Source organism: Puerhibacterium puerhi (genome assembly GCF_009846865.1).
GTDB classification, from domain to species: domain Bacteria; phylum Actinomycetota; class Actinomycetes; order Actinomycetales; family Cellulomonadaceae; genus Puerhibacterium; species Puerhibacterium puerhi.
Window position 1 is genome coordinate 56914 of record NZ_WUWN01000008.1, and the last position, 55980, is coordinate 112893.

The window sequence follows — 55980 nt, forward strand, 5'->3', positions numbered from 1 at the left end:
CGGTGCGCGAGGTCGGCGCCGCGATCGCCGAGCTGGACGCCCTGCCGGAGGTCGAGGTGATCGTCGTCGCGCGCGGCGGCGGCGCGGTCGAGGACCTGCTGCCGTTCAGCAACGAGGCGCTCGTGCGGGCCGCCGCGGCCGCCCGCACGCCGCTGGTGTCGGCGATCGGGCACGAGACCGACACCCCGCTGCTCGACCTCGTCGCCGACTACCGCGCCTCGACGCCCACCGACGCCGCCAAGCGCGTCGTGCCCGACGTCGCCGAGGAGCGGCTGCGTCTCGAGCGGGCACGGCGCGCCATGCGCGCGGCCGTGACCGCGCTGGTGGACCGCGAGCAGCACGGGCTCGACGGCGTCCGCTCCCGCCCGGTGCTCGCCCGGCCGCAGTCGATGGTCGAGGCCCGTGAGCGCGACGTCGAGCAGGCGCTGCGCCACTCGCGCCACCTGCTGGACGCCCTGCTGCTGCGCGCCTCCGGCGAGGTCGGGCGGCTGGAGGCCCAGGTGCGGGCTCTGTCCCCCGCCTCCACCCTGGAGCGCGGCTACGCCGTCGTGCAGCGGCCGGACGGGCACGTGGTGCGCGAGCCGGCCGACGCCCCGGCCGGCAGCGACGTGCGGCTGCGGCTGGCGCGCGGCGAGGTGGGGGCGACGATCACCCCGGAGCCGGTCGCCTCGCAGGCCACCCCGGCGGCCGGGGCCGCCTGAGGCGCGCCGGGACCGGCTCAGCGCGCCCGCTCGACCCGGCGCTCGTCCCAGACCGGCTCGGCCGTCTCGCGCACCACCCCGTCGGAGCCGAACACGAGGAACCGGTCGAACCCGCGCGCGAACCAGCGGTCGTGGGTGACCGCCAGGACGGTGCCCTCGAACGCCTCGAGGCCCTCCTGCAGCGCCTCGGCGGACTCCAGGTCGAGGTTGTCGGTGGGCTCGTCCAGCAGCAGCGCGGTGCAGCCGCTCAGCTCCAGCTGCAGGATCTGGAACCGTGCCTGCTGGCCGCCGGAGAGCCTGTCGAACGGCCGCTCGGCCGCCGCGGTCAGCTCGTAGCGGCGCAGGGCGGCCATCGCCGCGCCCAGCTGCAGCGCGTGGTCGGCCCACAGGATGTCGACGAGCGTGCGCCCCACCAGCTCGGGGTGCGCGTGCGTCTGCGCGAAGTGCCCCGGCACCACGCGGGCGCCGAGCTTCCAGGAGCCGGTGTGGGCGACGTCGTCGCCCGCGAGCAGGCGCAGGAAGTGCGACTTGCCGGAGCCGTTCGAGCCGAGCACCGCGACCCGCTCGCCGTAGAACACCTCCAGCTCGAAGGGCTTCATCAGCCCGGTGAGCTCCAGCGCCTCGCAGGTGACCGCGCGCAGCCCGGTCCGCCCGCCGCGCAGGCGCATGGTGATGTCCTGCTCGCGCGGCGGCTCCGGCGGCGGCCCCGCCTCCTCGAACTTCGCCAGCCGCGTCCGGGCGGCGGAGTAGCGCGACGCCATCGCGGGGCTGTTGGCGGCGGCCTGCCGCAGGTCCAGGACGAGCTTCTTGAGCTGGGCGTGCTTCTCGTCCCAGCGGCGACGCAGCTCCTCGAACCGCGCGAAGCGCTCGCGCCGGGCCTCGTGGAAGGTGGCGAAGCTGCCGCCGTGCACCCACGCGTCCGCGCCCGAGGGGCCGGGCTCGAGCGCCACGACCCGGTCGGCGGCGCGGGCGAGGAGCTCGCGGTCGTGGCTGACGAACAGCACCGTCTTGCGCGTGGCGCGCAGCTGCTCCTCGAGCCAGCGCTTGCCCGGCACGTCGAGGTAGTTGTCCGGCTCGTCGAGCAGGAGCACCTCGTCGGTGCCGCGCAGCAGCGCCTCGAGCACGAGCCGCTTCTGCTCACCGCCGGACAGGGTGCGCACCTGCCGGTGCTGCGCCCGGTCGTACGGGATCCCGAGCGCGGCCATGGTGCACTCGTCCCACAGCGTCTCGGCCTCGTAGCCGCGCACGTCGGCCCAGTCGGCGAGCGCCTGGGCGTAGGCCATCTGGGCCGCCTCGTCGTCGACCTCCATGACGGCCAGCTCGGCGGCGTCGACGGCGCGGGCGGCGTCGCGCAGCTGGGGCGGCGCGACGGCGACGAGCAGGTCGCGCACCGTGGACTCGTCGCGCACGGACCCCACGAACTGCGGCATGACGCCGAGCCCGCCGGTGACGACGACGGAGCCGGCGTCGGGCGCCAGCTCGCCCGTGACCAGGCGCAGCAGCGTCGTCTTGCCCGCGCCGTTGGGCCCGACCAGTGCGGTGGCGCTGCCCTCGGGGACCCGGAAGGAGACGTCGTCGAGGAGCGTGCGGCCGTCCGGCAGCACGTACTCGACGTGCGCCACCTCCAGGTGTCCCATGCCGCGCATCGTCCCGGGCGGCGACTGCGGCGGGCAAGCGGATTACGGCGGCCGCCGCCCGCCGGCGGGGCAGGGACGGCCCGGGCCGGGGCGTGGACGCGACCGGTGGATGTCGGCCGGGTGCGGTTGACTGTGTCCCGTGACCGACCCCACCGACCTCAGCACCCTCCCGGACCCCTCCACCCTCGGCTACGAGCAGGCGCGCGACGAGCTGGTGCGCGTCGTGCAGCGCCTCGAGGCCGGCGGGGAGCCGCTCGAGGTCTCGCTCGCGCTGTGGGAGCGCGGCGAGGCGCTGGCGGCCCGCTGCCAGGAGTGGCTCGACGGCGCACGGGAGCGGCTCGCGGCGGCGCAGGCCGGCGACGGCGGCCCGGGCGCCACGCGGGTCGTGGTCGAGGAGGTCGAGCAGACCACCGTCGTCGTCGAGGAGGAGCAGTGAGCACGACCGACACCACCACCCCCGCCGCCCCCGCGCGTCCCACGCCTGCCGAGGCGTGGGCCGCGCTGCGCGCGGGCAACGACCGGTTCGTGCGCGACGAGCCGGCCCACCCGTCGCAGGGCGCCGACCGGCGCCGCGAGCTGAGCGCCGCGCAGCACCCGCACACAGTGATCTTCGGCTGCTCCGACTCCCGCGTCGCCGCCGAGATCATCTTCGACCAGGGCCTCGGGGACGTGTTCGTGGTGCGGACCGCCGGGCACGTGGTCGACACCACCGTGCTGGGGTCCATCGAGTACGGCACCGAGGTCCTCGGCGCCCCCCTGGTCGTCGTGCTCGGCCACGACTCGTGCGGCGCGGTCGCGGCCACCGCGCACACCCTGGCCACAGGCGAGCAGCCGCCGGGGTTCGTGCGCGCCGTCGTCGACCGGGTGATGCCCTCGGTCGCGGCCATCACCGCCCGGGCCGACGCGGGCGCCCGCGAGGCGCTGTTCGACCCCGCCACGCTGCGCACCGAGCACGTGCGCCACACCGTGGCGATGCTGCGCGGATACTCCGCGGCGCTGGACCAGGCCGTGACCGAAGGTCGCGTGGCGATCGTCGGCGTCGAGTACGACCTCGCCGAGGGCAGCGCTCGCCTGGTGGAGGTCGCGGGCGACGTCGGCGAGGCGGTTCCCGCCGCCTCCTGAGCGCAGCCGCCACCCCGCACGCCCCCGGGCGCCGACACCGAGTACCGCATCGAGCACGACACGATGGGCGAGGTCCGCGTCCCGGCCCAGGCCCTGTACCGGGCGCAGACGCAGCGGGCCGTGGAGAACTTCCCGATCTCCGGCACGCCGCTCGAGCGGGGCCACATCGAGGCGCTCGCCCGCATCAAGAAGGCCGCCGCCCGGGCCAACGCCGAGCTGGGCGTGCTGGACCAGGCCGTCGCGGACGCCATCGTCGCCGCCGCCGACGAGGTCGCCTCGGGCGCCCACGACGCGCACTTCCCGGTCGACGTCTACCAGACCGGCTCCGGCACGTCGTCGAACATGAACACCAACGAGGTGCTCGCCACGCTCGCCACGCGTGCCCTCGGCACGGACGTGCACCCGAACGACCACGTCAACGCCTCGCAGTCGTCCAACGACGTGTTCCCGACCTCGGTGCACGTGGCCGCGACGGCCGGCGTCATCAACGACCTGGTCCCGGCCCTGTCCCACCTGGCCGCCGCGCTGCAGGCGAAGGCCGACGAGTTCGCCACCGTGGTGAAGTCGGGCCGCACGCACCTCATGGACGCGACCCCGGTCACGCTGGGCCAGGAGTTCGGCGGGTACGCCGCCGCGATCCGCTACGGCATCGAGCGCCTCGAGGCCGCGCTGCCGCGCGTGGCCGAGGTGCCCCTCGGCGGCACCGCCGTCGGCACCGGCATCAACACCCCCGCGGGCTTCCCCCAGCGCGTGATCGCCCTGCTGCGCGAGGACACCGGCCTGCCGCTGACCGAGGCGCGCGACCACTTCGAGGCGCAGTCGGCCCGCGACGGCCTGGTGGAGCTGTCCGGCGCGCTGAAGACGATCGCCGTGTCGCTCACCAAGATCTGCAACGACCTGCGCTGGATGGGCTCGGGCCCGAACACCGGCCTGGGCGAGATCTTCATCCCCGACCTGCAGCCGGGCTCGTCGATCATGCCGGGCAAGGTCAACCCCGTGGTCCCCGAGGCCGTGCTCATGGTGGCCGCCCGCGTCGTGGGCAACGACGCCACGGTGGCGTGGGCCGGCGCGTCGGGCTCGTTCGAGCTCAACGTGCAGATCCCGGTGATCGCCCAGGGCGTCCTGGAGTCCGTCCGCCTGCTGGCCAACGCCTCGCGCGTGCTGGCCGACCGCACCGTCGCGGGCATCACCGCCAACGTGGAGAAGGCCCGCGCCTACGCCGAGTCCTCGCCGTCGATCGTCACGCCGCTCAACCGCGTCATCGGCTACGAGTCGGCGGCCAAGGTGGCCAAGCACGCCGTCGCCGAGGGCATCACGGTGCGCGAGGCAGTGGTCGCGCTGGGCTTCGTCGAGCGGGGCGAGATCACCGAGGAGCAGCTCGACGCCGCCCTCGACGTGCTGAAGATGACGACGCCGCCGCAGGCCTGAACCTGCCGCCGTCCCCGCGGCCCGTCGCCGGAACCTCCGGCGGCGGGCCGCGGCGCGTCCGGGGATGCTGGTCCTCTGGGACGCTGATCACGGCGGGTGGCGCCCGCCCGCGCGGGGTCACGGACCGATGAATCGGTAGACTGAGGCAAGCATGTCGACTCATCCCCTCGCCCCCGTCACGTCCACCGCCCGCGAGCTGCTCGACCCCTCGGTCCTCCGGGAGTCCCTCAAGGTGGGGCGGGCCGACGCGGCGGTCGCCCCCGCCGTCCGCGTGGGGCTCGCCGGCGCGCTGGCCCTCGTCGGCTTCGGCCTCGTCGGCCACCAGGAGCTCGCCGGCTTTGCCGCGCTCGGCGCGCTGACCTCGCTGTACGGCCGCTTCGACACCTACCGGCGCCGCGCCGCGCTGCTCGGATGGGTCGCCCTCCTGATGTCCGGCGCCATCGGCCTGTTCACGCTCGTCACCGCGCTGCGCGCCCCGACGCCGGTGACGTGGGTGCTCATGGCGCTCCTGGCGGGCGGCATGACGGCGTTCGTGCTGCTGCTGCGCACCGGCGCGCCCGGCGCCACGATCGTCGTGTTCTGCGCCGGCGCCGGCGTGGCCGGCAGCCCGGTGCTGGCCGACGTGCTGCCCCGCACGGGCGCCGCGCTCGCCGGGGCGGTGCTCGCCTGGCTGATCTGCATGGCGGGGGCGGTCTTCCGGCCGACGGCGCCCGCGCGCCTGGCCGTGCGCCGCGCCGCCGAGGCCGTGCGCCGCGCCCAGGCCTCCGGCCTGCCCCAGGCCCGCGCCGCGGCCGAGGGCTCGATCGCCGCGGCACGCGGGGCGCTCGCCGACGACGCGTCATGGCGCCGCACCCGCCCGGTGGCGCTCGCCCTGGCCGGCGAGCTGCACGACGTCGAGCGGTCGCTGCACGGCGAGCACGTCGTGCCGCACGACGCCCCGGACGCCGCCGAGGCGGCAGCGCCGCTGCCGCCTCGGCAGGGCCTGCGGGCGACCGCCCGCGTCGAGCGGCACCGGCCCGGCTGGGTGCTGAACACCGTGCGCGTCACGGTCGCCGGCGTCCTGGCCTCCGCGGCGTCCGCCGCGGCCGGGCTCGGGCACGCGGCGTGGGCGGTGATGGGGTCGACCGCCACGCTCCAGGGCGCCACCGCCCGGCACATGGCGGTGCGCGCGCTGCAGCGCGCCGCGGGCACCGTCGTCGGCGCGCTGTGCGTCGCCTGGCCGCTGCTGGCCGCCGACCTGTCCTTCTGGCAGACGGCGGCGCTCGTGTTCGTGCTGCAGATCGCCACCGAGGTGGTCATCGCCGTCAACTACGGCCTGGCGCAGGTGCTCATCGCGCCGATGGCGCTGCTCATGACGGCGCTCGGCGCGCCGACCGACCCGTCCGCGCTGGCGGTCGACCGCGCGCTCGACACCGCGATCGGTGCGCTCGTCGGCGTCGTCGCGGTGCTGCTGATCCACCCGCGGGCGCGGGCCGAGCGCTGACGCAGCGGTGCCGCGGGACGCCGACGCGCCCCGCGGCACCGCGTCCGCTCACCGGTTCACAGCTCGAGGTTCTCCAGCATGTCCGTGACCAGGGCCGCGATCTGCGAGCGCTCGGACCGGGTCAGGGTCACGTGCGCGAACAGCGGGTGGCCCTTGAGCTTCTCGATCACCGCCGCCACGCCGTCGTGCCGGCCCACCCGCAGGTTGTCGCGCTGGGCGACGTCGTGGGTGAGCACCACGCGGGAGTTCTGGCCCATGCGCGAGAGCACCGTCAGCAGCACGTTGCGCTCGAGCGACTGCGCCTCGTCCACGATCACGAACGCGTCGTGCAGCGACCGGCCCCGGATGTGGGTCAGCGGCAGCACCTCGAGCATGTCGCGGGCGATCACCTCGTCGACCACCTCGGGCGACACCAGCGCCCCGAGGGTGTCGTAGACGGCCTGCGCCCACGGGTTCATCTTCTCGGACTCGCTGCCCGGCAGGTAGCCCAGCTCCTGGCCGCCCACCGCGTACAGCGGCCGGAACACGATGATCTTGCGGTGCTGGCGCCGCTCGAGCACCGCCTCGAGGCCGGCGCACAGCGCGAGCGCCGACTTGCCGGTGCCGGCGCGCCCGCCGAGCGAGACGATGCCGACGGACTCGTCGAGCAGCACGTCGATGGCCACGCGCTGCTCGGCCGAGCGGCCGTGCACGCCGAACAGCTCCTGGTCGCCGCGCACCAGGCGCACCTTCTTGTCGGCGGTCACCCGACCGAGCGCCGACCCGCGCGGCGAGTGGATCACCAGGCCGGTGTGCACCAGCAGCGGCGAGGCCGCGGCGACGACGTCGGGGTCGAGGTCCGCGACGTCGACCTGCTCGTGCTCCCACAGATCGGCCATCTGCTCGTCGGACAGGTCGATCGCGGCCATGCCCGTCCACCCGGAGTCGACGGCGAGCTCGGCGCGGTACTCCTCCGCCTCGAGGCCCACCGCCGAGGCCTTGATCCGCATCGGCAGGTCCTTGGAGACCACGGTGACCCGACGCCCCTCGGCGGCGAGGTTGGCCGCCACGGCGAGGATGCGCGAGTCGTTGTCCCCGAGCCGGAACCCGGCGGGCAGCACCTGCGGGTCGATGTGGTTGAGCTCCACGCGCAGCGTGCCGCCGGCGTCGCCGACGGGGACGGGGGCGTCGAGCCGCCCGTGCTGCACCCGCAGCTCGTCGAGCAGGCGCAGCGCCGACCGTGCGAAGTACCCGAGCTCCGCGTGGTGGCGCTTGGCCTCCAGCTCGGTGATCACGACGACCGGCAGCACCACGTCGTGCTCGGCGAACCGGGACAGGGCCCGCGGGTCCGACAGCAGCACCGAGGTGTCGACGACGAACGTGCGCCGGCCGTCGTCGACGGGGGTGGCGGTGGTGGCTGCGGGGGTCTGGGCGGAACGGTCCACGAGGGTCTCCCTCCGGCGCCTCAGCGCCGTCGCCGCCCGTGGTCTCGGCCTGGGTGTACCGGCCCCGAGGGGCCGGCGGCCGAGCGGCACGGACGGGTGGGTGGGGCGGGCTCCCGGCCCGGGGAGCGACGCACGCGCCGCAGGGCCGGTGCCGGCCCTCCCGCACGGAGCGTGAACCCCATCGGCTGGCCTCCCGGAGGACGGCGGGGATCGCCGTCCCTGGCGCCAAACTACGACGATGTGATTCGCGACACCACCCCCGCCGCCGTCGAGTCGCGCAGAAATAACCCGCCGTTCACCTGGGAACTCGCCTCGCGCCCCGTCCGCACCGCCCCGACGGCAGGGGACCATTGCCGCATGACCGACTCGACCTTCGTCGTGCTCCTGCGCGGGGTGAACCTCGGCCCGCACCGGCGGGTCGCCGCCGCGGACCTCCGGACCGTCGCGCAGGACGCCGGGCTGACCGCCGCGCGGACGGTGCTGAACAGCGGCAACGTCGTCGGCCGTGCGGCTGCCCCGGCCGCCGCGGCGGCCGGCGCGGCGGCGGAGGCGCAGGTGGCCGCGCGCGTCGCGGCGGCGCTCGAGCGGCGCCTCGGGCAGCAGGTGCCCGCTGTCGCGATCACGGCCGGCCGCCTCGCCGAGGTCGTGGCCGCCAACCCCTTCCCCGACGCGGCGCGGGACGACCCCGCGCACCTGCTGGCCTTCGTGCCGGCGGGACCGGTCGACGCCGACGGGATCGCGCGCCTGGCGCGGGAGCACCCCGGGCCGGAGCGGCTCGCGCTCGCGGCGGGCGCCCTCGTCGTCGAGTACCCGGCCGGGCTGGCCGCCTCGAGGCTCACCTCCGCGCGCATCGACCGCGCGGCCGGCACGTGGCTCACCGGGCGCAACTGGAACACGGTCACGCGGCTGCTGGCGCTGGCCCGCGAGCTCGGCGGCTGACGGCGCGCCCAGAAGTCCCCACCCCGCGTTCTCACGAGCCGGACCCGTGCGGCGGGCGACGAGGGCCGGCGGCTACGCTGGAGCCCAGGGTGAGCCGGGAAGTCTGGTCGGCGACGCCGGTGGGAGCGCCGGCACGTCCACCGACCCCGAGGCAGGAGACCGCCTGTGTCCCACACCCCCGAGAACCTCACCGCGGCCGCCCGGCGGCCGTCGCCCGCCACCCGCCTGCGTGCCTGGATCGGCCGGGAGACGACCGGCGGCCTGCTGCTGATCGCGGCCGCGACCCTGGCCCTCGTCTGGGCCAACTCGCCGTGGCGCGAGGCCTACCAGACGCTGTCCGGCACCGTGGTGGGCCCCCACGCGCTGCACCTCGACCTCACGGTCGCCGAGTGGGCCGCGGACGGGCTGCTGGCGATCTTCTTCTTCACCGTCGGCGTGGAGCTCAAGCACGAGTTCGTGGCCGGGTCGCTGCGCAACCCCCGGGAGGCGGGCGTCCCGATGCTCGCCGCCGTCGGCGGCATGGCGGTGCCCGCGATCATCTACGCGGTCGTGGTCTCGGCGGCGGGCGAGCCGACCGCGCTGCACGGCTGGGCCATCCCCACGGCCACCGACATCGCGTTCGCCGTCGGCGTCCTCGCCGTGTTCGGCAAGGGGCTGCCGCTGGCGATCCGCACGTTCCTGCTCACGCTCGCGGTCGTGGACGACCTGCTCGCGATCACCGTGATCGCCGTCTTCTACCCGTCCGACCTGAACCTGCTGTACCTGGTCGCCGCGCTCGCCGTCGTGGCGCTGGGCGGCTGGTACGTCCGCGGCCGCCGGGCCCGCTGGTGGGTGCTGCTGCCGGTCGGCGCCGTCGCCTGGGGGCTCATGCACGCCTCGGGGGTGCACGCCACCGTCGCGGGCGTGCTGCTCGGGTTCACCGTCCCGGCGGTCGCGATGCGCGGCGAGGCCACGCCGCGCACGCTCCGCTACGCGCACGCCATGGAGCCGTGGTCGCAGGGCCTGGCGCTGCCCGTGTTCGCGTTCTTCGCCGCCGGCGTCACGGTGGTCGACGGCGGCGGGCCGGGCGAGATCCTCGGTCAGCCGGTGGTCCTGGCGATCGGCCTGGCCCTCGTGGTCGGCAAGCTCGTCGGCGTGCTGGGCACGACCGCGCTGGTCACCCGCCTGACCCCGCTGCGGCTGGCGCAGGGCGTCGGGGTGCGGGACCTGCTGCCGGTGGGCCTGCTCGCCGGCATCGGGTTCACGGTGGCGCTGCTGGTGGCCGAGCTGTCGTTCGGCCACGGGTCCGAGCACACCGACGGCGCCAAGGCCGCGATCCTGCTGGCGTCGCTCGTCGCGGCCGCCCTGGGGGCGCTGTGCCTGCGCTGGGACGCCCGCAAGGCCCGCAGCGCGGACATGAACGTCGACGGCGTCGCCGACGACGTGCGGGAGCTCATCGGGGACGCCGAGAACCGCGACTGACGCTCCCGCCGTCAGGGGGTGGCGGCGGGGTGGGCGGCCGCGTGGCGGCCGAGGAGCGCGGCCCGCTGGCGGACGACCTCGCGCCGCAGCGCGTCGACGACGGCAGCCACGGCCGGCCGCCGCCACGACTGGGGGTGCACCACCGCCCAGTAGGGCAGCCGCTCGCGCACCTCGTCCGGCAGCAGCCGCACGAGGTCGTCGTGCCGGTCCGCGGCGAAGCAGGGCAGGAACCCGACGCCGGCCCCGGCGCGCGTGGCCTCGACGTGCACCAGCACGTTGGTGCAGGTGAGCGCGTCGCGGATGCCGGGGATCATGCGGCGCGGGGCGTCCAGGTCGTCCACCTGCAGCATCGAGTCGACGAAGTACACCAGGCCGTGCCCGCTCAGCTCTGCCACCGACGTCGGCGTCCCGTGGCGCTCCAGGTACCCGCGCGCGGCGTACAGCCCGAGCTCGTACTCCCCCAGCCGCAGCGCCTTGGCGCGCGCCACCTGCGGCTGGCCCACCACCACCTCCACGTCGACGCCGGTCCGGTGCTGCGCCGCCCGCCGGGTCACCGTGACCAGCTCGACCGACAGGTCGGGGTGCCGCTCGCGCAGCCCGGCGACGGCGGGCGGCACCACGTACGCGGAGAAGCCGTCGGTGGCCGTCATGCGCACGACACCGGCGATGCGGTCGGCCTCGCCGTCGGGGGACGTGAGCCGGGCGAGCGCGTCGGCGACGGACTCGGCGGCGCGGGCCGCGCGCTCGCCGAGCTCGGTGAGCTCCCAGCCCTCCGCACCGCGCACGAGCACGCGCCCGCCCAGCGCGCGCTCGAGCGCGGCGACGTTGCGGGCCACGGTGGTGTGCGTGAGGCCGAGCGCCTGGGCGGCAGTCGTGTACCGGCCGCAGCGGGCCACCTCGAGCAGCACGAGGAGCTGGTCGGCGCTGGGCACGCGGGACGGCCCGCGGGCGGGATCACGGGAAGGGGCGGACGTCGTCGTCACGGCGCCACCGTAGCGGCGCCGCCCGCGTTGTGCATCCGTGCACACCGCATGTGCTCCGATGGCCGTTGCATGCACATGCACGGTCCCGGCAGACTCCCCGGGTCAGCGTGGCGCGCACCACAGCACCACCACAGCCCCACCGTGGCGTCGGCCGCGGCGCCGGGTGCGTGGGCCGGTGCGGGAGCCGCCCCGAAGGTGTCAACGACGACACGGAGGAGCTCTCATGGCCATCGGCCAGCACACGTCGGCCGGCAGCGACCGGTCACTGCTCAGGAGGATCGTCTCGGCCTCGATGGCCGGCACCGTGGTGGAGTGGTACGACTTCTTCCTCTACGCGACGGCGTCCGCCCTCGTGTTCTCGAAGGTGCTGCTGCCCGCGATGGACAACGCCTACGACGGCATCATCGCCGCCTTCGTCACCTACGCGATCGGCTTCCTCGCCCGCCCGCTGGGCGGGGTGATCTTCGGCCACATCGGCGACCGGCTGGGCCGCAAGCACACCCTGCAGATCACCATCCTGATGATCGGCGTGGCCACCGTGCTCATGGGCTGCCTGCCGAGCTATGACGCGATCGGCGTCGCCGCGCCGATCCTGCTGGTGCTGCTGCGGTTCGTGCAGGGCATCGCGCTCGGCGGCGAGTGGGGCGGCGCGGTGCTGCTCGTGGCCGAGCACTCCCCCGACGCCGAGCGGGCCACGTGGACAGCGTGGCCGCAGGCCGCGGTGCCGCTCGGCAACCTGCTCGCCACGGCGGTGCTGTGGCTGACGTCCTCCACGCTCAGCGACGAGGCGTTCCTGTCCTGGGGCTGGCGCGTCGCGTTCTGGCTCTCCGCGGTCGTCGTGCTGGTCGGCTGGTGGATCCGCACGAGCATCACCGACGCGCCGATCTTCCAGCAGGCCAAGGCCGAGCTCGAGGAGGGCAAGGTCGCCGGCTACGGCGTGCTCGACGTCGTGCGCCGCTACCCCCGCGGCGTGATCACCGGCATGGGCGTGCGGTTCGCGGAGAACATCCTCTACTACCTCGTGGTCAGCTTCTCGATCGTCTACCTCGGCGCCGGCCTCGGCATGGACACCTCGCGCATCCTCGGCATCGTCGCGATCGCGCACGCCTGCCACTTCGCGGCGATCGTGCTCGCCGGCCGGCTGGCCGACAGCGTCGGGCGGCGGCCGGTCTACCTGGCCGGCGCGATCCTCGGCGGCACGTGGGGGCTGTGGGCGTTCCCGGCCTTCGGCACCCGCAGCACCGCCGTCATCCTCCTCACCCTCGTCGCGGGCCTGGTGTTCCACGCCCTGATGTGGGCCGCGCAGCCCGCGGTGCTGGCCGAGCTCTTCCCCACCCGGATGCGCTACTCGGGCGTGTCGATCTGTGCCCAGGTCACGGCCATCGTGGCCGGCTCGCTGGCGCCGATCCTGTCGACCACGTGGCTCAAGGCGACCGGCAGCGGCTGGCCCACCGCGGTCTACCTGCTCGTCGCCGGCGCGATCACCGCCGTCGCGGTGCTCAGCCTGCGCGAGACCCGCGGCCTGTCGCTGCACGACCTGGACGCCGCCGACCGGCGCGCCCGCGCCACCGAGGCGGTGCGCGCATGACGGCCGAGGCGCCCCGCACCGACGCACCCCGCACCCTGGCCGGCCGGCGCGCCCTGGTGACCGGCGCCGCGAGCGGCATCGGCGCGGCGTGCGCCCGCGAGCTCGCCGCGCGCGGCGCCCACGTCACCGTCGCCGACCTCGACGCCGACGGCGCCAAGCGGCTCGCCGACGAGCTCGGCGGCGAGGCATGGGTGGTCGACCTGGCCGACACCCGCGCGCTGGACGACCTGGAGCTCGACGTCGACGTGCTGGTCAACAACGCCGGCGTGCAGCAGGTCGCACCCGTGCAGGACTTCGACCCCGAGGCGTTCCGGCTCGTGCACCGGCTGATGCTCGAGGCGCCGTTCCTGCTGGTCCGGGCCGCGCTGCCGGGCATGTACGCCCGCGGCTGGGGCCGGGTGATCAACATCAGCTCGGTGCACGGGCTGGTCGCCTCGCCGTTCAAGTCGGCCTACGTCTCGGCCAAGCACGGCCTGGAGGGGCTGTCCAAGACCGTGGCGCTCGAGGGCGGCGAGCACGGGGTGACCAGCGTGTGCCTCAACCCCGGCTACGTGCGCACCGCGCTCGTGGAGAAGCAGGTGGCCGACCAGGCGCGGGTGCACGGCATCGCCGAGGCCGAGGTGGTCGAGAAGGTCATGCTCGCCGAGGCCGCGGTCAAGCGGCTGGTCGAGCCGGACGAGGTCGCCTCGCTCGTGGGCTGGCTGACCGGTCCCGACGCGGCGATGGTCACGGGAGCCTCGTGGACGATCGACGGCGGCTGGAGCGCCCGGTGAGCCGGACGCTCCAGCGCCGAGCAAGGAGGGACGACCGATGACGCTCACGTCTCCCGCGGTGCGCCGCGGCACCGCCGGGCGCGGCCTCGACAAGGTGGTCGGCACAGCCGCCGCCGCGGTGGCCGACGTGCCGGACGGCGCCAGCATCGCCGTCGGCGGGTTCGGCCTGTGCGGCAACCCCGTGGTGCTGATCGAGGCGCTGCTGGCGCAGGGCACCACCGACCTGCACGTGGTGAGCAACAACTGCGGCGTCGACGACTGGGGCCTGGGCCGGCTGCTGGGCGCCGGGCGCATCCGCAGGATGACCAGCTCCTACGTCGGGGAGAACAAGGAGTTCGAGCGGCAGTTCCTGGCCGGGGAGCTGGAGCTCGAGCTCACCCCGCAGGGCACCCTGGCCGAGAAGCTGCGCGCCGGCGGGTCCGGGATCGCCGCGTTCTGGACGCGCACCGGCGTCGGGACGCAGGTGGCCGACGGTGGCCTGCCGCGCCGCTACGACGGCGCCGGCGGCGTCGCGGTGGCCAGCCCGCCCAAGGAGGTGCGCACGTTCGCCACGCCGGACGGGCCCGCCGAGTTCGTCCTGGAGGAGGCGATCGCCACCGACGTCGCGCTGGTGCACGCCGTGCGCGGCGACCGGCACGGCAACCTCGTGTTCCACCGCTCGGCCCGCAACTTCTCCCCCCTCGCGGCGATGGCCGGGCGGCTGTGCGTGGCGGAGGTCGAGGAGCTCGTCGAGCCGGGCGAGATCGACCCGGACGCCGTGCACCTGCCCGGGGTGTACGTGCACCGGGTGGTCGAGGTCGGCCCCGACGTCGAGAAGCGGATCGAGAAGCGCACGGTGCGCGCGGCGCCGGCGGCCGTGGGCCGCCCCGGCGCCGGGAAGGAGGGCTGAGCGGTGCCGCTGACCCGTGAGCAGATGGCCGCCCGCGCGGCCCGCGAGCTGCGCGACGGCTGGTACGTCAACCTGGGCATCGGCCTGCCCACGCTGGTGCCCAACCACGTGCCCGACGACGTCGAGCTGGTGCTGCAGTCGGAGAACGGGCTGCTCGGCGTGGGCCCGTACCCCACCGAGGACGAGGTCGACCCCGACCTGATCAACGCCGGCAAGGAGACCGTCACGCTGCGCCCGGGGGCCGCGACGTTCGACTCCGCGCTGAGCTTCGGGATGATCCGCGGCGGCAAGATCGACGCCGCGATCCTCGGCGGCATGCAGGTGTCCGCCGCCGGCGACCTGGCCAACTGGATGATCCCCGGCAAGATGGTCAAGGGCCCCGGCGGCGCCATGGACCTGGTGCACGGCGCCGGGCTGGTCATCGTGCTCATGGAGCACGTGGCCCGGGACGGGTCGCCCAAGCTGCTGGACGCGTGCACGCTGCCGCTGACCGGCCGCGGCGTCGTCGACCGGGTGATCACCGACCTGGCCGTCCTGGACGTCACGCCGGCCGGGTTCGTGCTGACCGAGCTCGCGCCCGGCGTCACCGTCGACGACGTGCGCGCGGCGACCGGCGCCCCGCTCGAGGTCTCCCCCGCCCTGTCGGTGGTGGCGCCGGACGCCGCGCCCGCGGAGGTGCCGGCATGACCGCGGGGGCCGCCGCGACGGGGCCCGCGCCGGACGACGTCGTCGTCGTGGCCGCCGCCCGCACGCCGCTGGGCCGGTTCCGCGGCGCGCTGGCCCCGCGGTCGGCCGTCGAGCTCGGCGCCGTCGCCGCCGGGGCCGCGCTGGAGCGGGCCGCCGGGCTGACGGCGGCGGACGTCGACGCCGTCGTCGTCGGCCAGGTGCTGCAGGCCGGCGCCGGGCAGAACCCGGCCCGGCAGACCGCCGTCGCCGCCGGCGTGCCGCTGGCCACCCCGGCGGTCACCGTGAACAAGGTCTGCCTGTCCGGGCTGACCGCCGTGATCGACGCCGCCCGGCTGCTGCGCACCGGCGAGGCGACGGTCGCCCTGGCCGGCGGCCAGGAGTCGATGACGAACGCGCCGCACCTGCTGCCCCGGGCGCGCCTCGGCCTGGGCTACGGCGACGCCACCCTGGTGGACGCCGTGGCGCGCGACGGGCTGACCGACGCGTTCGACGGGCGGGCCATGGGCCTGGCCACCGAGGGGCACAACCGCGGCGAGGCGTTCGTCTCCCGCGCCGAGCAGGACGCCATCGCGGCGGCGTCCCACCAGCGGGCGGCCGCGGCGGCGAAGGACGGCGTCTTCGTGGCCGAGCTCGCCCCCGTGCCGGTGCCGCAGCGGCGCGGCGAGCCCGTGGTCGTGACCGACGACGAGGGCGTGCGCCCGGACACCACCCCCGAGGCGCTGGCGCGGCTGCGCCCGGCGTTCGCCCCCGACGGCACCATCACCGCGGGCAACGCCTCGCAGCTGACGGACGGGGCGGCCGCCGTCGTGCTCACCACCCGGGCCCGGGCCGAGGCAGCCGGCGCCGACGTCCTGGCCACGGTGCGCGCGCACGGGCAGGTGGCCGGCCCGGACACGTCGCTGCACTCCCAGCCGGCGCGGGCGCTCGAGCGCGCGCTGGCCCGGCAGGGCTGGACGCCAGGCGACCTCGACCTGGTGGAGATCAACGAGGCGTTCGCCGCGGTGGTGGCCGTCTCGGCCCGGCGCCTGGGCCTCGACCTGGAGCAGGTCAACCCGCACGGCGGCGGCATCTCGCTGGGCCACCCGATCGGCGCCTCGGGCGCCCGGCTGGTGGTGCACGCCGCGCACGAGCTGCGCCGCCGCGGCGGCGGGCGCGCCGCCGTCGCCCTGTGCGGCGGCGGGGGCCAGGGTGAGGCGCTCCTCCTGGAGGCCTGACCGCCCTCCTGGTCGTGCGGCCCGGCGGCGGGTCAGGGCTGCGGGGCGTGCCGCTCGAGGAACTCGTACACCTCGGTGGCGTCCACGCCAGGGCTGGCGCCCTGCGGCATGGCCGCGAGCATCGAGGCGTGCGGCCGCGCGCTCGGGTAGGCGTGCCCCGCCCACCGCTCCGCGAGCGAGCGCGGCGGCCGCCGGCAGCACGCCTCGTCCGGGCACCGCGACGTCGACCGCGCCGTCGTCTCCCGCCCGAGGAACCACTTCACCTGCGCGAACGGCACGCCCACCGAGACGGAGAACTGCCCCTCGGGCGTGTCCGCGACGCGCGACGTGCACCAGTAGGTGCCCGTGGGCGTGTCCGTGTACTGGTAGTACGGGCTGAGCCGGTCGGGCACGTCGAACACCCGCCGCGCCGTCCAGTGCTTGCACACGTACTGGCCCTCGACGGTGCCGAGCGCGTCGGCGGGGAACCGCACGCCGTCGTTCTCGTACGCCTTGTGGATCACCCCGGACACGTGCACCTTCATGAAGTGCACCGCCACCCCCAGGTGGCGGGTGGCCAGGTTGGTGAAGCGGTGCGCGGCGGTCTCGTAGGAGACGGCGAACGCGTCGCGCAGGTCCTCGATCGAGATGGACCGCGACTCCTTGGCCGCGCGCAGGAACCGCACCGCGTCGCGCTCGGGCAGCAGCAACGCCGCGCACAGGTAGTTGGCCTCGACCCGCTGGCGCAGCAGCTCGGCGTAGTCGCGCGGCTCGGCGTGCCCGAGCACGTGCGAGGCCAGCGCCTGCAGCAGCGCCGAGCGCGCGTCGGAGCGGCCGCGGATGCCGTTGCTCGGCAGGTAGACCCGCCCGTGGCGGCGGTCGATCACCGCGCGCGTGGAGTGCGGCAGGTCGGGCACGTAGTGGATGGCGAACCCCAGGTGCGCGGCGAGCTCGCTCGCCTGCCGCTGCGGCAGCGGGCCGCCGCGGTGGCCGACGTCGTCGAGCAGCCCGCGGGCCACCGCCTCCAGCTCGGGGAAGTAGTTGTCCTGCGCGCGCATGTCGGCCCGCAGCTCGGTGTTGGCCCGCCGGGCCTCCTCGGGCGTGGCGGCCCGCTCGGTGTGCAGCCGCTCGAGCTCGCGCTGCAGCGCGACGACCGCCTCCAGCGCGTCGGTCGGCAGCCCCTTGCCCACCCGCACGGGCTTGATGCCCAGGGCGGCGAAGAGCGGGCCGCGCTGGGCGCGCTCCAGCTCGATCTCCAGCGCGTCGCGGCGCGACGGCGGCTCCGGCGCCAGCAGGTCCTCCACGCTCGCGCCCAGCGCGCGGGCCACCGCCTGCAGCCGCGCGATCGTCGGCTCCCGGCGCCCGTTCTCCAGCAGGGAGACCTGCGACGGCGCCCGGCCGACGGCGGCGGCCAGCTCCTCGAGCGTCATGCCGCGGCGGGTGCGCAGGTGGCGGATGCGCCGGCCGATCGTCAGCGCGTCCGGCTCGTCCGCGAGCGGCACGGCGGGCTGCGGGGCCGGGCGCCCGACGGCGGCCGGTGGGACGGGACGGGCCGCGGGGCGCGGTGCTGAGCCCGCCGCCGGCCGCGGCGAGCCGGGATCTCTCGACGTCGAGATAGCCATGACTGAGGGTGACACGGCCGGGACCTTCCGTGAAGGAGAAGAACCGGGAAACTTCTCCGCCGCGCACCGGGACGCGGAGCGGCGACAGGGAGGAACGTCGGTGTCACGGCACCGCCGACGACGCACGCCCGCCCCCGAAGGAGGACCCGATGACCACGCTCACCGACCGCCCCCACGGCACCACCCCCGCCGGCTCCCCCACCGCCCCTGCCACCGCCCCCGTCGCCCGCCCCGGCGACCAGGTGCAGACCGCCGAGGAGCTCGCCGGGCAGTGGGCCGCCGACCCGCGCTGGGCCGGCGTCCGGCGCGGCTTCACGGCCGACGACGTGGTGGCGCTGCGCGGGTCGGTCCGCGAGGAGCACACGCTGGCCCGCCGCGGCGCCGAGCGGCTGTGGGAGCTGCTGCACGCCGCGGAGCCGGTCCGGGCGCTCGGCGCGCTGACCGGCCAGCAGGCCGTGCAGCAGGTCAAGGCCGGCCTGCAGGCGATCTACCTGTCCGGCTGGCAGGTCGCCGCCGACGCCAACCTCGCCGGGCAGACCTACCCCGACCAGTCGCTCTACCCGGCGAACTCGGTGCCGCAGGTGGTGCGCCGCATCAACAACGCGCTGCTGCGCGCCGACCAGGTGGAGCACGCCGAGGCCGGCGCCCCGAGCCGGGACTGGCTGGCCCCCATCGTCGCCGACGCGGAGGCCGGGTTCGGCGGACCCCTGAACGCCTACGAACTGATGCACGCGATGATCGCCGCCGGCGCCGCGGGCGTGCACTGGGAGGACCAGCTCGCCAGCGAGAAGAAGTGCGGCCACCTGGGCGGCAAGGTCCTCGTCCCGACGGCGCAGCACGTGCGCACGCTGGACGCCGCCCGGCTGGCGGCCGACGTCGCCGGCGTGCCGACCGTGATCGTCGCCCGCACCGACGCGCTCGCGGCGGACCTGCTGACCTCCGACGTCGACCCGCGCGACCAGGAGTTCCTCACCGGCGAGCGCACCGCCGAGGGCTTCTACCGGGTCCGCAGCGGCATCGAGCCGGTGATCGCCCGCGGCCTGGCCTACGCCGAGCACGCCGACCTGCTGTGGGTCGAGACCGGCGCCCCCGACCTGGCGCTCGCCCGCCGGTTCGCCGAGGCCGTGCACGAGCGGTTCCCCGGCAAGCTGCTGGCCTACAACTGCTCGCCGTCGTTCAACTGGAAGAAGCACCTGTCGGACGCCGAGATCGCCACGTTCCAGCGCGAGCTGGGCGCGATGGGCTACCGGTTCCAGTTCATCACCCTGGCCGGCTTCCACGCCCTGAGCCACTCGATGTTCGCCCTGGCCCGCGGCTACGCCGAGCGCGCCATGAGCGCCTACGTCGACCTGCAGCAGGCCGAGCTGGCCGCCGAGGCCGACGGCTACACCGCCACCCGCCACCAGCGGGAGGTCGGCACCGGCTACTTCGACCGGGTCGCCACCGCCGTGAACCCCACCGCGGCGACCCTCGCCCTGGCCGGCTCCACCGAGACGGCGCAGTTCTGACCCTCTTCTGACCGCGAGATAGAGAGCTCCCGCGCCGAGATAGAGAGCTCTCCGCCGAGACAGACCTTTCCCCGGAGGACCCCATGACCACGCTGACGACCCGCCCCCGCCCGACGCCCGGCACCGCGCCGGGCACCGCCCCCGGCCTGACGCCGCCCGTCGGCCGGACGCCGTCAGGCACGACGATCGCGCCGACCCGCCGCGCCACCGACCGCGACGCCGAGATCCTCACGCCCGCGGCGCTGGACTTCCTCGCCCTGCTGCACGAGCGGTTCGCCGACGCCCAGGCCGAGCTGCTCGCCGCCCGCGCTCAGCGGGTCCGGGCGATCGCCGACGGCGAGGACCCGGACTTCCTGCCCGCCACCCGCCCGGTCCGCGACGACCCGTCCTGGCGGGTGGCCGGCTCCGCCGGCGCACCCGGCCTGGAGGACCGCCGCGTGGAGATCACCGGCCCCACCGACCCCAAGATGACGATCAACGCGCTGAACTCGGACGCCCGGGTCTGGCTCGCCGACGCCGAGGACGCCTCCGCCCCGACGTGGGAGAACGTCGTCGGCGGGCAGCTCGCGCTGCGCGACGCGATCCGCGGCGAGCTCGAGCTCACCACCGACGCCGGCAAGCGGTACGCGCTGCGCTCGCGAGAGCTGACCGACCTGCCGACCATCGTGTTCCGCCCGCGCGGCTGGCACCTGCCCGAGGCGCACCTGCGGGTGCGGCACACCGACGGGTCGATCACCGCGGCGTCGGGCGCCCTGGTGGACTTCGGCCTGTACCTGTTCCACAACGCCGCCGAGCTGGTCGCCCGCGGCCGCGGGCCGTACTTCTACCTGCCGAAGCTCGAGGGCTACCGCGAGGCGCGGCTGTGGAACCAGGTCTTCGAGGCCGCGCAGGACGCCCTGGGCCTGCCCCGCGGCACCATCCGCGCCACCGTGCTCATCGAGACGCTGCCTGCGGCGTTCGAGATGGAGGAGATCCTCTACGAGCTGCGCGAGCACTGCGCCGGGCTCAACGCCGGCCGCTGGGACTACCTGTTCTCGGTGATCAAGTGCCTGCGCACCCGTGGCACCTCCTACGTGCTGCCCGACCGCAACCAGGTGACGATGACCGCGCCGTTCATGCAGGCCTACACCGAGCTGCTCGTGGCCACCTGCCACCGCCGCGGGGCGCACGCGATCGGCGGGATGAGCGCGTTCATCCCCGACCGGCGCCGTCCGGACGTCACGGCGCGGGCCCTGGCGAAGGTTGCCGAGGACAAGCGGCGCGAGGCCGGCGACGGGTTCGACGGCACGTGGGTCGCCCACCCCGACCTCATCGCCACCGCCCGGGCCGAGCTCGACGCCGTGCTCGGCGACCGCCCGCACCAGCTCGACCGGCGGCGCGACGACGTCCAGGTGGGCCAGGCGCAGCTGCTCGACGTCGCCTCGGCCCGGCGCGAGGGCGCCACGATCACCGAGTGCGGCCTGCGCGCGAACGTCTCGGTGGGCGTGCGGTACATCGCCTCGTGGCTGCGCGGGACCGGCGCCGCCGCGCTGGACAGCCTCATGGAGGACGCCGCCACGGCGGAGATCTCCCGGTCGCAGGTGTGGCAGTGGGTCGCGACCGGCACCCGCACCGAGCACGGCGAGGTGACCCGCGAGCGCGTCGAGACGGTGCTCGCCGAGGTGCTCGCGGGCCTCGAACGGTTCGCCGGCGACCGGTACGACGACGCGGCCGCGGTGTTCCGCGAGGTGGCGCTGGGCGAGGACTTCCCGCCGTTCCTCACCACGGTCGCCTACGGGCGGTACCTCGCCGACTGATCGCGGCGTGATCCCTCCGCCCGCCGCGCGGCGGGTGCCCCGGCGGCCGGCCCGGCCGCCGGGGCACCGGCGCGTCCGCTCGCCCAAAGAACCGGGCGCCCTCCCGAGCGGGCGGGCCGCGGGCGGTGCCCCCAGGGGCCGGGCCTGTGGACGGGCCGACCGGGCGCCGAGCGCGGCGGGCAGCGTCGAGCCATGGACACCTTCGGCGCCCCCCTGCTCCCCGGCGACCTCGTCGAGGACGACGACCAGCTGCTCGAGCTCGCCGCCTTCCTGGCCGGCGACGCCCGACCTCGCCGCCGCTGCCTGCTGCTGACGTGGCTCGACGCGGACGACCGTGTGCCCGGCGTGCTGCTGCCGCTGCACGGCATCCCCGACGTGCCCGACGACGAGCGCTCCGCCCGGTTCGGCCGGCTCGCCGCCGGCGTCGTGGCCGAGCACCTGCCCGGCGGCAGCGTGGTCGCCGTGCTGGAGCGGCCCGGCGGCGCGGCCCTCACCGAGAGCGACCGGGCCTGGAACGCGATGCTGCGGGCCCAGGCCCGCGAGCGCGGGTTCCGGGTGCGCGGCTTCTTCGTCGCCGCGGGCGGACAGGTGCGCCCGCTCACCCTCGACGACGCCGAGTGACGCGGGCAGCGCCGGTCCGTTGTCGCCTGGGTGTGGGTGTCGGTGCAGCCACGTCAGCCGGGCAGCCCCGGCAGGCCGCGCAGCCGGCGCCGCGCGACGACGACCGCCGTCCCGCCGCCGAGCAGCACGAGCGCCACCACCACGAGGGCACCCACCTGCACGCCCGTCTGGGCCAGGGAACCCGGACCGGCGCCGGCCGCGGCCTCGCCCCCGGCGCCCGCCCCGTCCGCGGCGAGCACCACCAGCTCGGTCCACAGCACGCGGCCGTCCACCTGGCCGACGAGCGCGAACCGGTGCTCGCCCGCCGCGACCTCAGCCGGGACCGTCACCGTCGCGGTGAGCGCGCCCGACGCGTCGGCGCGGTACGTGCCGAGGTCGACGGGCGTGGAGAACAGCGTCGCCGCGACCCACTCGCCCGGCGCGAAGCCATCCGCCGTGACGGCCACGGTCTGCCCGGCCCGCACGGTCGGCGGAGAGAGCGTCACGCCGCCGTGGTTGGCGTCCGTGAGGTCCTCGGCGGTGATCGTGTGCAGCGGGGACGACGGCGGCTGCTCACCGGCCCCGGCAGGGACGCCCGGCGCCTCCGGGCCGCCAGGCTGCTCGGGCCCGCCAGGCTGCTCGGGGCCGCCGGGCTGCTCGGGGCCGCCGGGCTGCTGCGGGCCGCCCGGCTGCTGCGGACCGGGCTCGCCGGCCTCGGGGAACACGTCCGTCGCTGCGCCGAGGCGCAGCAGCACGGTCTCGCCGGTGGCGTCCGACAGCCCGTCGTTGTCGGTGATCGCCCAGACGGTGCCATCCCCGCCGATCGTCAGACCCTCGAGCTTCTCCTGCGTCCAGCCGTTCGTCGCGCGCAGGTCCGGCAGGACGTCGTGCGCGAGCGTCTTGGTCACCGTCACCGGGGTGATCGACGCGGCGCCGACCGCGACCTGCGGCACGTCGACCGTGTAGACGCGCTTGATCGCGGCGGCCGGCCCGTTGAGCTTGTCCCGCTCGATCACGGCGAGCGTGTCGTCGTCGACGACCGTCAGCTCGCTCAGGCCGATCCAGTCGCCGTCGGTCGACGTCGTCTCGAGCGGGTAGGCGAACCAGTCCCAGGTGCCGCTCGTGACGTCGTAGCGCCCCAGCCGCGCGGTCCCCGCGGCGCCGCCCTCGTCGGTGGCCAGGCCCCGCTGGAGCGCCACCCACACCTGCTCGGCGTCGCCGGTGCCGTGGGCTGCGACGCCCTCGATGCCCTGCTTGCCGAGGCCGGCGGCGACGGCGGCGGGCAGCGCGACGCGCTGCTGCACCGCGCCGGCGGCGTCGACGCGCACGACGGCGTTCGCCTCGCCGCTCGCGCCCTCCACGCCGAGCCAGAAGCCCCCTGCGGCGCGGGCGGCGACGCCTTCGACGTCGAGGCCGACCGGCTCGCCGTCCTCGGTCAGCGTCACGGAGCGGTCGATCACCGCCGGGGTCCCCTCGCCGTACCCGCTGACGTCGAGCGAGAGCAGCTGCGTCACCGCGAAGGCGGCGTCGGTCGCCGTCCACAGCCGCGCGGGGTCGGCCGGGTCGGCGCTCAGCGCGCCGAGCGCGCCCCAGCCGATGGGCGTCCCCGTAGCCGGGCCCTCGGTGGCGTCCGCGGAGACCACGCTCGGGAACTGCGGCGTGCCCGCGGCGTCGGCCCAGCGCTCGCCGCGGCCGAAGACCGAGACGCTCGCCCGGACGCCCGCCTCGGCGTCGTCGGTCTCGCTGGAGACCACCAGGAGGTCGCGCTCCGGGACCGCGAGGAGGCCCTCCGGGCCGTTGGTCGTGGCGAGCACCTGCACGAAGCGCGGCGTGGCGGGGTCGGTGACGTCGTACACCGCCACGAAGTTGGACCGCTCGGAGCCGACGAACGCGTACCGCACGCCGCCGAGCGTCGCGACGGTCAGCCCCTCGGGCTCGACGCCCTTCTTGCCCGCGCGGTCCTCCGTGTGCAGGCCGACGCGCACCGCGAGCCGTTCGAGCTCGGCGCCCGCGTCCCAGACGACCTCGCCCGTCGCGGCGTCGAACACCGACCAGCCGCGCGTGCCGCCCTTCCAGTCACCCTCGTTGGCGGTGGCGACGTGGTCGTCGTCGAGCCAGCCGATCGCGTCGGGCTCGCGCGGCGTCGCCGGGATCGACCCGGTCTGGTCGATCACGCCGTCGTCCTCGGTGTCGATGCCGGAGACCGCGACGGCGCCGGCCGAGAACACCGTCTCGACCGTCCCGGAGGCGATGTCCACGACGGCGACGCCGTTGTTCTCCTGCAGCGTCACGGCCACCTTGTCGCCGGCCGGGTTCACCGCGACGTACTCCGGCTCCGGGTCCTGCGGCGTGTCGAGACCGGCCGCCGCGACCACGGGCAGCGGCGCGCCGGCGCCGTCGACGAACGACACCGCGCGCGTCGACCAGGCGGCGGGGTCGTCGCCGGGCAGGTCGAGGATCTGCAGGAAGCCGGCGGGCAGCTGCGGCAGGTCGCCCTCCTCGCCGCCCTCGGGCGTCGCCTCCTCGTCGCGCTGGTTCTCGATGGCGACGACGGCGTGCGCACCGTCCGGCGTCACGGCGATCGAGTCGGGCTGGCCGCCGAGGTCGAGCGAGCGCACCCGCTGGCGCGTGGCCAGGTCCACGACGTCGAGGCGGCCGCTGGGCTCGGTGAAGCTCGCGGACGTGTCGACGACGACCAGGACGTACCGGCCGACGATCGCCACCGACGTCGGCTCGTCGTGCTCGGAGCCGAGCTCGGCGAGGCTCAGCGTGCCCAGGCCCTTCGGCGCGCTCGGGTCGCTGATGTCGACGAAGCCGATGCGGCGCGCCGCGGCGTCGGTGGACACGACGGTCCGGCCGTCCTCGCTCACCGCGGAGATCTCGGCGACGGTCTCGTCGCCGACGGCGTCGCCGGCGGGCCGGTTCTGGTAGACGGGGTAGGTGGCCAGGCGGTGGAACGTCTCCGCCGGGGCGGGCGAGACCCAGGTGCCGGCCGCCGCTGTGCCGGCCGTGGCGGCGCCCGTCCCGGCCGAGGCGGCGCCCGTCCCGGCCGAGGCGGCGACGGGCGACAGCGCCCCGACGCACGCGGTGAGCGCGACGCCGGTGGCGACGAGCGCGGTGAGGGGCGCGCGGCGGGCTGCCGGGCGCGCTGAGGTCGGTGACATGTCTCTCCTTCGACGTGAGCCGAGGGAGAGGGTCGTGCCGGCCGGTGGCGCCGCGACGTCCCGGAGCCGACGGGCGCGTGACCGGCTGGTGAACAGTGCGCCCGCCCGCTCCGGCGGGCAGGCACCGGCGGGCACGGGCGCGACGGCCGCAGCCGGGCGACGGCGCGCCGCCCCGCGGAGGGGGCGGCGCGCCGGGTCAGCGGGTCACCGGGTCAGCCGCGCAGCCAGACCGTCGTCGCGCCGGGCAGCTTCCCGTCGAGGGGCGCGCTCGCCAGGAGCACCTCCCCCGCGGGCAGCTCCACCGGCGCCTCCCCGAAGTTCGTGACCGAGGTCCAGCCGTTCGGGCGTCGGAACGCCAGCACGTCCGGGTCGCCCGCCTCGAGCCACTCGAGGGCCTCGTCGCACTGGAGCTCGGCCCGCAGCCGCAGGGCGCGCCGGTAGAGGTTGAGCGTGGAGCCGGCGTCGGCCTCCTGCACCGAGACGGCGTGCCGGCGGAACCACGCGGGCTGCGGGAGCTGGGCGGGGCCGCCGAAGCCGAGCGAGGCACCGTCGGTGTCCCACGGCAGCGGCACGCGGCAGCCGTCGCGGCCCACCTCGGCCCCGGCGCTGCGGAAGTACGTCGGGTCCTGCCGCGCGTCGTCCGGGATGTCGGCCACCTCGTGCAGGCCGAGCTCCTCGCCCTGGTAGATGTACGACGAGCCGGGCAGGGCCAGCTGGAGCAGCGTCGCCGCGCGCGCCCGGCGCAGCCCGAGCTCGCGGTCGAGCTGGTCCTCCGGGCCGCCGTCGAGCAGCCACTGCTTCCCGTGCTTCTCGGTGCCGGCCCCGCGCGGCGGCAGGCCGTAGCGCGTGGCGTGGCGCACGACGTCGTGGTTGGAGAACACCCAGGTCGTCGACGAGCCCGAGACGTCCGCCAGCCCGAGGTTGAAGGTGATGACGTCGCGGAACTGGCGTGCGTCGAAGTCGGCCTCGAGCAGGTCGAAGTTGAACGCCTGGCCCAGGCCCGCCGGGCTGGCGTAGCGCGCGCGGCGGTCGGCGGCCACCCAGGCCTCCGCCACCGCGGTGCGGGGCGGGTCGTAGCTGTCGAACACCTCGCGCCACTCGGCGTAGATCTCGTGGACGTCGTCGCGGTCCCACAGCGGGTGCGTCCCGTCCTTCGGCATCGCCTCGAGCTCCGCGGCGCTGGGCAGCGGGTCGGGAAGGTCCTTGGCCAGGCCGTGGGCGACGTCGACCCGGAAGCCGTCCACCCCGCGGTCGGACCAGAACCGCAGCGTGGTCAGGAAGTCCTCGCGGACCTCGGGGTTGGACCAGTTCAGGTCGGGCTGCTCCGGGGCGAAGTGGTGCAGGTACCACTGGCCGTCACCGACCGGCTCCCACGCCGGGCCGCCGAAGACCGACTCCCAGTCGGCGGGCGGCTCGGCCCCGTCGGGCCCGCGTCCGTCGCGGAAGACGTACCGCGCCCGGGCCGCCGACCCGCGGGGCGAGGCGAGCGCCTCCCGGAACCACGCGTGCCGGTCGGAGGTGTGGTTCGGCACGATGTCGACGACGATCCGGATGCCCGCCGCGTGCAGCGCCGCCACCATCTCGTCGAAGTCGGCGAGGGTGCCGAGGCGGGGGTCGACGTCGCGGTAGTCGTCGACGTCGTAGCCGCCGTCGGCCAGCGCCGACGGGTAGAACGGGCTGAGCCACACGGCGTCCACCCCGAGCTCCCGGAGGTAGGGCACCCGGCTCGTGATGCCGGGCAGGTCGCCGACGCCGTCGCCGTCGGAGTCGGCGAAGGCGCGCGGGTAGACCTGGTAGACGACCGCCTGGCGCCACCACGAGGCGTCGTTCGTGAGGGTGCGGGCGGGGAGGGTGAGAGCGTCGGACATGCGGTGCAGGCTCGCTTTCGGTCGGTACGACGAGTGCCGGAGCGGTTACTTGATGGCGCCCTGTGTGACGCCGGCCATCACCCATCGCTGGGTGAAGAGGTAGACGACGATCGCGGGCGCCATGGACATCAGGTAGGACGCGAACGCGACGTTGTAGTTGTTGCTGAACTGGGTCTGGAAGATGCTCTGCAGCACCGGCAGCGTCTGCAGCTCCGGCGCCGACGTGATCAGCGACGGCATCATGAAGTCGTTCCACGAGGCGAGGAAGGCGAAGATGCCGACCGTGGCGCTCATGGGCGCCAGCAGCGGGAAGACGAGGCGGGTGAACACCTGCCACGTCGTGGCGCCGTCCAGGCGGGCGCTCTCCTCCAGCTCCTCGGGCAGCGAGCGCAGGAACGCCGTGTACAGCAGCGTGCTGAACGACAGCTGGAACATCACGTGCAGCACGGCCACGCCGAACGGGTTGTCCAGGCCCACCATCCCCGTCAGCTTGACCTGGGACAGGGCGAGCACCGGGAACGGCAGGAACATGGCGCCGAGGAGGTAGAAGAACGACCAGCGGAAGAACCGGCGGTCCCAGTTCCGCGAGATCGCGTACGCCGCGAGCGAGCTGAGCACGATCGTGCCCACGACGGTCAGGACGGTCACGAGCACCGAGACCGCGAACCCGCGGGGGAAGCTCGTGAGCAGCCACGCCTCGACCACCCCGCTGCCGCTCGGCGGCGAGGGCAGCGAGAACGCGTTGCCGTCCACCGACTGGCTCGTGGTCTTGAAGGCCATGGAGACCGTCACGTACAGGGGCACCAGCACGGTGAGCGTGCACAGCGCCAGCACGACGGTGAGCGGGACGTTGGCGCGCGACCGGCGGTCCGGCCGGCGGGGCGTGCCGGTGGTCGGCGCGTCGCGCCGGTCGGCGGGCACGACGGTGACGGGGGCGAGGCTCATCAGACCGAGACCTTTCCGCGCGTGAGCCGCAGCTGGAGCAGCGCGAGCGCCAGCGCGACGAGGAAGAACAGGGTCGCGTTCGCCATCTGGTAGGCGTAGTCGCCGCCCGTGAAGCCGGAGAAGATCGTCATCGCGACGCTCCGGGTGGCGGTGCCGGGACCCCCGTTGGTGAGGCCCACGATGATGTCGTAGGCGTTCAGGAAGTTCTTGAAGCCGATCACCAGGTTGATCAGCACGTACCCGGCGACCAGCGGCAGCGTGATGCTGCGCAGCTGCCGCCCCGGCGAGGCGCCGTCGATGCTCGCGGCCTCGTACACCTCTCCCGGGATGGCGAGGATCCCGGCGATGTAGATGAGCATCGCCGAGGGGATCGCCTGCCACGCCGTCACGACGACGACGGCGACCCAGGCCAGGTCGGGGTTCGCAAGGATGCTCTGCTCCAGCGGCGCGAACCCGACGGCGGACGCCAGGCGGGGCAGCGAGTTGGAGAACAGGAAGTTGAAGACGTAGGCGATGATGATGCCCGAGACCACCATGGGCAGCACGAAGATCGTGCGCATCGCCACCTTGGCCCGGATCCGCCCGGTGAGGCCCACGGCGAGCCCGAAGGCGACGACGTTCACCACGATCACCGTGACCAGCGCGAAGCCGGCGGTGAACCCGTAGGACGCGAGGATCGCCGGGTCGGAGAACAGGGCGACGTAGTTGGTCAGCCCGATGAACTCGTGCTCGCCGAACCCCACCGAATCGGTGAAGCTCAGGACGATGCCCATCACGGCCGGCAGCGTGATGGCGAGCGTGAACAGCGCGAGGGCTGGCACCAGGAACAGGTAGTAGGTGGTCTCGGTCCGGCGGCGCGTCGGTGCGGCGCCGGTGCGGGCCGCCGCGCTGCGGCCCGGCAGGGGTGCGGGGATGGCCATGTCGGTCCTCGTTCGGTCGACGGTCAGGAGCGGAAGGCGAGCCGCGCCCAGTCCGCGTCGAGCGTGCGCAGCACGTCGTCGGGGTCCGAGCCGGTGACCAGCGCCTGGGCGTAGTTGTGGATGGGGATCGCCTGCGGCACCAGCTGGGACGCCCCGAGGTAGAACGCGGCGTCGTCGTAGTAGGCCTGCAGGTCGCGCAGGGTGGGGTGCGCGACGTCGGGGGCGTCGGTGGTGGTCCCGAACCCGTTCGCGAACTCGTTGTAGGCGTCGATGACGTCGGGCCGCATGAGGTGCTGCACCAGGGCCCGGGCCTCCTCCTGCCGGGGCGACGCCTCCGGGATCCACAGCGCGAGGTCGATGTTGACCCGCACCTTCCGGTCGCCGGGGTCGTCGGTCACCGGCAGGGGGAAGGCACCGATCGGCAGGTCGGGGTCCGTCTTCGCGATCTCGGTCAGCGCCCAGGGCCCCTGGAGGTACATCGCGGCCTCGCCCCGCGCGAACGCGAGGTTGCCGTCGCCGTACCCGCGGCTGGCGGCGTCCGGGTTGCTGTAGCGGGCGAGGGCGAGCATCCGCTCGACCGGTTCGCGGAAGTCCTTCTGGAACGACACGGGCGAGTCGGGACCGACGTCGGCGCCCTGCCGGCGCAGCTGCCGGAAGAAGGCGTCCACGTCCACCATGCCGCCGACGCAGTAGTCGAACAGGCCCTGCCCGATCGTCCACGTGTCCCGGTAGGTGCCGTAGACGGGCGTGACGCCGGCGGCCGCGAGCGTCTCGCACACCTCGACCATCTCGGTCCAGGTGGTCGGCGGCGTGAGGCCGTGGGCGTCGAAGATCTCCCGGTTGTAGAGCACCGCCGCGGCCATCAGCGAGTACGGCAGCACGCTGGTGCGCCCGGCGAAGCTGGCCGTCAGCTCGACGAGGGGGTGCAGGGCGGGGTTGACCCGGTCTGCCTCGGGAAGGTCGGAGAGGTCGCTGAGCACCCCCCGCTCGACGAAGCGGGCGACCTCGAAGTTGTAGTTGAGGCAGCCGACGTCCGGCGGGGAGCTGCGGACGAACCCCGCCGACAGGTTCGACGTCGAGTCGTGGCGCACCCGCAGGCCGGGGTGCTCCTGCTGGTACGCGGCCAGCAGCTCCCCGAAGTAGCCGATGACCTCGGGCTTGGACTGGTGGAACGTCAGGGTGGCGGTGCCGCCGCCGGGCGTGGCGCACGCCCCGAGGGCGAGCCCCGCGCCCGTGAGGGTGGCGGCACGCAGGAACATGCGGCGGGTCATGCCCGACGTCGTCGTCAGGGTGGGTGGCACGTCGTCGTTCTCCCACTAAATATAGGCAGAAGATTTACCGTCTCGATCATGTACCCCGGCGCCCGCTAAGGTCAAGGGGTGACCGCCCACGTCGTCCTCAACTCGCCGCACCTGGTCCGGCGCGCCAACGCCGCGGCCCTGCTGCGGGCGGTGTGGGACGCCAGGCCGTTCACGGCCAACGACGCGATGGCGGCCACCGGCCTGACGCGGTCCACGGCGCTGGCCCTGTGCGACCACCTCGCCGACCTGGGGTGGCTCAGCGAGCTGGCCGACGCGCGCGCCGCCGGGGAGTACAGCAAGGGACGTCCCGCCCGGCGCTACGCGTTCCGGCCCACGGCCGGCCTGCTGCTCGGCCTCGACGCCGGCCAGAACCGGATCACCGCGGTGGTCGCCGACCTGCGCGCGCAGGTGCTCGCGCACGGCGTCGCCCGCCTCCCCCGGGACAACCTCGACCCGCAGATCCGCCGCGACGGCGTCGGGCGCGCCGTGCACCTGGCCCTCACCGAGGCCGGCGCGCACGAGGACGACGTCCTCGCCGCCGTCGTCGGCGTCCCGGCGCCGACCGACCGGCACGGCGCCTCGCCGCCCGGCGAGGACGGCTACTGGGCCCGGATGAACCCGGACCTGCGGTCGGTGCTCAGCCGGCCCGGCCGCACGGTGCTGGTCGAGAACGACGCGAACCTGGCGGCCGTGGCCGAGGGTGCGGTCGGGGCGGGCGCGGGCAGCACGGCGTTCGCGGCGCTGCTCGCGGGCGAGCGGCTCGGGGCCGGCCTCATGGTGGACGGCCACCTGCTGCGCGGCCGCGCCGGAGGCGCCGGCGAGCTGCGCATGCTCGAGCTCGTGGAGGGGGTCGGGTCGAGCCTCGGCCTCGGCCCGGTCGCGCGGGAGCTGCTGCGCCAGGCGGCGGACGCGGGGCGCCTGGCGGCCGACAGCCCGCTCCTGGGCGAGGACGGCGTGCAGGAGCTGTTCCGCGCCGCCGCCGCGCACGACCCGGTGGCCGTCGAGGTGGTCGAGGCGCTGACCGACCGCCTCGCCCGCGTGTGCGCCGCGATCGCGACGCTGCTCGACCTCGAGCTCGTCGTGGTCGCCGGCGCGATCGCGACGGCGCTGGGCCCGCTGACCGCGGCCGTCACCGCCCGGCTCGAGCGCTACGCGCACCCTCCCCTGCCGGTGGTCGTGGCGTCCCGCCTGGGCGCGGACGCCGTCGGCGTCGGCGCCGTCCACCGGGCCCTCGAGCTGGTCCGGGCCGACCCGCTCGGGTTCGACGTGGCCGGCCGCGGCCACGCGCCGGCGCACTGACCGCGCGGCCGCGCCCCACGCCCGGGGCTCACCGCCGCGACGTGCGCGAGCGCAGGGACCGGAACGCCAGCACGAAGCTCACCAGGCCCACGCCCGCGATCGCCGCGAGCCCCTGGAGCAGCGGCGTGAGCGCCCAGCCGTCCATGATCAGCGCGCGCAGCGCCGCCAGCAGGTACGTCACGGGGTTGAACCGCGCGGCGGTGGCGAGCCAGCCGCTCAGCGCGTCCAGCGGCAGGAACGTGGTGGTGAGGAACGCGAACGGGAAGAACAGCAGGAAGCTCGAGTTCACGGCGGCCGGGCTGCCGGTGCGCAGGGCGATCGCGTACGGGAACCCGGTGAACGCCAGCCCCCACAGCCCGGCCAGCAGCAGGAACACGAGCACCCCGGCCACGCCCGTGGCGAACCGCACCCCCAGCACGTAGCCGAGCAGCACCACGGGGACGGACAGCGCGATCACCAGCGCCAGGTCGGCCAGCATCAGCCCGAGCAGCAGCGCGGTGCGGTGCATCGGCGTCACGAGCAGCCGGTCGAAGTAGCCCCCGGTGATGTCCACGACCAGGGCGCTGGCGCGTGAGACCCCGGTGACGGCGAAGACGATGGCGACCGGGATCTGGAACGCCTTGAAGTCGCTCACCCCGGCGAACGAGGCGACGTCGGACAGCGTGCCGACGTTGACGGCGAAGAAGAACAGCGGGATCACCAGCGCGGGGTAGATGGCCTCCGGCTCGCGCGGGATCTGCCGCAGCGCGCGGATCGCCACCGACGTCAGGTCGCGCCAGAAGCCCGCCGGCCGCCCGGCGGTGTCGGCGCGCGGGGACGCGCCCGGCAGCGGCGAGGACACCGCGCCCGCGGTCATCGCGCGACCGTCCCGTCCTCCTCGGCGATGCGCTGGCCGGTGACGCTGAAGAACACGTCGTCGAGCGTCGGGCGCCGCAGGGCGAGCTCGCGGACCTCCACGCCGTCGTGCGCGAGCGCGAGGGCCAGCGGGCTGATCGCCTTCGCGCCGTCGTCGACGGACGCCACGAGGCTGCGCCCGTCCACCCCGACGTCGAGCACGCCCGGCACGCCGCCCAGCGTGGACCGCGCCCGGTCGAGGTCGCCGTCGACGTCGACCACGACGAGGTCGGTGCCGATCGTGCGCATGAGGTCGGCCGGCGTGCCCTCGGCGACGATCGCCCCGTGGTTGATGATCCCGACCCGCCCGGCCAGCTCGTCGGCCTCCTCCAGGTACTGGGTCGTGAGGAACACCGTCACGCCGAGCTCGCGGTTGAGCCGGCGCACCTCGGCCCACACGCTCGCGCGGCTGACCGGGTCCAGGCCGGTCGTCGGCTCGTCGAGGAACAGCACCTGCGGGTCGTGCACGAGCGCCAGCGCCAGGTCCAGGCGCCGCTTCATGCCTCCGGAGTAGGTGCCGACCCGCTCGCCCAGCGCGTCGCCGATGTCGATCAGCTCGCGCAGCTCGGCCACGCGCGCCGCCGTGCGGCGCCTGTCCATCCCGTAGAAGCGGCCCTGCAGCCGCAGCATCTCCTCGCCGGTCTGCTTGTCGTCCAGGGCCGCCTCCTGCAGGGCGACGCCGATCCGCAGGCGCACGGCGGTGGGCTCGGCCAGCACGTCGTACCCGGCCACGGTGGCGCTGCCGGAGGTCGGGGCCAGCAGCGTGCACAGCACGCGCGTCAGCGTCGACTTCCCCGCCCCGTTCGGGCCGAGGAACCCGTACACCTCCCGCTCGGCGACCTCGAGGTTGACCCCGGCCACGGCGAGGTTGCCGCCGAACCGCTTCTCGATGGCGTGCGCGGTGATCGCGGGCTGCGCCACGTGTCCTCCCGACCGCCGGCGGGACGCCCCGCCGGCCCGCTGCGTCGCGGTCGCGTCACCGGACGCACCGCCCGGAGCGCCGGTCCGTCCACGGCCAGTGTCGGCGGTCCGTCGCTCCCAGGGGAAGACCCGCCCGGGACGAAGAACTCACCGCCGGTGCATCCGCGCGCCCGTCCGCGGCGAAGTACAGGTGTCAGCGGTCCGCGCGACCGGCGCAGGCCCCGTCCGACGCCTGGAGGACAGCATGAGAAGCACCGCACGACGTAGCGCCGCGCTCGCCGGCGCCACCGGGCTCGTCGCCCTCGGCGCGCTGGCGGTCCCGACCGCCGCCTCCGCCGACACCTCGGACGACGCGTCCCTCTCCGTGCTGCACGGGGTCCCCGACACGCCCGTCGACGTGTGGGTGGACGACAAGCTCACGCTCGACGACTTCCAGCCCGGCGACCTCGCCGGCCCGCTGGAGCTTGCCGCGGGCAGCTACAGCGTCGTGATCACGGCTCCGGACGCGACCGACACCAGCAAGCCGGTGATCGGCCCGGTCGACCTGCCGCTCGAGGCCGGCGGGAGCTACACCGCCGTCGCGCACCTCGACGCCGGCGGCAAGCCGACCGCGACCCTGTTCACGAACTCGATCGAGCCGACCGCTGCCGGGCAGGGCCGGCTGACGGTCCGGCACGTCGCGGCGGCGCCCGCCGTCGACGTCCTGGCGGGCGGCAAGGCCGTGGTCAGCGGCCTGGAGAACCCCGACGAGCAGGTCCTCGACCTGCCGGCCGGCACGGTCTCGGCGTCGGTCGCCGCGGCCGGCACCACCGACCCGGTGCTGGGCCCCACGGACGTCACGGTCGCCGACGGCGTGAACACGATCGTGTACGCGTGGGGCAGCCTCGACGGCGGCAACCTCGCCCTGGCCACGCAGACCGTCGAGGGCCGGCACTCCGCGCCGTCCGGCGTCGCGGCCGGCCTGTCGGGCGCCGCGGCCGGGCCCTCCGCCGGCAGCACCGCGGCGACCGTCGCGACCGCCGCCGCCGTCGGGGTCCTCGGGGTGGGCCTGATCGTCGCGGGCCTGCTCGCCGCGCGCGGGCGGCGCACGCCGCAGGCGGTGCCGGTGCGCCACGACGAGGACCGTCGCGGATGAGACCTGCCCGTCCCGCGGGGCTCGCGCCCCTGTCCGCCGGCATCGCCGTCGGCCTGGCCGCGAGCCTCGCCCTCCTCGTCGGCGGCCCCCCTCCTGCCGCCGACGTGCCCGCCGCCGGAGACCGGGCTCCGGCGGCGGGCGCCCCCGCCCGGTGGTCCTCGCCGGGCGGGGAGCCCGGCGGGACGGACGGTGCGACGTCGGGTGCAGCAGCGTCGCTCCCCGTCCCCGTCCGTCCCGCGCGGGACAGGCCCGCGCCGGCGCCGCCGGCGCCGGTGCGGGTCGCCGTCGCGTCCGCCGGGCTCGACGTCCCCGTGGTCCCCGCGGGCGTCGACGCCCGGGGCGCGCTGGCGCTGCCCGACGACGCCCGGACCGCCGGGTGGTACCGGTACGGCCCCGGGCCGACGAGCCCGGCGGGGGCGACGGTGATCGCCGCCCACGTGGACGACGACGCCGGGCCCGGGCCGTTCGCGCGGCTGCGCGACCTCGCCGCCGGGGCCCGGGTCGTGGTCACGGACGCGGGCGGCGCGCGACACGCCTACACGGTGACCGCCGTCGAGTCCGTGCCCAAGCCGGACGTCCCGCTCGGCGCCGTCTTCGACCGCGCCGGCGAGCCGAGGCTCCTGCTCGTGACCTGCGGCGGCACCTGGGACCGGGATCGGCGGTCGTACAGCGACAACGTGCTCGTCACCGCCCGGCGTGCCGGCGCGCCGTGACTGCCTACGATCGGCTCATAGCGGGCCGCCCCCTCGGCGGCCGCCAGCAGGAAGGACCCGCCCTGACTGCCACCGACGCCGCCGTCGACGACGCCGAGGTCGCCGATCTCGGCCGCCGGTTCGTGGACGGGGACGAGGCGGCGCTCGCGGAGGCCTACCGACGGTGGGCGACGCTCGTGCACACGCTCGCCCTGCGCTCGCTCGGCAACCGCTCCGACGCCGAGGACGTGACCCAGCAGGTCTTCGTCGCGGCATGGCGCGGCCGGCGGCGCTTCGACCCCGGCCGGGCGCGGCTGCCCGCCTGGATCCTCGGCATCGCGCGGCACGCCGTCGCGGACGCGCACGAGGCGCGGTCGCGCCACCGCCGCTCGGAGCAGGCCGCCGCGGACCCGGCGGCGGAGCCGGCCGCGACGCAGGACGAGGTGCGCCTGGTCGCCGACCGCCTGGTGCTGGCCGACGAGCTGCAGCGGCTCGGCGACCCCGGCCGGACGATCCTGGAGCTGGCGTTCTTCCGCGACCTGACGCACGTGCAGATCGCCGAGGAGCTGGACCTGCCGCTCGGTACGGTCAAGAGCCACGTGCGACGGAGCCTGGCCCGGCTCAGAGCACGGTTGGAGGTGGACGGTGCACATCGATGACGACACGCTGGCGCTCCTGGCGCTCGGCGAGGACGTGCTCGACGACGGCGCGCGCGCCCACCTGGCCGGCTGCCCCACCTGCGCCGCCGCGGCCGCCGACCTCGCCCGCGTGACCGCGCTGGCCCGGTCCGGCCCGGCACCCGACGAGCTCGTCGCGCCGGACCCGCGGGTCTGGCGCCGGGTCCACGCCGAGCTCGGGCTCGCGGAGGTGCCGGTCGACCTCGCCGGGGCCGGGCCGGACGCCGCGGCCGGAGCGGCCGGAGCGGCCGGAGCGGCCGGAGCGGCCGGAGCGGCCGGAGCGGCGGGAGCGCCCCCGGCCGACGTCGTGCCGCTCCCCCGGAGCCGTCGGGCCCGCACCTGGCTGGGTGCCGCCGCAGCCTGCCTGGCGCTGGTCGCCGGGGTGGCCGGCGGCGTCTGGTGGGAGCGGCGCGAGGCGGAGCCGCCCGAGACCGTCGTGGCGACCACCGACCTCGAGGCGCTGCCCGGCTGGACCGGTGCCCGCGGCGTGGCGCGGCTCGAGGAGGCCCCCGACGGCCGGCGCCAGGTCGTGGTTACGCTCGACGCCCCGGCCCCCGCCGGGACGTTCCGCGAGGTCTGGCTGCTCACCCCCGACGTCAGCGGGCTGGTCAGCCTGGGCGTGCTCGAGGGGTCCGAGGGCCGGTTCGACGTCCCGGCGGGCCTGAACCTCGCGACGTACCCGGTGGTGGACGTCTCCGAGGAGCCGATGGACGGCAACCCTGCGCACTCGGGCGACTCGGTGGTGCGCGGCACGCTCGGCGCCTGACCCGGGGTCGGGGCCGGCGCCACCGGCCGACGTCACGCCTCGCGCAGCGCGCCCCACTCGTCGTCGGTCAGCAGCCGCGAGCGGATGAGGAACCGCACGCCCTCGGGCGCCTCGACGCTGAACCCGGCCCCGCGGCCGGGCACCACGTCGATGGTCAGGTGGGTGTGCTTCCAGTACTCGAACTGCGACCGGCTCATCCACACCGGCACGGTGAACGCCCCGCCATCGGCCCCGCCGTCCGCCCCGATCGCCAGGTCGCCCAGGTGCACGTCGGCGTCCGAGGTCAGGAAGTCGCCCTGCGGGTAGCACATCGGGCTGGAGCCGTCGCAGCAGCCGCCGGACTGGTGGAACATCAGCTCGCCGTGGCGCCGGCGCAGCCTCGCCAGCAGCGCCGCGGCGTCGTCGGTCACCGCCACCCGCGCCGGCGCCGTCGTCGGTTCGGTCACGATCCCTCCTCCCCACCGGTGCGGGTCCCTGGCGGTCCGAGACAGAGGGTTCTATCTCGGACCGCCAGGGACCCGGAACCGGTCTGGTAGCACCGGTCTGGTAGCACCGGTCTGGTAGCACCGGTCTGGTAGCACCGCTCCGATAGCGGTCAGCGTCCGTCAGAAGAAGCCGAGCTTCTGCGGCGAGTAGCTCACCAGCAGGTTCTTGGTCTGCTGGTAGTGGTCGAGCATCATCTTGTGGTTCTCGCGCCCGACGCCCGAGCCCTTGTACCCGCCGAACGCGGCGGCGGCCGGGTAGGCGTGGTAGTTGTTCGTCCACACGCGCCCGGCCTCGATCTCCCGGCCGGCCCGGTAGGCCGTCTCGATGCTGCGCGACCAGACGCCGGCGCCCAGCCCGTACAGGGTGTCGTTGGCGGTCTTGATGGCGTCGTCGAAGTCGGAGAACTCGGTGACGGCCACGACCGGCCCGAAGATCTCCTCCTGGAAGATGCGCATCGAGTTCTTGCCCTCGAACACCGTGGGCGTCACGTAGTACCCGCCGGACAGCTCGCCGCCCAGGTCGGCCCGCTCGCCGCCGGTGAGCACCTTGGCGCCCTCGGCCTTGCCGATGTCGATGTACGACAGGATCTTCTCCAGCTGGTCGTTGGAGGCCTGCGCGCCGATCATCGTGTCGGTGTCCAGCGGGTTGCCCTGCTGCACCGCCTTGGTGCGCTCCAGCGCGTCGCCGAGGAACTCGTCGTAGATCGACGACTGGATCAGCGCCCGGGACGGACAGGTGCACACCTCCCCCTGGTTCAGCGCGAACATCGTGAAGCCCTCGAGCGCCTTGTCGTAGAAGTCGTCGCGGGTGGCGGCGACGTCCTCGAAGAAGATGTTCGGGCTCTTGCCGCCCAGCTCGAGCGTCACCGGGATGATGTTCTGGCTGGCGTACTGCATGATCAGCCGGCCCGTGGTGGTCTCGCCGGTGAACGCGATCTTGCGGATGCGCGGCGAGGACGCCAGCGGCTTGCCCGCCTCGACGCCGAACCCGTTGACGACGTTGACCACGCCCGGCGGCAGCAGGTCGCCGATGAGGTCCATGAGGAACAGGATCGACGCCGGTGTCTGCTCGGCCGGCTTGAGCACCACGGTGTTGCCGGCCGCGAGCGCCGGGGCGAGCTTCCACGTGGCCATGAGGATCGGGAAGTTCCACGGGATGATCTGCCCCACGACGCCGAGCGGCTCGTGGAAGTGGTAGGCGATGGTGTTCTCGTCGATCTCGCTGATCGACCCCTCCTGGGCGCGGATGGCGCCGGCGAAGTAGCGGAAGTGGTCGATCGCCAGCGGGATGTCGGCGGCCAGCGTCTCGCGCACCGGCTTGCCGTTCTCCCAGCACTCCGCGACGGCGATCTCCTCGAGGTGCGCCTCCATGCGGTCGGCGATCTTGTTGAGGATGTTCGCCCGCTCGGTGGGCGACGTGCGCCCCCAGGCGCGGGCCGCGCCGTGCGCGGCGTCCAGGGCCCGCTCGATGTCGTCGGCGGTGCCGCGCGCCACCTCGGTGAAGGTCTGGCCGGTGATCGGCGTCGGGTTCTCGAAGTACTCCCCGCCCGCCGGCGGCACGTACTCCCCGCCGATCCAGTGGTCGTAGCGCGGCTTGTACTGCGCGATCGCCCCGGGCTGGCCGGGAGCTGCGTAGACGGTCATGCTGCCTGCCTCCTTGCAGTCTGCACTCGGTGTCCGGCCGGCCGGCGGCGCCCGCTCCCCGCGAGGGGCAGAGCCCTGGGCGCCGTCGCGCCGGTTGCGGTCACCGTACGGAGCGGCACGTTGCAACCCCGTTGCACCCAGGGGCCTCAGCTGCGCCCAGGGGCCTCAGCTGCACCCAGGGGCTCAGCGCAGCAGGCGGTCGAGCACGTCGAGGTGGGCCCGGGCCCGCAGGGCGAGCGGGCTGCCGGGCTGCGCGAGGTCGTGCAGCCGGCTCCACGCCGCGTGGTCGTCGGCGCCGTCGTCGGTGGCCACCCACGCCTCCAGCACCTGCTCGTCGTGGGCGGCGAGGACGGCGGCGCGCAGCTCGGCGGCGAGCTCCGCGCGCAGCCGCTCGACGCCGGGCGCTGCCGACCGCTGCAGCAGCGGGCCGGCGTACGCGGCGAGCGCGCCGGCGACGTCGCCGACGGCGAGCGCGTCGCGCACGACGTCCGCGTCGGTCCGCGGGACCACGGCCAGCCGGTAGGGCCGCGACTGGGCGAGCAGCGGCCCGGTGACGCGGCGCAGCCGCGACACCTCGGCGCGCACGCTGACGTCGGTGAGGTCGCCGGGGTGCAGCAGGACGGCGAGCTCGTCGGCGGTGAGCCCGCGCGGGTGGGCGGCGAGCAGCACGAGGATCTCCGCGTGCCGCAGCGACAGCGGGCGCTCGCCGCCGGGACCGCGCAGCACGGGCCGGGGGCCGAGCACCGCCAGCTCGACGCCGGGCCCGCCCACGGCGCGCGGCCCGGCGGGGGTGCGCCGCGCCAGCTCCCGCTCCACGCCGGCCACCGTGGCCCGCACGAGCGACAGCACCACCCGGGACCCGGCGGCCCGGCCGCCGGTCACGTCCAGCACGCCGAGCAGCGACCCGTCGCGCAGGTCGCGGATCGGCGCGGCCGCGCAGCTGAGCCCCTGCACCGCGCGCGAGTAGTGCTCGGCGCCGATCACCCGCACCGGGCGGCGGGTGGCCAGCGCCGTGCCGGGCGCGTTGGTGCCGACCCGCTCCTCGCGCCACACGGCGCCCTCGACGAACCCGACCCGGTCCACGGCCGCGCGGGTGCGCCCGGCGCCCTCGACCCACATGAGCCGCCCGACGTCGTCGGACACGGCCACGACCAGGCCGTCGTCGATCGCCGCCTCCACCAGCATGGAGCGCACCAGCGGCATCGCCGCGGCGAGCGGGTGCGCCGCGCGGTAGGCCTCGAGGTCGCCGGCGGGCAGGGTGAGCAGCGGGTCGGGGTCGTCGGGGTCGACGCCGGAGACGAGGCTGCGGCGCCAGGAGGCCGCCACCACGGGATCCACGCCCGCGGCGAGCTCGCCGGTCGCCAGGAACCGCTCGTGGGCGGCGCGCACCCAGCGGGGGTCGCGCTGCACCGCCGGCGCGTCGTCGCGCGGGCCGGGATGCACCTCGTCCTGCCCGGGGATGCCGCGGTGCCTGCCCGCGAGCGCCATGCTGCCTCCCGACGTCGTCGTCCGGGGCCGTCGGTCGCCAGTGTATGCGCTCACCGGTGACCGGCGTCACACGAGCGCCACGCCCGCACACGGCCGCACCCGGCACGCGCCGCGCGGCGCGCCGGGTGGACGGCCGCGCAGGGACGCGCAGCATCCTCCCTGACGATCACGCCGGTCCTGCATGCTGAGATGTCCTCGCAGGCGGGAAGCCCGCCGCCCTCGGTGTGGTTCGGTGAGAGGGAACCGGACAGACGCCGGAGACGTGAAGGACCACCAAGGAGGACACATGCCCGCACCGCTCGACCCGTCGCCGCGGCTCGCCGAGTACGCCCACCCGGAGCGCCTGGTGACCACGGCGTGGCTCGCCGAGCACCTCGACGACCCGGGCCTGGTGGTCGTCGAGTCGGACGAGGACGTGCTGCTGTACGAGACGGGCCACATCCCCGGCGCGGTCAAGGTGGACTGGCACACCGAGCTGCAGCACCCGGTCGAGCGCGACTACCTCGACGGCGCGGGCTTCGCCGCCCTCATGAGCGCCAAGGGCATCGGCCGGGACACCACCGTGGTGCTCTACGGCGACAAGAACAACTGGTGGGCCGCGTACACCGCATGGGTGTTCACGCTGTTCGGCCACGAGGACGTGCGGCTGCTCGACGGCGGCCGCAACCTGTGGGCCGCCGAGGGCCGCCCGCTCGTGACGACCCCCACGACGCGCGAGGTCGCCGAGTACCCGGTCGTCGAGCGCGACGACCGCACGTACCGGGCCTTCAAGGAGGACGTGCTCGCGCACCTCGGCCGCGGTCCGCTCGTGGACATCCGCTCGAACCCGGAGTACACCGGGGAGCGCATCGCCATCCCGGACTACCCCGAGGAGGGCGTGCTGCGCGGCGGGCACATCCCCACCGCGCGCCACGTCCCGTGGGCGACGGCGGTCGCCGAGGACGGCACGTACAAGCCGCGGGCGGAGCTGGAGGCGATCTACCAGGGCTCGCCGGCCGACGGCGGCCTGGGCATCACTGCCGACGACGCCGTCGTCACCTACTGCCGCATCGGCGAGCGCTCGAGCCACACCTGGTTCGCGCTGCACTTCCTGCTGGGCCTGGAGAACGTGCGCAACTACGACGGGTCGTGGACCGAGTGGGGCAACGCGGTGCGCGTGCCGATCGCCACGGGCACCCAGCCGGGCGAGGCGCCGGCCGCCTGAGCCGGCGCCCGCCTCGGCCACACCGCGAGAGACTGGAGACCATGAGCACCACCGAGACCACCACCGCGGCCGCCCGGCTGCCCGAGCAGCTCGCGGAGATCCGCGAGGACTTCCTCGCCCTCGGCGAGCGCGACCGGCTGCAGCTGCTGCTGGAGTTCGCCGGCGAGCTGCCCGCCCTGCCGGCGCGATACGCCGACGCGCCGGAGAAGCTCGAGCGGGTGCACGAGTGCCAGTCCCCCGTGTTCGCCTTCGCGGAGGTCGACGGCGACGGCGTGGTGCACTTCCACGCCACCGCCCCGGCCGAGGCGCCGACGACGCGCGGCTTCGCCTCGATCCTCGCCCAGGGCCTGACGGGTCTGACGGCGCAGCAGGTGCTCGACGTCCCGGAGGACTTCCCGCTCATGCTGGGCCTGACCAACGCGGTGAGCCTGCTGCGCCTCAACGGCATGGCGGGCATGCTCACGCGCGCCAAGCGGCAGGTGCGCGAGCAGCTCGCCGCGGCCTGAGCCACGCGCGACGAGGGGGCGCGCCCGTGCGGGCGCGCCCCGTCGTCGTGCGTGGCCGGGACCCGGCCCGGACGACCCCGCGGCTCAGAAGTCGAACAGGTCCCCGAGCCAGGACTCCTTCTTCTTGCGCCGGCGGTACTCGTCGTCGTGCCGGTAGCGGTCGTCGTACCGCTTCTCATAGCGCTTGTCGTACCCGCGCTCGTCGTAGCGGCGCTCGTCGTAGCGGCGCTCGTCGTAGCGGCGGTCGTCGCCCCGGTAGCCGCGGTAGTCGTCGCGGTCGGCGTACGACGGCGGGGGCAGCGGCGCGCCGGTGACGACGGGCGGCTCGGCGGCCGCGCCGGCGCCGGGGCCGCGCACCTCGGCGGCGATCTCGGCGTCCAGGGCGCGGTCGATGATCTTGTCCAGCTCGCCGCGGTCGAGCCAGACCCCGCGGCACTGCGGGCAGTAGTCGATCTCCACGCCCTTGCGCTCGGACATCACCAGCACGGACTGGCAGCTGGGGCACTGCATGAGGGGGCTCCCGGGGTCTCGGCACGCACCTGACGCCCGTCCAACGAGCGGCGCGCGCACCGGGTTCCGCGGCTCACCGCCGCAGCGCGAGCTGCCGGGCGATCACCGAGCACACCACGAGCTGCAGCTGGTGGAAGACGATCACCGGCACCGCGATGGTGCCCACCGCGGCGGCCGGGAACAACGCGATCGCCATCGGCAGGCCGGTGGCGAGCGACTTCTTCGACCCGCACATGAGCAGCGCGACGCGGCGCTCGTCGTCCAGCCCCAGCCCGCGCCCGCCCCACCAGGTGGCCGCGAGCATCACGGCGAGCAGCACGGCGGACACCCCGAGCAGTGCCACGACCACCCAGGGCGACATGCCGTCCCAGACGCCCTCGGCCGAGGCGTCGGCCACGGCCGAGAACACGATGAGCAGGATCGTGCCGCGGTCCACCGCCAGCGTCAGCGGCCGGTGCGCGCGCACCCAGTCCCCCACCCAGCGCTGCAGCACCTGGCCGACCGCGAACGGCAGCAGCAGCTGCAGCAGCACGCCGCCGATGCCGCCGAGCCCCACGGAGGCGAGGTCGCCCGCGTCACCCGAGGCGCCCCCGCCGGTCATGAGCCACAGCGCGAGCAGCGGGGTCAGCACCATGCCGAGCGTGTTGGACACCGTGGCGCCGCAGATGGCGCCGGCCACGTCGCCGCGCGCCACGGAGGTGAACGCGACCGACGACTGCACCGTCGAGGGCAGCAGCCCCAGGTACAGCACGCCGGCGGCCAGGCCGGCGCCGAGGAACGGCTCGCTCAGCAGGGCCGCGACCCAGGCGAGGACCGGGAAGAGCACGAACGTGGCGGCGAGGATCCCGCCCTGCAGCCGCCAGTCGCGCAGGCCGCGCAGCACGTCGCGGGTGGACAGCCGGGCGCCGTAGAGCAGGAACAGCAGCACGACGGCGACGTCCCCCGCCGCCCCGGTGACGTCCCGGACGCCGTCGGGCACCGGGACCAGCAGGCCGCCGAGCAGCACCACCACGATGGCGGCGATGAACGGATCGACCCACTGGCTCACGACACGACGCACGACCTGCGAGTCTAGGCCGCCCCGGGCGCGCGACGACGCCGGTGCCCGCGAGGCACCGGCGTCGTCCGGTCGGTGGGGCGACGGCGTCAGCGCTGGACGCGCGCCGACCCGCCGCGGGCGAGCTTGGAGACCTCGGCCAGCGTCGCCGTCGTCGTGTCGCCCGGCGTGGTCATCGCCAGCGCGCCGTGCGCGGCGCCGAACTCCACGGCCTCCTGGAGGCTGTCGAGCTCCATGAGGCCGTACGCGAGCCCGGAGGCGAACGAGTCGCCGCCGCCCACGCGGTCGTAGATCTCCAGCGCGGGCCGGTGCGTCGCCTCGACGAAGCCCTCGGCGCGCGACCACGCGATCGCGCCCCAGTCGTTGACGGTGGCGGTCCTGACGCCGCGCAGCGTCGTGGCGATGACCTGGAAGTTCGGGTAGGCGGCCGAGGCCTTCTCGATCATCGCGCGGAAGGCCGCGGTGTCCAGGTCGGTGAGGTTCTCGTCCACGCCCTCGACCTCGAAGCCGAGCGAGGCGGTGAAGTCCTCCTCGTTGCCGATCATGACGTCGACCAGCGACGCCAGGCGCTGGTTGACCTCCTGCGCCCGGGCCGGGCCGCCGATGCCCTTCCACAGCGACGGGCGGTAGTTGAGGTCGTAGGACACGACCGTGCCGTGCTTGCGCGCCGCGGTCATGGCGGCCTCGGCCACCGCCGCGGACGACTCCGACAGGGCGGCGAAGATGCCACCGGTGTGGAACCAGCGCACGCCCTGGGAGAACAGCGCGTCCCAGTCGACGTCCTGCGGCTGCATCTGCGCGATCGCGGTGTTGCCGCGGTCGGAGACGCCGACGGCGCCGCGCACGCCGAAGCCGCGCTCGGTGAAGTTCAGGCCGTTGCGCACGGTGCGCCCGATGCCGTCGTACTCGCGCCACCGGATCCACGAGGTGTCGAGCCCGCCGGTGAGGACGAAGTCCTCCACCAGGCGGCCGACCTCGTTGTCGGCGAGCGCCGTGACGACGGCGCCGCGCATCCCGAAGGCCCGGCGCAGGCCGCGCGCGACGTTGTACTCGCCGCCGCCCTCCCACACGTCGAAGGTGCGCGTGGTGCGGATGCGCCGGTCGCCGGGGTCGAGGCGGAGCATGACCTCGCCGAGGGCGACGACGTCGTAGCGGCACTCCGCGGCGGGGCGGGTGGTGATGGACGGGTTGGTCACGGCTCAGGCCTCCTTGCCGGCGGTGGCGGTGATGGTGGACGTGCTGACGGGGGTGCCGGCGGACGTGCTGGCGGGGGTGGTGACGGGCGCCTCGGGCGCGGCGAGGGCCACGGCCTCGCGGGTGCGGCGGGCGACCTCGTCCCAGTCGCCGGCGGTGACGAGCGAGCGCTCCACCATCCAGGAGCCGCCCGCGGCGAGCACGGCCGGCAGGGCGAGGTAGTCGCCGAGGTTGGCCGCGCTGACGCCGCCGGTGGGCATGAACCGCATCCGCGGGAACGGCGCGCCCAGCGCCTTGATGGCGGCCGGGCCGCCGACGACGCCGGCCGGGAACAGCTTGACGACGTCGAGGCCGAGCGCGACGGCCCGCATCAGGTCGGACGCCGTGGCCACGCCGGGCAGGATCGGCACGCCGCGCTCCTGCGCGCGCCGGACGACCGGCTCGTGCAGGCCGGGCGAGACGAGGAACGCGGCACCGGCGTCGACGGCCTCGTCGACCTGCCGCTCGGTGACGACGGTGCCGGCGCCGACGAGCACGTCGGGCCGCTCGGCGGCGACGGCCGCGAGCGCGTCGAGCGCGCCGGGCAGGCGCAGGGTGATCTCGGCGACGGGGAGGCCGCCGGCCAGCAGGGCGTCGGCGAGGCGCAGCCCCTCCTCGGCGCCGTCGACGACGACGACGGGGACGATGCGCAGCGCGCCGATGCGCTCCAGGACGGGGGTGTCCATCGTGGCTCCTTCTCCGGGCCGCGCCCGACGGTGCCGGCCGCGCCCTCGCGGGTGTCACTCCGGCGAAACGCCCCGAGGTCAGGCAAGCCCGGGGCGTTTCGCCATAGTGAACACGTGTTGTATCGTGCGGAACGGACGATAGCAGGAAGGAGCCCCGGATGGCAGAGGCGAGCCCGATCGGGAGCGTCGACAAGGCGCTGACGACGCTCGACGCCCTCGCGCGGGCGGGCGCCGCCGGCGCGCCGCTGGCCGCGCTGGCGGCCGAGGTCGGCGTGAACAAGACGACGCTGCACCGCACCCTCGCGGCGCTGCGCCACCGCGGCTACGCCGAGCAGGCGCCCGACGGGCGGTACCGGCTCGGCGCCGCCGCCGTCGCGCTGGGCGCCACGTACCTGCACGAGGAGAACCTGCCCGAGCTGCTCCACCCGGCGCTGGCCGCCCTGTGCACCGAGGTCGGCGAGCTGGTCCACCTGGGAGCGCTCGCCGGGCGCGACATCGTCTACCTCGACAAGGTCGAGCCCCAGCGCGCGGTGCGCGTCTGGTCGGCGGTCGGGCGGCGTCGCCCTGCGGCCACCACCGCGCTCGGTCGCGCCTGGCTCGCCGCCCTCGAGTCGGCCACGGCACCGCTCGACGAGGCCGAGCTCGCCCGGTACGCCGACGGCGTCACCTCGCCCGCCCGGCTGCGCCGGAGCCTCGACGTCGCCCACGCCCAGGGCTACGCGGAGGAGGACGAGGAGAACGAGGCCGGCATCGCCTGCGTCGCCGTCGCCGTGCTGCGCGCCGGGCGCCCGGTGGCCGCGGTGAGCATCACCGCGCCGGCCGAGCGGCTGGCGGGCGACGACCGGCGCGCGCGGGCGGCCGCGCTGCACGCGACGATGCCCGCACTGCTCCCACCAGGCCTCACGCTGGCCGGTCGTGAGAAGGTGAGCGCATGACGGTGCTCGTGGCCTGCAACACGTCCGCGCACGGCGAGGCCGCCCTGCGCGCCGGCACCGCAGAGGCGGCGCGACGGCGGCTGCCGCTGGCGGTGCTCGTGCTCGACCCCCCGCCCGGCGGAGAGGCCACCGTGCCGTCGCCGCTCGCCGAGGCGCTCGCCGGCGTGCCCGACGACGTCGTGGTCGAGTCGGTGGCCTTCCGGCGCGAGGACGAGGAACCGGCGGACGCCATCCTCGACGCGGTCGACGCCGTCGCGGCGACGCTCGTGGTGGTCGGCTCGCGCAAGCGCTCGAGCGACGGCACGTTCATGATGGGCACCACGACGCAGCGGGTCCTGCTCGACGCCCCCGCTCCCGTGCTCGTCGTCAAGGACGTGTACGACACGCCCTGACCCGCGCGGCCGGTGTGGCCCGCGTCACCGCTACGGTGGCGCGCCATGGACGCGATCGCCGATGCCGTCTCCACCGTCGGGTCCTTCGTCTGGGGCCCCTTCCTCCTCATCCCGTTGCTGCTGGGCACGGGCCTCTACCTGACCGTCCGGCTGCGCGGCGTGCAGTTCCGCACGCTGGGGCCGGCCCTGCGCCTCGGGCTGCTGCAGCGCCGGGAGAAGGACCAGGGCGGCCAGGGCGACATCTCGCACTACCAGGCGCTCACCACGGCCCTGGCGGCCACGGTGGGCGTCGGCAACATCGCCGGCGTCGCCACCGCGATCGGCATCGGCGGCCCCGGCGCCCTGTTCTGGATGTGGGTCACCGGCCTGCTCGGCATGGCCTCCAAGTACTCCGAGGCGTTCCTCGGCTCGAAGTTCCGCGTCGTCGACGAGCGCGGCGAGCAGCGTGGCGGCCCGCAGGAGTACCTCAAGCGCGCCATCCCCGGCCCGCTCGGCAAGGTCCTGGCCGTCACGTTCGCCGTGTTCGCGGCGCTGGCCGCGTTCGGCATCGGCAACATGACCCAGACGAACACGATCGCCCACTCGCTCGACGACACGTTCGGCGTGCCGCCGCTCGTCACGGGACTCGTCATCGTGGTGTTCGTCGGCGTCGTCCTGCTCGGCGGGATCAAGCGCATCGGCGCCGTCACGGCGTCCTTCGTGCCGGTGATGATCATCTTCTACGTCGTGGCAGGCCTGCTGGTGCTGGCCGCCAACCTGTCCGCGATCCCGGGCGCCCTCGCCCTCGTCTTCACCGACGCGTTCACCGGCACCGCGGCGACCGGCGGGTTCGTGGGCTCCACCGTGGCGATGGCGCTGCAGTTCGGCGTGGCCCGGGGTCTGTTCTCCAACGAGTCCGGCCTGGGCTCGGCCGCCATCGTCGCGGCCGCCGCCAAGACCCACCACCCGGTGCGCCAGGGCCTGGTCTCGATGACCCAGACCTTCATCGACACGATCATCGTGGTGTCCTTCACCGGCCTGGTCATCATCACGTCCGGCGCCTGGGAGTCGGGCGCCGAGGGCGCCGCCATGACCGCCGAGGCGATGTCCACCGGGCCGCTCGCGTCCGTGGGCGCCGCCGTCGTGGCCGTCGCCGTCGTCTTCTTCGCGCTGTCCACCGTGATCGGGTGGGCCTACTACGGCGAGCGCTGCGCCACGACGCTGCTGGGCATCCGCGCCTCGTTCCCCTACCGCGCCGTCTTCACGCTCGTGTGCCTGGTCGGCGCGCTGTGGGAGCTGGAGCTCGTGTGGGGCGTCGCCGACATCCTCAACGGCCTGATGGCGCTGCCGAACCTCATCGGCCTGCTGATCCTCTCCGGGCTGATCGCGCGCGAGACACGCGCGTACCTGGCCCGCGACCCCAGGCTCACGGACCCGCCCGCGGGCCTGGACGACCCCGCGGTCGTGGACGCCTCGCGCTGACGGCGGCGCGGCGGGCCGCCCGCTGACGGCGCGCGCAGGCCGGCACGGCCTCAGGCCGACCGAGCGGTGCCCTCTTCCTCGGCGGCACCGCCGGGCGGCGCCGTCGCGGCGGAGAGCATCTCGCGGGCCTGCTCGGCGGCGCGCGCGATGCTCTCGTTGACGAAGTCCATGAAGAGCGCCATCTTCTCGAGCCGGACCCCGGCGGGCGAGTCGTGCCCCAGGACGGCCACGCCGTGGCGTGCCGCCTCGGCGATCTGGGCGTTGGCGCGCACCGCCGCGGTCATCGACTGGTACCAGACCTCGTTGTCCGCCACGTAGCGCTCGCGCCGGCCGTCGATCCGCTCCCGCTGCACGAGGCCGTGGACCTCGAGGAGCGCGATCGCCTTGGAGACGGACGCCGGGCTGACCTGGAGGCGCGCGACGAGCTCGGCCGCCGTGAGGCTGCCCGCGTCGGACGTGTAGAGGCAGGTGAGCACGCTCGACGCCATGCGCGGCAGCCCCTGCTGCATGAAGAGGGTGGTGAAGACCTCCTCGAGCTCGCGCACCGCGCGCGCGTCGCGGCCGTCGGTCTGCGCCAGGCCCTGCGGGCTGCGTAGCGCCCCCGGCCGACGCCGGCGGGCGCGCCGGTCGGTCGCGCGCTGGGCCAGGTCGGGGCGGTAGGCGGCGGGCCCGCCGTTGCGCATCACCTCGCGCGTGACGGTCGACGTGGGCCGGTCGAGGCGCCGCGCGATCTCCGCGTAGGGAAGGTCCTCGGCCAGCCCGAGCGCGATCTGCTGGCGTTCCTGCTGCGTGAGCCTGCCACCTGGCATCCTCGTCCCCTCCCGGCGCGTGCGTGGAGCCCACAGTAGCGTTCACCGCTCACGCATTGCAACGTCGAACCGTGCGCACAGTTGCGTTGACTACAGACCTGTTGCAACAAAAAATGGGCGTCTAGCAGTACTGATGCATAGTAAGTGCAACATTGTCGTTGCCGCCCATGGAAACGCACCGTAGCGTTTCTGGTGTCGGAAACGAGACGCACCACCGAGCACAGGAGCTGAGCATGCACACCTTCGACACCCCCGCCCCGGTCTCCGCGGTCCTCGACGTCCCCGCCGGGCGCGTCGAGCTCGTCGCCACCGACCGGGCCGACACGACCGTCGAGATCCGCCCGGTGGACGCCTCGAACCGCCACGACGTCAAGGCCGCCGAGCGCACCGTCGTCGAGCACCGGGACGGGACGCTGCGCGTCACCACCCCGACGAAGCACGACCACCTCGGCCCCTCGGGCGCCGTCGCGGTGACCGTCCGGCTGCCCTCCGGCTCGCACCTCGAGGCCAGGGTCGCCGCCGCCGACGTCCGCGGATCCGGGCGCCTCGGTGACGTCACCGTCGAGGCGGCGCAGGGCACGATCACGCTCGACGAGGCGGCGAGCGCCCGCCTCGCCACGCTCGCCGGCGACGTCTCGGTCGGCCGCCTGGGCGGGGCGGCGCAGGTCAGCACCGCCAAGGGCGACATCACGGTCGCCGAGGCCGTGCGCGGTGCGCTCACCCTGACCACCCAGGCCGGCGACGTGTCGGTCGGCGCCGCCCCCGGGGTGTCGGCCTCCCTGGACGCCGGCACGGGCTACGGCCGGGTCAGCAACGCGCTCGTCAACGCCGGCACCGTCGAGCTGGAGATCCGCGCCACCACCGCCTACGGCGACATCAGCGCCCGCAGCCTCTGAGGTACGTCCGGCACGCCGTGCCCCCGCCACGTCAACCCCCGCGAAGGAGCATCCATGCCCACCACCGCCCGAGGCCTCGCCATCGAGGCGCGCGGCCTGCGCAAGTCCTACCGGTCCAAGGCCGGCGAGCAGCTCGTGCTCGACGGCGTCGACCTGGTCGTGCCCGCCGGCACGGTCACCGCCCTGCTCGGCCCGAACGGCGCCGGCAAGACCACCACCGTCGGCGTCCTGTCGACCCTGCTCGCGCCCGACGCGGGCACCGTCCGCGTCGCCGGCTACGACGTCGTCCGCGAGCCCGACGCCGTGCGCGCCGTGATCGGCGTCACCGGCCAGATCACCGCCGTCGACGACCTGCTCACCGGCGCCGAGAACCTGCGTCTCATGGCCGACCTCAACCACCTGGGCCGCGCCGCGGGGCGCCGGCGCACCGCGGACCTGCTCGAGCGGTTCGGGCTGACGGACGCCGCGGCCAAGCCCGTGTCGACCTACTCCGGCGGGATGAAGCGCAAGCTCGACCTGGCCATGACCCTCGTGGGCTCGCCGTCGGTCGTCTTCCTCGACGAGCCGACCACCGGGCTGGACCCGCGCAGCCGCCGCACCCTGTGGGCCGAGGTGCGCGCCCTGGTCGCCGAGGGCACCACGATCCTGCTCACCACCCAGTACCTCGAGGAGGCCGACCAGCTCGCGGACTCCGTCGCCGTGCTGCACGGCGGCCGCGTCGTCGCCGAGGGCACCCCGGCCGAGCTCAAGCAGGTGCACGACGCCGGCACGCTCGACGACGTGTTCCTCGCCCTCACCGAACCGCCCGCCGACGACCCGGCGGAGGACTCCGCCGACGCCACCGGCGTCGGCGCACGCTCCGGCACCACCGCCGGCCCGACCGACAGCCCGACCGACAGCCCGACCGACAGGGAGAACGCCCGATGACCGCCGTCGCCACCCCCGTGCCCGTGACCGCGCGCCCCCGGCCGGTCGCCGACGTCTCGACCATGCTGCGCCGCAGCCTCCTGCGCGCGGTGCGCTACCCGGGCCTGACCGTGTTCCTGGTCGCCGGCCCGCTCGTCATGCTGCTGCTGTTCGTCTACGTGTTCGGCGGGGCCTTCGGCGCCGGCGTGAGCGCCGGGGCCGCCCCCGGGGCCGAGAGCCGTGCCGCCTACCTGGACTACATCACGCCGACCCTCCTGGTCATGACCGTCGTCGGCGGCGCGACGTCGGTGGCCGTGAGCGCCGCCATGGACGCCGCCGGCGGGATCATGGCGCGGTTCCGGACGATGGCGATCGCCCCGGGGTCGGTGCTGTCCGGGCACGTGCTCGGGTTCGCCGTGCAGGCCCTGGCGGCGCTGGTGCTCGTGCTCGCCGCCGCCGTCGCCATGGGCTACCGCCCCGACGCCGGCCCCCTCGACTGGCTCGCGCTGCTCGGGCTGTCCGTGCTGCTGGCGCTCGCCCTGAACTGGCTGTGCGTCGCGATGGGCCTGAACGCCCGGAGCGTGGAGACGGCCAGCAACACGCCGATGCTCCTGCTCCTCCTGCCGTTCCTGGGCAGCGGGTTCGTGCCCGTCGAGACGATGCCGACGCCCGTGCGCTGGTTCGCCGAGCACCAGCCGTTCACGCCGATCATCGAGACTGCGCGCGGGCTGCTCGCCGGCGGAGCCGGGCTCGAGGGCTCCGTGGCGGTGCAGGCCGTCGCCTGGTGCGTCGTCATCGGGGTCGCCGGCTACGCCTGGGCGCGCGCGCTCTTCCGCCGCGAGCGGCGCGCCTGACCGCCGGGCCCGACACCCAGGCCCGACACCCAGGCCCGACACGCGGGTGCCCGGACGTCCCGCAGGGACGCCCGGGCACCCGCGCGACGCTCGGCTCAGCCGAGCTCGGGGATGTCGTCGGACTTGAGCCACTGCGTGCGCAGCTGCGCCAGCGTGCCGTCCGCCTCCAGCGCGTCCACGGCCTGCGACACGCACGGCGTCAGGGCGGACCCCTCGTCCAGCACCAGGCCGAGCTGCTCCGGGTCGCCCACGGCGGGCAGCGTGCCGATCACCTGGGTGTCCGGGAAGTACACCGTGGAGGCGGCGACGCCCTGGTCGACGTCCATCACCATGGCGTCGACCTGGCCGGCCGACAGGGCCTGCATGCCGTCGCCCGCGGCGTTGAACGGCACCACCTCGACGGCGTCGCCCCACGCGGCCTCGGCGGCGTCGAGCGAGGTCTGCGCGGCGGTCACGCCCACCTTCGCGCCCTCGAGGTCGGCGAGCGTCCTCGCGCCGGCGTACGGGCCGTCGTCGGCGACGATGACGCCCTGGCGGGTGGTGAGGTACGGGCTGGAGAAGTCGACCGCGCTCTCGCGCTCGGGCGTGATCGTCGTCTGGTAGGCGGCGATGTCGAACGGCTTCTGCGCGGGCGCGATGATCTGGTCGAACGTCACGTCGACCCACTCGACGGCGTCGCGCTCGTAGCCGAGCTGCTCGGCGACGGCGTACACCAGCGCGGACTCGAAGCCCTCGCCCGAGTCCTTCTCCCCCACGTACCAGGGCTCGTACGGGTCGCCGGCACCCACGGTCAGGACCCCGTCGGTCAGGGTCGGCAGGGCGCCCGGCTCGCAGGACGGCGACGCCGACGCCGACGCCGACGCGGCGGCGTCGGTGCCGCCTTGGGTGCCGCCGTCGGACGCCGTGCAGCCGGCGAGGGCCAGGACGGACGCCGCCGCGACGGCGAGCGACGGGACGAGGCGGGAGCTGCGCATGCGTCGAGCCTAGGCTGCCTGGTCCGGCGCGCCAGCACCCCGCCCGTGCTGCTCGTCACACGGGCGGGGTGCCGCCCTCATCCGTGCACGTGCCCCGCCACGCCGGTCGCGGCCGTGATGTCCCGCTGCGCCTGGCCCAGCAGGGTGTCGGCGAGCCGCCGCAGCGCCCGGCCGGCGGCGATCTCGTCGCCGACCACGACGTTCGCGGCGTCGGCCGGGTCCTTGCGGGCCTGCCCCACCGAGCGCAGGCTGCCCACGTCGCCCGCGACGAGCGTGGCCTCCGCCGTCGTGCTCGGGCCGGCCTCGACCATCGTCACCTGCACGTGCCACGTCCGGGTGCGTGGGTGCTGCGTCCCGCTGTCGGCCTGGCCGCCCTCGGCCTGCCCGCCGTCGGCCCGGCGGCCGGGCTGGACCAGGCTGTCGCTCCCGGGGAAGACGAGCGTCTCCTCGCCGGTGTCGCGCCAGCGCACCCGGAACGGCGGCGCCCCGTCCGGGCCGCGCACCTCCGTGATCGTCCCGTCGCGCACGACGCCGCCCACGTGCCCCGACGCCAGCACGATCCGGTCTCCCACCGTCGCCCTCATCGTCGTCCCTCCGTCTCGCCGTCGAGTGGTCCGGACAGGTCCATCATGCGTCCGCGACCCGCCCGCGCGGGAGAGCGCCCGTCGACGGGACCGGCGACCGGGGCTACGCCGCCTCGAGCTCGAGCTCGGTCGCCGGGCGCGGCCGGCTGATGAGGTAGCCCTGGGCGACGTCGCACCCCAGGTCCCGCAGCCGGTCGAGCTGGGCCGTGCGCTCCACCCCCTCGGCCACCACGGTCAGCCCGATGATGTGCGCCGCCCTGATGACACCGGACAGCAGCTGGGCGTCGGCCTCGTCGGAGTCCACCCGCGCGACGATGCTCTGGTCGATCTTCAGGGTGGTCACGGGCAGGGCGCGCAGCCGCCCGAGCGAGGAGTAGCCGACGCCGAAGTCGTCCAGGTGCACCGCCACCCCGGCGGCCTGCAGCCGCTCGAGCTGCTCGACCGCCAGCGGCAGGTCGTGGATCGCCGCGGTCTCGGTGACCTCCACCTGCAGCAGGCGCGGCGGGATCCCGGCCTCCGCGGCGGCGCGCAGCACCTGCTCGGTCAGCCCCGGCTCGGCCAGCTGCACCGGCGAGACGTTGACGGACACCGCCCAGTCGCGGCCGTCGTCGTGCCACACCCGCGCCTGCGCGCACGCCGTGCGCAGCACCCAGGCGCCGAGGGCGTGGATCTGCCCGGTGTGCTCGGCCAGCGGGATCACCTCGCCCGGCGAGACGGGCCCGAGCTCCTCGTCGGTCCAGCGCAGCAGCGCCTCGACGGCGTCCGTCCGACCGGTCCGCAGGACGAGCTTCGGCTGGTAGTGCAGCCGCAGGCCCTCACCGTGGGTCAGCGCGTGGTGCAGCCGGCGGCGCACGTGCGCCCGCCGGGTCGGCACGCCGGCCTCCTCGACGCGCCCCAGCCGCCCGACGCGCGCCTTGCCGGCGCGCTTGGCGCGGAACATCGCGGCGTCGGCGCGTTGCAGCAGCTCGTCCAGCACGCCGTAGACCGTCCCTTCGCCGGACAGCTCGGTGCCGACGGCGACGCCCACGCTGGCCGAGACCTGGACCCGGTGCTCGTCGACGGCGAACGGCTCCTGCGCGGCCCCGGCGACCCGGTCCGCCACCGCCGTGGCGGCCTCCTCGTCGACGTCGGTCAGCAGGACGGCGAACTCGTCGCCGCCGAGCCGGCCGAGCAGGTCCTGCGGGCGCACGCAGCCCGCGAGGCGCTGGGCGAAAGCGACGAGCAGCTCGTCGCCGGCGCGGTGCCCGAGCGTGTCGTTGACCTCCTTGAACCCGTCGAGGTCGACGTACAGCACCGCGAGCCGGCCCCGGTCGGCGCCCGCGGCGAGCAGGCGCGTGCCGTGCTCGTCCACCATGCGCCGGTTCGGCAGACCGGTCAGGGGGTCGCGCATGGCGATCTCCTGGAACACCAGGCCGATCTCGCGGAAGATCGCCGCCACCGACGCCGCCCCCGTGGCGCCGTCGGCGTGCAGCACCAGCACGTCGTCGTCGCGCAGCGCCTCGCGCTGCGTCAGCAGCACGCCCGCGACGTCGCGCAGCGGCAGGTGCGCCTCGACGTGCAGGCCGTCCGGCTCGACGATGTCGCGCACGACGGCGCGGGCCAGCAGCGCACGGCCGTAGCCGAGGCGCCCGCTGAGGTGGCGCTCGAGGCTCGCGCGGGTGAGCAGCACCGGGGTGTCCAGCCCGACGACCGCGACCGCCCGCAGGGCGGGCTGCTCGCGGAAGGTGCGGCCGACGGCGGCGACGGGGTCGTCAGCGTGCACCTGCGGCACCGGCGTGCTGAGCTCGCCGATCGTGCGCTCGTGCTGGTCGGGTCCGCCGGGCGTCGACGGCGAGGGCGCGGTCACGCCCCTCCCATCGGCAGGACCCGCGCGGCGTGGAGGCACCGGCCCGTGAACATCGGGCGTCGACGCGGTGACACGGGGGCCGCGCGGCCCCCGGCTCAGGGCTGGGCCAGGCCGGCCAGCCCGGCGAGCTTGTGCGGGTTGCGCATCACGTACAGCTCCTCGACCACGCCGTCGGCGACGGCGAGCTGGAAGGTGGCGACCACCGTGCCGGCCTCGATCGCCACGGCACCCAGCTCGCCGTTGAGCACGGCGGCCACGACCCGCCCGCCGGGCCCGCGCGTGTCGCGCAGGCCGACCAGGAAGCGGGCGATCTTCTCCGCCCCGACGACGGGCCGGCGCGCCGCGGTGACCAGGCCGCCGCCGTCGACGGTGAGCACCGCCCCGGGCGCGAGCAGCTCGAGCAGGCCGTCGATGTCCCCCTCGCCCGCCGCGGCGAGGAACCGCTGCACGGTGCCGGCGTGCTGGGCCGGGTCGACGGCGAACCGCTCGCGGCGTTCCTGGACGCGCTGGCGCGCCCGGTGCACCGCCTGGCGCACCGCCGCCTCCTGGGAGTCGACCACCCGGGCGATCTCCGCGTAGGAGAAGCCGAAGACCTCCCGCAGCGCGTAGCAGACCCGCTCGTGCTCCGCGAGCGTCTGCAGCAGCACCAGCAGCGCCGCCGAGACGGCGTCGGCCTCCACGGCCCGGTCCTCGGGCCCCGCTGCGCCCCCGCCGGGCAGCGGCTCCGGCAGCCACGGGCCGACGTACTCGACGCGCCGACGCTCGCTCGAGCGCAGGATGTCCAGCGCGCGGTTGGTCGCGGCGCGCGCGAGGTAGGCACGCGGCTCGTCCACGTCGCCGGGGCGCGTCACCCAGCGCTCGTAGACGTCCTGCACGACGTCGTCCGCGTCGGCCACCGAGCCGAGCAGGTCGTAGGCGATCGTGAAGACCAGCCCGCGGTGGCGCAGGAAGACGTCGTCGTCGCTCATCGGCGTGCGAGCTCCCGCGGGCCTGCCGCCCACCGGAACGAACCGGGGCGGCGCGCCTCGCCGGCCAGGGACCACAGCGTCGAGCGGCAGACGAGCTCCTTGACGGCGGCGGCGGGCCGGCCGCGC

General features: G+C 75.4%; 52 protein-coding genes (2 of these 52 cut by a window edge). 28 read left to right on the forward strand and 24 right to left on the reverse strand.

The annotated features are described in order from the left end of the window. Positions 1-701, forward strand: the 3' portion of a protein-coding gene (xseA, locus tag GSF02_RS06695; RefSeq protein ID WP_159794030.1) for an exodeoxyribonuclease VII large subunit. Its footprint begins 613 nt before the window's first position; 701 of the gene's 1314 nt are visible here — the last part of the coding sequence; its start codon lies off the left edge, out of view; the stop codon is at positions 699-701. 17 nt (positions 702-718) lie between these two features. Here xseA and GSF02_RS06700 read toward each other — a convergent pair whose 3' ends face one another. Beyond that, on the reverse strand, positions 719-2338 hold the full coding sequence (locus tag GSF02_RS06700; protein ID WP_159794032.1) for an ABC-F family ATP-binding cassette domain-containing protein: 1620 nt from the start codon (positions 2336-2338) through the stop codon (positions 719-721). 139 nt (positions 2339-2477) lie between these two features. Between GSF02_RS06700 and GSF02_RS06705 the strand changes: the two genes are divergently transcribed. The 4 genes from GSF02_RS06705 (at position 2478) to GSF02_RS06720 (ending at position 6371) form a co-directional block, all read left to right on the forward strand. Then, positions 2478-2774, forward strand: a complete 297-nt coding sequence (locus tag GSF02_RS06705) for an exodeoxyribonuclease VII small subunit (RefSeq protein ID WP_159794034.1) — start codon at positions 2478-2480, stop codon at positions 2772-2774. Next, on the forward strand, positions 2771-3460 hold the full coding sequence (locus GSF02_RS06710; protein WP_159794036.1) for a carbonic anhydrase: 690 nt from the start codon (positions 2771-2773) through the stop codon (positions 3458-3460). The genes GSF02_RS06705 and GSF02_RS06710 overlap by 4 nt, the downstream gene beginning before the upstream one ends. A 48-nt stretch (positions 3461-3508) precedes the next feature. Then, positions 3509-4888 (forward strand): class II fumarate hydratase, encoded by a 1380-nt coding sequence (locus tag GSF02_RS06715; protein ID WP_159794160.1) that lies wholly within the window; start codon positions 3509-3511, stop codon positions 4886-4888. A gap of 151 nt (positions 4889-5039) precedes the next feature. Continuing rightward, positions 5040-6371: an FUSC family protein gene (locus tag GSF02_RS06720; RefSeq protein ID WP_159794038.1), complete on the forward strand. Its 1332-nt coding sequence runs from the start codon at positions 5040-5042 to the stop codon at positions 6369-6371. A 56-nt stretch (positions 6372-6427) separates the two neighbouring features. Here GSF02_RS06720 and GSF02_RS06725 read toward each other — a convergent pair whose 3' ends face one another. Continuing rightward, positions 6428-7795 carry a PhoH family protein gene (locus GSF02_RS06725; protein ID WP_268892854.1) on the reverse strand — a complete coding sequence of 456 codons (1368 nt, stop codon included), beginning with the start codon at positions 7793-7795 and terminating at the stop codon, positions 6428-6430. Between the two features lie 357 nt (positions 7796-8152). On the opposite strand from GSF02_RS06725, the gene GSF02_RS06730 reads away from it, so the two are divergent. After that, positions 8153-8734 carry a DUF1697 domain-containing protein gene (locus GSF02_RS06730; protein ID WP_159794042.1) on the forward strand — a complete coding sequence of 194 codons (582 nt, stop codon included), beginning with the start codon at positions 8153-8155 and terminating at the stop codon, positions 8732-8734. Between the two features lie 165 nt (positions 8735-8899). Continuing rightward, positions 8900-10195 carry a Na+/H+ antiporter NhaA gene (nhaA, locus tag GSF02_RS06735; RefSeq protein ID WP_159794044.1) on the forward strand — a complete coding sequence of 432 codons (1296 nt, stop codon included), beginning with the start codon at positions 8900-8902 and terminating at the stop codon, positions 10193-10195. Between the two features lie 11 nt (positions 10196-10206). Here nhaA and GSF02_RS06740 read toward each other — a convergent pair whose 3' ends face one another. Next, on the reverse strand, positions 10207-11127 hold the full coding sequence (locus GSF02_RS06740) for a LysR family transcriptional regulator (RefSeq protein ID WP_201308825.1): 921 nt from the start codon (positions 11125-11127) through the stop codon (positions 10207-10209). Between the two features lie 274 nt (positions 11128-11401). On the opposite strand from GSF02_RS06740, the gene GSF02_RS06745 reads away from it, so the two are divergent. Genes GSF02_RS06745 through GSF02_RS06765 form a run of 5 tightly spaced genes read left to right on the forward strand, consistent with a single transcriptional unit; the run spans position 11402 to position 16329 of the window. Then, positions 11402-12766: an MFS transporter gene (locus GSF02_RS06745; RefSeq protein ID WP_159794048.1), complete on the forward strand. Its 1365-nt coding sequence runs from the start codon at positions 11402-11404 to the stop codon at positions 12764-12766. Further along, the gene (locus GSF02_RS06750; RefSeq protein WP_159794050.1) at positions 12763-13539 is read left to right on the forward strand and encodes a 3-hydroxybutyrate dehydrogenase; all 777 of its coding nucleotides are present in this window, start codon (positions 12763-12765) and stop codon (positions 13537-13539) included. The genes GSF02_RS06745 and GSF02_RS06750 overlap by 4 nt, the downstream gene beginning before the upstream one ends. 37 nt (positions 13540-13576) lie before the next feature. Next, complete coding sequence (locus GSF02_RS06755) at positions 13577-14428, forward strand: CoA transferase subunit A (RefSeq protein ID WP_159794052.1); 852 nt, start codon at positions 13577-13579, stop codon at positions 14426-14428. Positions 14429-14431: 3 nt separating this feature from the next. Next, positions 14432-15115 carry a CoA transferase subunit B gene (locus GSF02_RS06760; RefSeq protein WP_159794054.1) on the forward strand — a complete coding sequence of 228 codons (684 nt, stop codon included), beginning with the start codon at positions 14432-14434 and terminating at the stop codon, positions 15113-15115. Beyond that, complete coding sequence (locus GSF02_RS06765) at positions 15112-16329, forward strand: acetyl-CoA C-acyltransferase (protein ID WP_159794056.1); 1218 nt, start codon at positions 15112-15114, stop codon at positions 16327-16329. The genes GSF02_RS06760 and GSF02_RS06765 overlap by 4 nt, the downstream gene beginning before the upstream one ends. A 32-nt stretch (positions 16330-16361) precedes the next feature. On the opposite strand, the gene GSF02_RS06770 is transcribed toward GSF02_RS06765, so the two are convergent. Continuing rightward, positions 16362-17738, reverse strand: coding sequence for a helix-turn-helix domain-containing protein (locus GSF02_RS06770; protein WP_408003871.1), 1377 nt, complete (start codon positions 17736-17738; stop codon positions 16362-16364). Between the two features lie 341 nt (positions 17739-18079). On the opposite strand from GSF02_RS06770, the gene aceA reads away from it, so the two are divergent. From aceA to GSF02_RS06785, 3 genes are all read left to right on the forward strand, one after another. After that, a complete protein-coding gene (aceA, locus tag GSF02_RS06775; protein WP_159794060.1) occupies positions 18080-19438 on the forward strand; it encodes an isocitrate lyase in 1359 nt (452 codons plus the stop codon). Positions 19439-19521: 83 nt separating this feature from the next. Next, entirely contained in the window at positions 19522-21234 is a 1713-nt protein-coding gene (gene aceB, locus GSF02_RS06780) for a malate synthase A (protein WP_159794062.1), read from the forward strand. A 192-nt stretch (positions 21235-21426) separates the two neighbouring features. After that, positions 21427-21855: a hypothetical protein gene (locus GSF02_RS06785; RefSeq protein WP_159794064.1), complete on the forward strand. Its 429-nt coding sequence runs from the start codon at positions 21427-21429 to the stop codon at positions 21853-21855. A gap of 53 nt (positions 21856-21908) precedes the next feature. On the opposite strand, the gene GSF02_RS06790 is transcribed toward GSF02_RS06785, so the two are convergent. From GSF02_RS06790 to GSF02_RS06810, 5 genes are all read right to left on the reverse strand, one after another. Beyond that, positions 21909-24998, reverse strand: a complete 3090-nt coding sequence (locus GSF02_RS06790; protein WP_159794066.1) for an esterase-like activity of phytase family protein — start codon at positions 24996-24998, stop codon at positions 21909-21911. Between the two features lie 212 nt (positions 24999-25210). After that, complete coding sequence (locus tag GSF02_RS06795) at positions 25211-26866, reverse strand: glycoside hydrolase family 13 protein (RefSeq protein WP_159794068.1); 1656 nt, start codon at positions 26864-26866, stop codon at positions 25211-25213. Positions 26867-26911: 45 nt separating this feature from the next. Further along, positions 26912-27811, reverse strand: coding sequence for a carbohydrate ABC transporter permease (locus GSF02_RS06800; RefSeq protein WP_159794070.1), 900 nt, complete (start codon positions 27809-27811; stop codon positions 26912-26914). After that, positions 27811-28731, reverse strand: coding sequence for a carbohydrate ABC transporter permease (locus GSF02_RS06805; protein ID WP_159794072.1), 921 nt, complete (start codon positions 28729-28731; stop codon positions 27811-27813). The genes GSF02_RS06800 and GSF02_RS06805 overlap by 1 nt, the downstream gene beginning before the upstream one ends. 23 nt (positions 28732-28754) lie before the next feature. Next, the gene (locus tag GSF02_RS06810) at positions 28755-30002 is read right to left on the reverse strand and encodes an ABC transporter substrate-binding protein (RefSeq protein WP_159794162.1); all 1248 of its coding nucleotides are present in this window, start codon (positions 30000-30002) and stop codon (positions 28755-28757) included. Between the two features lie 108 nt (positions 30003-30110). On the opposite strand from GSF02_RS06810, the gene GSF02_RS06815 reads away from it, so the two are divergent. Beyond that, on the forward strand, positions 30111-31331 hold the full coding sequence (locus tag GSF02_RS06815) for an ROK family protein (protein ID WP_235915416.1): 1221 nt from the start codon (positions 30111-30113) through the stop codon (positions 31329-31331). A gap of 28 nt (positions 31332-31359) precedes the next feature. Here the strand turns inward: GSF02_RS06815 and GSF02_RS06820 are convergent, their stop codons facing one another. Together GSF02_RS06820 and GSF02_RS06825 are read right to left on the reverse strand one after the other, a co-directional pair. Then, the gene (locus GSF02_RS06820; RefSeq protein WP_159794074.1) at positions 31360-32187 is read right to left on the reverse strand and encodes an ABC transporter permease; all 828 of its coding nucleotides are present in this window, start codon (positions 32185-32187) and stop codon (positions 31360-31362) included. Continuing rightward, positions 32184-33146: an ATP-binding cassette domain-containing protein gene (locus tag GSF02_RS06825; RefSeq protein ID WP_235915417.1), complete on the reverse strand. Its 963-nt coding sequence runs from the start codon at positions 33144-33146 to the stop codon at positions 32184-32186. The genes GSF02_RS06820 and GSF02_RS06825 overlap by 4 nt, the downstream gene beginning before the upstream one ends. Before the next feature lie 244 nt (positions 33147-33390). Between GSF02_RS06825 and GSF02_RS06830 the strand changes: the two genes are divergently transcribed. The 4 genes from GSF02_RS06830 to GSF02_RS06845 are packed head-to-tail and all read left to right on the forward strand — an operon-like array spanning position 33391 to position 36416. Then, complete coding sequence (locus GSF02_RS06830) at positions 33391-34281, forward strand: DUF4397 domain-containing protein (RefSeq protein WP_159794076.1); 891 nt, start codon at positions 33391-33393, stop codon at positions 34279-34281. After that, positions 34278-34994: a class F sortase gene (locus GSF02_RS06835; protein ID WP_201308820.1), complete on the forward strand. Its 717-nt coding sequence runs from the start codon at positions 34278-34280 to the stop codon at positions 34992-34994. The genes GSF02_RS06830 and GSF02_RS06835 overlap by 4 nt, the downstream gene beginning before the upstream one ends. Further along, complete coding sequence (locus tag GSF02_RS06840; protein WP_328799002.1) at positions 34991-35632, forward strand: RNA polymerase sigma factor; 642 nt, start codon at positions 34991-34993, stop codon at positions 35630-35632. The genes GSF02_RS06835 and GSF02_RS06840 overlap by 4 nt, the downstream gene beginning before the upstream one ends. Continuing rightward, complete coding sequence (locus GSF02_RS06845; protein ID WP_159794078.1) at positions 35619-36416, forward strand: anti-sigma factor; 798 nt, start codon at positions 35619-35621, stop codon at positions 36414-36416. Before GSF02_RS06840 ends, GSF02_RS06845 begins: the two co-directional genes overlap by 14 nt. 32 nt (positions 36417-36448) lie before the next feature. Here the strand turns inward: GSF02_RS06845 and GSF02_RS06850 are convergent, their stop codons facing one another. The 3 genes from GSF02_RS06850 to GSF02_RS06860 form a co-directional block, all read right to left on the reverse strand. Continuing rightward, a complete protein-coding gene (locus tag GSF02_RS06850) occupies positions 36449-36862 on the reverse strand; it encodes a DUF779 domain-containing protein (RefSeq protein WP_159794080.1) in 414 nt (137 codons plus the stop codon). Between the two features lie 159 nt (positions 36863-37021). Beyond that, a complete protein-coding gene (adh, locus tag GSF02_RS06855; RefSeq protein WP_159794082.1) occupies positions 37022-38545 on the reverse strand; it encodes an aldehyde dehydrogenase in 1524 nt (507 codons plus the stop codon). 183 nt (positions 38546-38728) lie between these two features. Then, positions 38729-40033: a sigma-54-dependent transcriptional regulator family protein gene (locus GSF02_RS06860; RefSeq protein ID WP_159794084.1), complete on the reverse strand. Its 1305-nt coding sequence runs from the start codon at positions 40031-40033 to the stop codon at positions 38729-38731. Positions 40034-40319: 286 nt separating this feature from the next. Here GSF02_RS06860 and GSF02_RS06865 point away from each other — a divergent pair, with 286 nt between their 5' ends. Both GSF02_RS06865 and GSF02_RS06870 read left to right on the forward strand, forming a co-directional pair. Continuing rightward, the gene (locus GSF02_RS06865) at positions 40320-41237 is read left to right on the forward strand and encodes a sulfurtransferase (RefSeq protein ID WP_159794086.1); all 918 of its coding nucleotides are present in this window, start codon (positions 40320-40322) and stop codon (positions 41235-41237) included. A gap of 41 nt (positions 41238-41278) precedes the next feature. Next, positions 41279-41743: a SufE family protein gene (locus GSF02_RS06870; protein WP_159794088.1), complete on the forward strand. Its 465-nt coding sequence runs from the start codon at positions 41279-41281 to the stop codon at positions 41741-41743. 84 nt (positions 41744-41827) lie between these two features. On the opposite strand, the gene GSF02_RS06875 is transcribed toward GSF02_RS06870, so the two are convergent. The 4 genes from GSF02_RS06875 to eda all read right to left on the reverse strand — a co-directional run bounded on the left by GSF02_RS06875 (position 41828) and on the right by eda (position 45229). After that, positions 41828-42253, reverse strand: coding sequence for a TFIIB-type zinc ribbon-containing protein (locus GSF02_RS06875; protein ID WP_159794090.1), 426 nt, complete (start codon positions 42251-42253; stop codon positions 41828-41830). Between the two features lie 73 nt (positions 42254-42326). Beyond that, positions 42327-43313, reverse strand: a complete 987-nt coding sequence (locus GSF02_RS06880; RefSeq protein WP_159794092.1) for a bile acid:sodium symporter family protein — start codon at positions 43311-43313, stop codon at positions 42327-42329. Between the two features lie 86 nt (positions 43314-43399). Continuing rightward, the gene (locus tag GSF02_RS06885; RefSeq protein WP_159794094.1) at positions 43400-44506 is read right to left on the reverse strand and encodes a sugar kinase; all 1107 of its coding nucleotides are present in this window, start codon (positions 44504-44506) and stop codon (positions 43400-43402) included. Between the two features lie 3 nt (positions 44507-44509). Continuing rightward, positions 44510-45229, reverse strand: a complete 720-nt coding sequence (gene eda, locus GSF02_RS06890; RefSeq protein WP_159794096.1) for a bifunctional 4-hydroxy-2-oxoglutarate aldolase/2-dehydro-3-deoxy-phosphogluconate aldolase — start codon at positions 45227-45229, stop codon at positions 44510-44512. Between the two features lie 158 nt (positions 45230-45387). On the opposite strand from eda, the gene GSF02_RS06895 reads away from it, so the two are divergent. Genes GSF02_RS06895 through GSF02_RS06905 form a run of 3 tightly spaced genes read left to right on the forward strand, consistent with a single transcriptional unit; the run spans position 45388 to position 48017 of the window. Continuing rightward, positions 45388-46164, forward strand: a complete 777-nt coding sequence (locus GSF02_RS06895; protein ID WP_159794098.1) for an IclR family transcriptional regulator — start codon at positions 45388-45390, stop codon at positions 46162-46164. Continuing rightward, positions 46161-46556, forward strand: coding sequence for a universal stress protein (locus tag GSF02_RS06900; protein ID WP_159794100.1), 396 nt, complete (start codon positions 46161-46163; stop codon positions 46554-46556). Before GSF02_RS06895 ends, GSF02_RS06900 begins: the two co-directional genes overlap by 4 nt. Before the next feature lie 45 nt (positions 46557-46601). Further along, positions 46602-48017 (forward strand): alanine/glycine:cation symporter family protein, encoded by a 1416-nt coding sequence (locus GSF02_RS06905; protein WP_159794102.1) that lies wholly within the window; start codon positions 46602-46604, stop codon positions 48015-48017. 50 nt (positions 48018-48067) lie between these two features. Here the strand turns inward: GSF02_RS06905 and GSF02_RS06910 are convergent, their stop codons facing one another. Next, the gene (locus tag GSF02_RS06910) at positions 48068-48826 is read right to left on the reverse strand and encodes a GbsR/MarR family transcriptional regulator (protein WP_159794104.1); all 759 of its coding nucleotides are present in this window, start codon (positions 48824-48826) and stop codon (positions 48068-48070) included. 233 nt (positions 48827-49059) lie between these two features. Between GSF02_RS06910 and GSF02_RS06915 the strand changes: the two genes are divergently transcribed. The 3 genes from GSF02_RS06915 to GSF02_RS06925 are packed head-to-tail and all read left to right on the forward strand — an operon-like array spanning position 49060 to position 51482. Continuing rightward, positions 49060-49722 (forward strand): DUF4097 family beta strand repeat-containing protein, encoded by a 663-nt coding sequence (locus GSF02_RS06915; RefSeq protein ID WP_159794106.1) that lies wholly within the window; start codon positions 49060-49062, stop codon positions 49720-49722. Between the two features lie 54 nt (positions 49723-49776). Beyond that, positions 49777-50649 (forward strand): ABC transporter ATP-binding protein, encoded by an 873-nt coding sequence (locus tag GSF02_RS06920; protein ID WP_159794108.1) that lies wholly within the window; start codon positions 49777-49779, stop codon positions 50647-50649. Next, a complete protein-coding gene (locus GSF02_RS06925) occupies positions 50646-51482 on the forward strand; it encodes an ABC transporter permease (RefSeq protein WP_159794110.1) in 837 nt (278 codons plus the stop codon). The genes GSF02_RS06920 and GSF02_RS06925 overlap by 4 nt, the downstream gene beginning before the upstream one ends. A 95-nt stretch (positions 51483-51577) precedes the next feature. Here GSF02_RS06925 and GSF02_RS06930 read toward each other — a convergent pair whose 3' ends face one another. The 5 genes from GSF02_RS06930 to GSF02_RS06950 form a co-directional block, all read right to left on the reverse strand. Then, positions 51578-52456 carry an ABC transporter substrate-binding protein gene (locus tag GSF02_RS06930; protein ID WP_159794112.1) on the reverse strand — a complete coding sequence of 293 codons (879 nt, stop codon included), beginning with the start codon at positions 52454-52456 and terminating at the stop codon, positions 51578-51580. A gap of 77 nt (positions 52457-52533) precedes the next feature. Beyond that, positions 52534-53028, reverse strand: coding sequence for a dsRBD fold-containing protein (locus GSF02_RS06935; RefSeq protein ID WP_235915418.1), 495 nt, complete (start codon positions 53026-53028; stop codon positions 52534-52536). A 115-nt stretch (positions 53029-53143) separates the two neighbouring features. Further along, on the reverse strand, positions 53144-54886 hold the full coding sequence (locus GSF02_RS06940; protein WP_159794116.1) for a putative bifunctional diguanylate cyclase/phosphodiesterase: 1743 nt from the start codon (positions 54884-54886) through the stop codon (positions 53144-53146). 95 nt (positions 54887-54981) lie between these two features. Further along, positions 54982-55854 carry an RNA polymerase sigma factor SigJ gene (sigJ, locus tag GSF02_RS06945; protein ID WP_159794118.1) on the reverse strand — a complete coding sequence of 291 codons (873 nt, stop codon included), beginning with the start codon at positions 55852-55854 and terminating at the stop codon, positions 54982-54984. After that, positions 55851-55980, reverse strand: the end of a protein-coding gene (locus GSF02_RS06950) for an NAD(P)/FAD-dependent oxidoreductase (protein WP_159794120.1). Its footprint extends 983 nt past the window's final position; the window shows 130 of its 1113 coding nt (coding positions 984-1113); its start codon lies beyond the right edge, outside the window — the gene reads right to left on this strand; the stop codon is at positions 55851-55853. Before GSF02_RS06950 ends, sigJ begins: the two co-directional genes overlap by 4 nt.

Excerpts from the sequence above, each read along its gene's own strand:
- GSF02_RS06700 (WP_159794032.1), bottom strand. The coding sequence starts at position 2,338 with ATGGGACACCTGGAGGTGGCGCACGTCGAGTACGTGCTGCCGGACGGC.
- GSF02_RS06720 (WP_159794038.1), top strand. The coding sequence starts at position 5,040 with ATGTCGACTCATCCCCTCGCCCCCGTCACGTCCACCGCCCGCGAGCTG.
- GSF02_RS06730 (WP_159794042.1), top strand. The coding sequence starts at position 8,153 with ATGACCGACTCGACCTTCGTCGTGCTCCTGCGCGGGGTGAACCTCGGC.
- GSF02_RS06745 (WP_159794048.1), top strand. The coding sequence starts at position 11,402 with ATGGCCATCGGCCAGCACACGTCGGCCGGCAGCGACCGGTCACTGCTC.
- GSF02_RS06750 (WP_159794050.1), top strand. The coding sequence starts at position 12,763 with ATGACGGCCGAGGCGCCCCGCACCGACGCACCCCGCACCCTGGCCGGC.
- GSF02_RS06755 (WP_159794052.1), top strand. The coding sequence starts at position 13,577 with ATGACGCTCACGTCTCCCGCGGTGCGCCGCGGCACCGCCGGGCGCGGC.
- GSF02_RS06765 (WP_159794056.1), top strand. The coding sequence starts at position 15,112 with ATGACCGCGGGGGCCGCCGCGACGGGGCCCGCGCCGGACGACGTCGTC.
- GSF02_RS06770 (WP_408003871.1), bottom strand. The coding sequence starts at position 17,738 with ATGACGCTCGAGGAGCTGGCCGCCGCCGTCGGCCGGGCGCCGTCGCAG.
- aceA (WP_159794060.1), top strand. The coding sequence starts at position 18,080 with ATGACCACGCTCACCGACCGCCCCCACGGCACCACCCCCGCCGGCTCC.
- aceB (WP_159794062.1), top strand. The coding sequence starts at position 19,522 with ATGACCACGCTGACGACCCGCCCCCGCCCGACGCCCGGCACCGCGCCG.
- GSF02_RS06785 (WP_159794064.1), top strand. The coding sequence starts at position 21,427 with ATGGACACCTTCGGCGCCCCCCTGCTCCCCGGCGACCTCGTCGAGGAC.
- GSF02_RS06790 (WP_159794066.1), bottom strand. The coding sequence starts at position 24,998 with ATGTCACCGACCTCAGCGCGCCCGGCAGCCCGCCGCGCGCCCCTCACC.
- GSF02_RS06795 (WP_159794068.1), bottom strand. The coding sequence starts at position 26,866 with ATGTCCGACGCTCTCACCCTCCCCGCCCGCACCCTCACGAACGACGCC.
- GSF02_RS06800 (WP_159794070.1), bottom strand. The coding sequence starts at position 27,811 with ATGAGCCTCGCCCCCGTCACCGTCGTGCCCGCCGACCGGCGCGACGCG.
- GSF02_RS06805 (WP_159794072.1), bottom strand. The coding sequence starts at position 28,731 with ATGGCCATCCCCGCACCCCTGCCGGGCCGCAGCGCGGCGGCCCGCACC.
- GSF02_RS06810 (WP_159794162.1), bottom strand. The coding sequence starts at position 30,002 with ATGACCCGCCGCATGTTCCTGCGTGCCGCCACCCTCACGGGCGCGGGG.
- GSF02_RS06820 (WP_159794074.1), bottom strand. The coding sequence starts at position 32,187 with ATGACCGCGGGCGCGGTGTCCTCGCCGCTGCCGGGCGCGTCCCCGCGC.
- GSF02_RS06830 (WP_159794076.1), top strand. The coding sequence starts at position 33,391 with ATGAGAAGCACCGCACGACGTAGCGCCGCGCTCGCCGGCGCCACCGGG.
- GSF02_RS06835 (WP_201308820.1), top strand. The coding sequence starts at position 34,278 with ATGAGACCTGCCCGTCCCGCGGGGCTCGCGCCCCTGTCCGCCGGCATC.
- adh (WP_159794082.1), bottom strand. The coding sequence starts at position 38,545 with ATGACCGTCTACGCAGCTCCCGGCCAGCCCGGGGCGATCGCGCAGTAC.
- GSF02_RS06860 (WP_159794084.1), bottom strand. The coding sequence starts at position 40,033 with ATGGCGCTCGCGGGCAGGCACCGCGGCATCCCCGGGCAGGACGAGGTG.
- GSF02_RS06865 (WP_159794086.1), top strand. The coding sequence starts at position 40,320 with ATGCCCGCACCGCTCGACCCGTCGCCGCGGCTCGCCGAGTACGCCCAC.
- GSF02_RS06870 (WP_159794088.1), top strand. The coding sequence starts at position 41,279 with ATGAGCACCACCGAGACCACCACCGCGGCCGCCCGGCTGCCCGAGCAG.
- GSF02_RS06875 (WP_159794090.1), bottom strand. The coding sequence starts at position 42,253 with ATGCAGTGCCCCAGCTGCCAGTCCGTGCTGGTGATGTCCGAGCGCAAG.
- eda (WP_159794096.1), bottom strand. The coding sequence starts at position 45,229 with ATGGACACCCCCGTCCTGGAGCGCATCGGCGCGCTGCGCATCGTCCCC.
- GSF02_RS06895 (WP_159794098.1), top strand. The coding sequence starts at position 45,388 with ATGGCAGAGGCGAGCCCGATCGGGAGCGTCGACAAGGCGCTGACGACG.
- GSF02_RS06900 (WP_159794100.1), top strand. The coding sequence starts at position 46,161 with ATGACGGTGCTCGTGGCCTGCAACACGTCCGCGCACGGCGAGGCCGCC.
- GSF02_RS06905 (WP_159794102.1), top strand. The coding sequence starts at position 46,602 with ATGGACGCGATCGCCGATGCCGTCTCCACCGTCGGGTCCTTCGTCTGG.
- GSF02_RS06910 (WP_159794104.1), bottom strand. The coding sequence starts at position 48,826 with ATGCCAGGTGGCAGGCTCACGCAGCAGGAACGCCAGCAGATCGCGCTC.
- GSF02_RS06915 (WP_159794106.1), top strand. The coding sequence starts at position 49,060 with ATGCACACCTTCGACACCCCCGCCCCGGTCTCCGCGGTCCTCGACGTC.
- GSF02_RS06920 (WP_159794108.1), top strand. The coding sequence starts at position 49,777 with ATGCCCACCACCGCCCGAGGCCTCGCCATCGAGGCGCGCGGCCTGCGC.
- GSF02_RS06925 (WP_159794110.1), top strand. The coding sequence starts at position 50,646 with ATGACCGCCGTCGCCACCCCCGTGCCCGTGACCGCGCGCCCCCGGCCG.
- GSF02_RS06930 (WP_159794112.1), bottom strand. The coding sequence starts at position 52,456 with ATGCGCAGCTCCCGCCTCGTCCCGTCGCTCGCCGTCGCGGCGGCGTCC.
- sigJ (WP_159794118.1), bottom strand. The coding sequence starts at position 55,854 with ATGAGCGACGACGACGTCTTCCTGCGCCACCGCGGGCTGGTCTTCACG.